Source organism: Kitasatospora sp. NPDC056731 (assembly GCF_040687675.1).
Taxonomy (GTDB): Bacteria; Actinomycetota; Actinomycetes; order Streptomycetales; family Streptomycetaceae; genus Kitasatospora.
Genome location: NZ_JBFBNR010000003.1, coordinates 170,398 through 228,068 on the forward strand (window position 1 = coordinate 170,398; position 57,671 = coordinate 228,068).

The following is a 57,671-nucleotide window of genomic DNA, read 5'->3' on the forward strand; positions in this document are numbered from 1 at the left end:
CCGGGCCGTTGTTGTGCGCCTCGGCGTTGAACCGGAGGGTGACGCTCTGGGAGGCGGGGATGACCAGTTCCTCCTCCTTGCCCACCCGCAGCCGGTTCGGCTGCGGCGAGGTGAGCACCAGCTTGAGGTTGGTGACGGTCTGGGTGAGGTCGTTGCGGACGCTGACCGGGAGCAGACCGGTGTTGCCGGCGAAGGTGACGACGTTCTTCTTCGGCACCCGGACGGCCCCGGTCAGTTCGTCCAGGTACTTGGCGACGTCCGCGCGGTAGGTGCTGCCGGCCGCCGCGTTGGTACGCCACGCGGTGGACAGCGAGCGGACCATCGCGGCGCTGAACGGGCCGCGCACCCGCTGCGGCAGGGTGAGCACCCGCATCAGCGTGTCCAGGTTCTGCTGGATCTCGTCGGTGCTGCTCAGCTCGGCCGCGGACAGCTCCGAGGCGCGGACCTGGGCCGGGTAGTCGGCGGCCGCCGGGACGGCGGTGTTGGCCTTCTGGTCGGGCGAGGCCTGGGCCAGGGTGTCCAGCTTGACCGGGGCGAGCCACTTGTTGTCGGAGGCCGTCTGCAGGGCGTCCGCCAGCACCTTGGCGGTGCTCGCGGTCAGGTCGCGCGGCGGCATCACCAGCAGGCCGCGCTGGTTCTGCGGCTGCTCGTGGGTGATCGTGTAGGTCTCGGCGAGGAAGCGCTGGTTCGCCTTGGTCTGTGCCTGCGGGGTGGCGAGGTCGGTCTGGAACAGCGAGGAGACGGTCTCGTCGGCGACCACCGCGTTCTGCCCGCTGCCGATCGGGCGCACCGCGGTCGGGGTGTAGTTCATCGCGTCCGGCTCCGGCATGCTCGCGCCGTTGACCAGGACCAGGCCGTTGCCGGCCTGCTGGGCGATGCCCGCGATCTGCTGGTCGAGGTAGCCCTGGTACGGCCAGGCCACGTCAGAGCGGGTGTCGACGGACAGCCGCCCCTCGACGGTGAGCCGGCCGGCGGTGGCCGCCTTGCCCAGGGCGGTGCCCATCCCGGTCAGGTCGGCGCCGTTGTGCGCGATCGAGGCGAGGTCCGGGTCGGCGTAGGGCAGTGACACCACCTGGCCGCCCGGCTTGGCGACGGCGGCCCGCAGCTTGTCCAGCCAGGCCGTGGCGGCGGCCTGGCCGGTGCCGGGGACGGTGTTGTCGTCCTTGGCCGGCTTGCCGACGTCCTGGCCCGGCTTCTGCACCCGGTACGGCCTGGTCATCGCGAACGCGGTGTCCAGCAGGTCCGGATCGACCACCCAGGTCAGCCCGGTCATCTTGGCCCCGGTGTCCACCAGCTCGTACAGCCGGCCGCCCGGGGAGAACTCGGCGGTCAGGCTGTCGTCGCGCAGGACGGGGACGGGCTGGTCGTTGTCGGAGTAGGTCTGCGCGGCCAGCACCGGCGCGTGCACCAGCGGCCAGAGCGTGGTGACCTTGCTGGGCTGCGCCTCGGCGCCGCCCGGGTTGTACGGCAGGAAGGTCCGGGCGATGCCCAGCGGTCGGTCGCGCTGGTTGTCGGCGGTCGAGCCCCAGGCGTCCACCGCGAGCTCGTAGACGCCGCTGTCGGACAGCCCGAGGTCGCTCACCGAGACGCTCAGGGTGTAGGGCTGGTTCTGGCCCGGACCCAGCTCCGGCAGGGCGTACTGCGGGCTGTCCAGCTCCACGCCGTCGGAGTTGGTCGGGCCGCTGCGGGTGGTCACCAGGGACAGGTCGCTGCGCCGCTGCAGCGGCTTGCTGGACAGCGGCTTGCGGACGGCCGCGTGGGCGTTCTTGACCGCGGCCTTGCCAGTGTTGGTGACGTGCCCGGTGATCTTCACGATGCCGTTCGGGCTGGCCACCTGCGGTGCCACCGACTCGATGGTCATCTCCACCGGGTACTCGGCCGAGACGCCGTTGTCGGTGGTCGGCCGGACGCCGCCCCCGGCGGGTAGCGCCGCGGCCGGGGCGACCGCTGAGAACAGGGCCAGGGCGGCCCCGCAGGCGGCGGCGAGGCGGCGGGCCGCCTGCCCCGCGCGCCGCCCCGTGCCGTGCCCTTCGACGGGGCGTTGGGTCCTTCCGGGCCGTCGGTCCGCCCCCAGGCCCGAGTGCCGTGCCGGCTCACTCACTCGTTCCGCCCTCGCCGTTCTCGATCGCTCGCTGCTGATGCTGTTCGCTTGACGTTCTTCGCTCGACGCAGTTCGCCGCGCTGGTGCCGCGGGAGCTCCGCCGGCCACGGCGGCACGCGACACCGCATCCCCTGTCCGGTGCCCGAGACTCGTCCACCGGCATGGTAACGATGCAGCCCGCGGTGCAGTGTCGCGGGCCTTGGGGTGAGACGCCCAAAACGCGCGGGCGGTTGACCTGTCGGGCCACGTACTCTTGTGAGCCGTGTCCACTGCCAATGAGTCCACCGCGCACCTCGACCGTTCCAGCACCGCCGTCCAGGCCGTCCCAGGCCTGAGCGAGGCCCAGACCCTGGGGCTGCAAGAGCTGCTGCGGGTGTCGCCGGTGGCCGACGAGATCGCCCGTCGGTTCGAGGCGGCCGGCCACCGGCTGGCCCTGGTCGGCGGCTCGGTGCGGGACGCCCTGCTCGGCCGGCTCGGCAACGACCTGGACTTCACCACCGACGCCCGCCCGCAGCAGGTGCTCAGGCTGGTCAAGGGCTGGGCGGACGCGGTCTGGGACGTCGGCATCGCCTTCGGCACGGTCGGCGCCCGCAAGGACACCCCCGAGGGCTCCTTCCTGATCGAGATCACCACCTACCGCTCCGAGGCGTACGACCGGACCTCCCGCAAGCCCGAGGTCACCTACGGCGACACCATCGAGCAGGACCTGGTCCGCCGGGACTTCACCGTCAACGCGATGGCCGTCGACCTGCCCGGCCGCGGCTTCGTCGACCCGCACCACGGCCTGGACGACCTGGAGGCCCGGGTGCTGCGCACCCCCGCGACCCCCGAGGAGTCCTTCTCCGACGACCCGCTGCGGATGATGCGCGCCGCCCGCTTCGCCGCCCAGCTCGACTTCGAGCCGACCCCCGAGGTCGTCGCCGCGATGACCGCGATGGCCGAGCGGATCACCATCGTGTCCGCCGAGCGCGTCCAGGCCGAGCTGAACAAGCTGCTGCTGGCCAAGCACCCGGTGAAGGGCCTGCGGCTGCTGGTCGACACCGGCCTGGCCGACCACGTGCTGCCCGAGCTGCCCGCACTGCGGCTGGAGCGCGACGAGCACCACCGGCACAAGGACGTCTACGAGCACTCGCTGACCGTCCTGGAACAGGCCGTCGACCTGGAGCAGGACGGCCCGGACCTCACCCTGCGGCTGGCCGCGCTGCTGCACGACATCGGCAAGCCGCGCACCCGCCGCTTCGAGTCGGACGGCCGGGTCTCCTTCCACCACCACGAGGTGGTCGGCGCCAAGATGACCCGCAAGCGGATGCGCGAGCTCAAGTACTCCAAGGAGCTCACCGAGGACGTCTCGCAGCTGGTCGAGCTGCACCTGCGCTTCCACGGCTACGGCGGCGGCGAGTGGACGGACTCCGCGGTGCGCCGCTACGTCACCGACGCCGGACCGCTGCTGGAGCGCCTGCACAAGCTCACCCGCTCCGACTGCACCACCCGCAACCGCAAGAAGGCGGCGGCGCTGTCGCGCACCTACGACGGCCTGGAGCAGCGGATCACCGAGCTGAAGGCCCAGGAGGAGCTGGACGCCGTCCGCCCGGCGCTGGACGGCAACCAGATCATGGAGCTGCTCGGGCTCAAGCCCGGCCCGCAGGTCGGCAAGGCGTACAAGCACATGCTCGAACTCCGGCTGGAGCACGGCCCGCTGGAGCACGACGCGGCGGTGGCCGCGCTGCGGGCCTGGTGGGCCGAGCAGCAGGGCTGAGAGGTGCTGCGAGGGGTGGTCCCGGCCGACGCCGGGACCACCCCTCGGGCGTGCCGGGTCAGCCGTGGAGGCTCTGCAGGCAGAGCACGTAGTTGAGGGCCGGCAGGTTGGAGTAGGTGCGGGTGTAGGTGCTGTCCGACTTCGGCTGCTTCTCGCAGACCTTCTCGTCGGAGGTGGCCAGGTACTTGAAGACCACCTTGTACTGGGCGCGGGAGTCGCCGCAGGGCAGCATGGTGATCTTCGGGTTGGCGTCGTGGGTCGCGCCGGTGCCGTTCTCGTTGCGCAGGCAGTCGCCGGGGTTGGCCCGGTCGATGCTGTCGGCAGCGGTGCTGGGGGCGGTCGGCGGCGGCAGCGTGATGGTGGGCACCGGCGGCATGCTGAACGTCGGCGAGGGGAACGGCCGCGGCGTGTAGGTCGGCGGCGGCGAGAAGGTGGTCACCGGGGGCACCGTCACCGTCGGTATCGCGATCGGCGCGACCGGGTCGTCCTTCTTCGGGCCGAGCACCCCGGTGGCGGCCAGGACCAGCGTGACGACCACCGAGAGCGGCAGCAGCAGCATCAGCGCGTGCGGCCGCCGGCCCAGCGGGACGCCGGGGTCGAGCTGGGGGCCGTGGCTGCCCGGGACGGGCGGCGGCAGCCGCTTGACCTTGCCGTTGGCGGCGAGGTTCAGCAGCAGGGTGATCGGCGCCAGCAGCACCGACGCCGGGCTCCACCAGCCCTGGACCAGGGTGCGGGCGGACAGGTCGCGCACCGTCGCCGTCCCGCAGGTGCGGCAGAACGGGCCCGGCATCCGCAGCATCCGGTAGGCCAGGACCAGGCCCTGGTGGCCGCGGACGGTGGCGTCCACGGCCGGGAAGCCGCCGCAGAAGCGGCAGGCGGGCCCGTCCTGCGGCGCCGGCGGCGGGTACCCGTACCCGTAGCCGGGCGAGGGCTGCGGGGGGTAGCCGTACGGCTGGTCGGGCGGCGGCGGGGCGGCCGGGTAGCCGTAGCCGGGCGGCGGGCCCGGCGGCGGGGGCGGGGTCGGCCGGCCGTAGGGGTTGCCGGTGGCGTACGGGTTGCCGTCGTCGGGCGACGGGGCGCCGTACGGCAGCTGGGGCGGCGGAACGGACAAGAGGTCCCCCGGGGATGCGGTGGTGGTGGAGAGGTCAGGCCTTCCCCGGCAGCGGGGCGCCGGCCGGGGTCATCGGGCCGAGGCAGAGCACGTACCGCTTCTTGTTCCAGCGGCGTCCGCTCTTGCCCGAGACGGCGCTGGTGGTCTGCGGCGTCTGCCGGCAGCGGTTCACGTCGGTGGTGTCGCCGAACGTCGACAGGACCCGGTAATTCGCTTTGGCGTCAGTGCACTTGACGATCTCGACATCGCGGGTGCCGCTCACCCGGACGCAGTCGCCGGGCTTGGCGCTGCTGACGCTCGGGCCGCTGGCGAAGTATCCGACGGCCAGCGCGAGGCAGCCGCCGACCAGGCCGACGATCCGCAGCTTCGCCTTGACGCCGCGCTTCGCGGGGGGCGTCTCGGCGGCGGCGGCGGGCGGCGGGTAGCCGTACGGACCGGCGGGCGGCTGCTGGCCGTACGGCGACTGGGCGCCGTAGCCGGGCGGCTGCTGGCCGTAGGCCGGGGGCGGTCCGAAGCCGGGCGGTGCGGGCTGGGGTGGTCCGGGCTGGGGCGGCCCGGGCGGGGGCGGTCCGAAGCCGGGGGGCCCGGGCTGGGGCTGCGACGGGATGTACGGCACCTGCCCGTACGGCGGGGCCGGCTGCGGGGGCGGCCCGTACGGCGGAGGTGGCCCGTACGGGCCGGGCGGTGTGCTCATCAGTTCGTCCCCCGAGGCCGAGTGCTGTCGCTGCGACAGGTCTGACGTACCTTAGCGACTCGGTCGGACGCCCCCGTTCCGAGGGGCCGAGGGCCTTCAGGAGGCCCGGTCGCCGGGGAGCGGCCCGTACCGCCGGGCGGAGCGCAGGTAGAGGAGCGCCGAGAGCCCGTACACCGCGGCGACCCCGACGACCACCACGACCGAGCGGCCGGAGAGCGGCAGCACCAGCGCCGTGACCAGGGCGGCGGTCACGAAGGCGACGTTGAACAGCACGTCGTAGATCGCGAAGACCCGGCCGCGGTACTCGTCCTCGACCGACTCCTGGACCACGGTGTCGGCGCAGATCTTGGTGCCCTGGGTGACCACCCCGAGCAGCAGCGCCGCGAGCAGGCAGGGCAGCAGGGTGAAGCTCAGGCCGAGCGCCGGGACGAAGACCACCGGGGCCGCCAGGCAGACCGTCAGCCAGCCGGCCAGGCCGAGCCGCCGGGTGCACCAGGGGCTGACCAGCGCGGCGACGAAGAACCCGGCGGCGGACAGGCCGACCGCCTGGCCGAGCGTGACCAGTCCGGCCGCGCTGTCGGTCGGGTCGTTGAAGGTGTACCGGGCGAGCATCACCACGACCACGATCAGCACGCCGTAGCAGAACCGGGCCGCGGTGACGGCGGCCATCGCGTGCACGGCGGGCCGGCAGTCCCGCACCAAGTGGCGCACGGCGGCGCCGAGTTCGACGGCGGCCCGGACCAGCGCCTGGCCGAGCGCCGGGCGGTCGCCGTGCTTCTCCGGGCCGAGCAGGTCGCGGTCCATCCGGCGGGCGGCCAGTGCGGCCGACAGGTAGAGCAGCGCGGCCACCGTGACCAGCGCGGCGTCGGCCTTCGGTCCGGGGGTCATCACCTGGTGCAGCAGGAAGCCGACCCCTCCGCCGGAGGCGGCGGCGACCGTGCCCAGTGTGGGGGAGAGCGCGTTGGCGGTGACCAGCTGGTCCTGCTCGACCACCCGGGGCAGCGCGGCGGACAGGCCGGCCAGGATGAACCGGTTGAGCGCGGTGACCAGCAGCGCCGAGGCGAAGAACAGCCAGGTCGGTGCCTCCGCCAGGAGCAGGGCGCCGGTGCCCAGGCCGAGCCCGAAGCGGGCCAGATTGCCGTAGTAGAGCACCTGGCGGCGGCGCCAGCGGTCCAGCAGCACCCCGGCGAACGGGCCGATCACCGAGAACGGCAGCAGCATCACGGCCAGCACCGAGGCGATGTCGGCGGGGGAGGACTGCTTCTCCGGGGAGAACACGACGTAGGCGGCGAGCGAGACCTGGAAGACGCCGTCCGAGAGCTGGGAGAGTACCCGGGCGGTCAGCAGCCGCCGGAAGTCCCGGCCGCGGAGCAGACCGAGAAGCGTGGCACGGTGTGCGGACTGGTGGGTGCTGCCGTTCTCGGTGATCGCCACCCGCCCAGAGTGCCATGGAACCGGCCGCTGTTTCACGTGAAACATTCGCCGAGAAACGGTGAAGGGCCCACGATCCGATGATCGTGGGCCCTCCGGCGCGGCCGGTGGCGGTCACCCGCCGCCGGCTCCGGCGCTCTACCTCAGCGCTCGACCTCGCCGCGGATGAACTTCTCGACGTTCTCCTTGGCCTCGTCGTCGAAGTACTGCACCGGCGGGGACTTCATGAAGTACGAGGAGGCCGACAGGATCGGGCCGCCGATGCCGCGGTCCTTGGCGATCTTCGCGGCGCGCACGGCGTCGATGATGACACCGGCGGAGTTCGGGGAGTCCCAGACCTCGAGCTTGTACTCCAGGTTCAGCGGGACGTTGCCGAACGCGCGACCCTCCAGGCGGACGTACGCCCACTTGCGGTCGTCCAGCCAGGCCACGTAGTCCGACGGGCCGATGTGGACGTTGTTGGCGCCCAGCTCGCGGTCGCGGATCTGCGAGGTGACGGCCTGGGTCTTGGAGATCTTCTTGGACTCCAGGCGCTCGCGCTCGAGCATGTTCTTGAAGTCCATGTTGCCGCCGACGTTCAGCTGCATGGTGCGCTCGAGGATGACACCGCGGTCCTCGAACAGCTTGGCCATCACGCGGTGCGTGATGGTGGCGCCGACCTGGGACTTGATGTCGTCACCGACGATCGGCACGCCGGCCTCGGTGAACTTGTCCGCCCACTCCTTGGTGCCCGCGATGAACACCGGCAGGGCGTTCACGAAGCCGACCTTGGCGTCGATGGCGCACTGGGCGTAGAACTTGGCGGCGGCCTCGGAACCGACGGGCAGGTAGCAGACCAGGACGTCGACCTGCTGGTCCTTGAGGACCTGGACGACGTCGACCGGGGTCTCGTCGGACTCCTCGATGGTCTCCCGGTAGTACTTGCCCAGGCCGTCGAGGGTGTGGCCGCGCTGGACGGTGACGCCGGTCGGCGGCACGTCGCAGATCTTGATGGTGTTGTTCTCGCTGCTGCCGATGGCGTCGGCCAGGTCGAAGCCGACCTTCTTGGCGTCGACGTCGAACGCGGCGACGAACTCCACGTCGCGGACGTGGTACTCACCGAACTGGACGTGCATCAGCCCGGGGACCTTGCCGGCCGGGTCGGCGTCCTTGTAGTACTCGACACCCTGCACCAGCGACGCGGCGCAGTTGCCCACGCCCACGATGGCTACGCGAACCGAACCCATTCCGGTTGCTCCCTGTGATCTCATGAGGGCCGCCGGGGTCGACGGCACTCGTCCTGCTTCTTCGATGACTGCTTGTACGGGCGCGAGGCGCCCACTCCTGCCGCGCGGCACAGGGCTGACGCGGTGTCAGCGCTCCTGGGCGGAGCGCCCCGGGCGGTCGTACGGTGGCCCGGGCGGGTCCTGGGACCCTTCCTCCTGGCCACGGCCGTCCGAAGTCTTGTGGGGTACGGCGGTGGTGTTGCCGCCGGTGGCGGGCCCGGTCCGGCCGGTGCGGTTGGCCCGCTCGGTCTCGATCAGCTCGTTGAGCCACCGGACCTCGCGCTCCACCGACTCCAGTCCGTGCCGCTGCAGCTCGACGGTGTAGTCGTCGAACCGCTCGCGGGCGCGGGCCAGCGAGTTGCGCATCTTCTCCAGTCGCTCCTCCAGCCGGCTGCGACGCCCTTCCAGGACGCGCATCCGCACGGCCCGGTCGGTCTGGCCGAAGAACGCGAAGTGGACGCCGAAGTGCTCGTCCTCCCAGGCGTCGGGCCCGGAGTCGGCGAGCAGCTCCTCGAAGCGCTGCTTGCCTTCGGGGGAGAGCCGGTAGACGGTCTTGGACCGCTTGCCGTTGAGCGCGGTGGCCGGGACGTACTCGACGTCCGGGTTGTCCTCGACCAGGAAGCCCTGGGCGACCAGGCTCTTCAGACACGGGTAGAGCGTTCCGTACGAGAACGCCCGCAACGTTCCGAGCAGGACGTTGAGCCGCTTGCGCAGCTCGTAGCCGTGCATCGGGGCGTCGTGGAGCAGACCGAGAACGGCGAACTCCAGCACTCCTGAGCGCCTGCCCATTGCCGTCGTCCTCCTTACCTCTCGGCCGTTGTCCGGCCGCTGCATCGGGCGGTATGCCGCGTCGATGTATCGGCTCGATATATCGAGAACAGTAAACCGGGCCTTCGGAACGGGCAAGGGGGGCGCGCGTGAAGGTGATCACAAGCCGACGCGCAGGAGTGGTTGGCAACGGGCGTGTAATGATCTGCTGCCGTTTTGCGGTCATTGGGGACTGATGCCCGATTAGTTGGGATTCCCGGCTGCGTACGCTGTCGCGTGTGCACGAGGACCACCTCCGGGGTTAGGGCGGTTGGCGGGCATCGGACGTGAACCCTGCCTTCAGGCTGGAACCGCCTGGCGAGGAGTGGCTGCAACATGAGTGAACGACGGCGAAGGACGCCCAGCCCGGGCGGTGACGGGCAGCAGCCCCCGGGTGGTGGTGGCCGTCAGGGCGGACCAGGCCGGGACGAGGTGAGCTCGGACGGCGCCGGCCGTCGGCGCCCCCCGGGCGAACGGGAGACCGCTCAGCAACCCCGGATGACCCGCGCCGAGTTGCGCAAGGCCGCCCAGAAGGGCGGCAAGGGCGGCCGGCGCGGTGCTGCCGCCGCCTCCGCGTCGGCGGCGGCCGCCGACGCAGGCCCCGGCAAGAAGCGGTTCATCGACTACCCGCGCTTCGGCAAGACCGGCGTCCGGCGCTGGCTGCCGTCCTGGCGGCAGTGGCTGAGCGCCTTCCTGATCGTCTTCGCCACCTGCGTGGGCGGGGTCTTCTACCTCTATCAGACCACTGAGATCCCGAAGCTCAAGGATCTGATGAAGGACCAGAACACGATCTACTACTGGGCCGACGGCTCGGAGATGACCCGCAAGGGCGAGACCAACCGTCAGATCGTCGAGCTCTCCGACATCAGCCCCAACCTGCAGAACGCCGTGATCGCGGCGGAGAACCAGACCTTCCGCGAGGACAGCGGCATCGACCCCAAGGGCATGCTCCGCGCCGTCTACAACATGGCCAAGGGCGGCGAGACCCAGGGCGCCTCGACGATCACCCAGCAGTACGTGAAGAACGCGTACCTCAGCCAGGAGCAGACCCTCAGCCGCAAGCTGAAGGAGTTCTTCATCACGCTGAAGATCAATCAGAAGATGCAGAAGCCGGACATCCTCAAGGGGTACCTGAACACCAGCTGGTTCGGTCGCGGCTCGAACGGCGCCCAGGCCGCCGCACAGGCCTACTACGGGGTCGACGCCAAGGACCTCGACCTCTGTCAGAGCGCCATGCTGGCCGGCCTGTTGAAGGGCGCGTCGTACTACGACCCGTCGAAGCCGGAGAACAAGGAGCGGGCCCAGGGGCGGTGGGCCTGGATCCTCGAGAACATGGTGAAGACCAAGGCCATCACCCCGGAGGAGCGTGCCAAGTGCACCACGTTCCCCGACCCGATCCCGCAGAAGCCCAGCTCCAGCATGAACGGTGAGGTCAGCTACCTGGTCGACACCGCCAACAAGTACCTGATGGCCACCGACAAGACGATCACCCAGCAGATGATCGACAAGGGCGGCCTGAAGGTCTACACCACCTTCGAGAAGGACAAGGTCGACGCCCTGAAGAAGGCCGTCGACGACGTCAAGGGCGAGAACCTCAACGCCCAGAAGCGCCCCAACAACGACACCTTCATCCAGTTCGGCTCCGCCAGCATCCGCCCCGGCGACGGCGCGATCGTCGCCCTCTACGGCGGCGACGGCGTGGAGAACGGCCACTTCGACAACAACGCCGACGCCATCGGCGTCCAGGTCGGCTCGACCTTCAAGCCCTTCGTGCTGGCGACCGCCATGCAGATCGGCGTCCAGACGGCCACCGACGACAAGGGCAAGCCGAAGCGGATCAACGCCGACAGCCGCTACCTGTCCGACGACATGTCCGAGATCCGCAAGCCGGACGGCTCGCTGGTGATCGGCGACGACGGCAAGCCCTACCGGCAGAAGAACGAGGACTCCGGCAAGCGCGGCTACGTCTCGCTGCGGGCGGCCATGCAGAACTCGTTCAACGTGCCCTTCGTCCAGCTCAACCAGGACGTCGGCGGCCAGAACGTGGCCAACATCGCCGAGCAGATGGGCGTCAGGAAGGAGAGCTTCGCCGACCCGAAGACCCCGACCTTCGCCCTCGGCACCTCCACCATCAGCCCGATCCGGATGGCCACCGCCTACGGCACCCTGGCGGCCAGCGGCAAGGAGGCCGAGCCCTACTCGGTCACCAAGGTCGAGGTGAACGGCACCGAGCGCCCGGGCTTCGGCAAGAAGGACGCCAAGGTCGCCCTGGAGCCGGCCGTCGCGGACAACGTCACCGACGTGCTGGTGAACGTGGTGAAGAACGGTACCGGTTTCAAGGCCAAGGAGCTGGGCCGCCCGGTGGCCGGCAAGACCGGTACCACCGACCAGAACAAGTCGGCCTGGTGGGTCGGCTACACCCCGCAGCTGGTGACCAGCGTCGCGATGTGGCGCGAGGACCCGAGCAAGCACGAGCGGCTGTCGCTCAACGGCACCGGCGGCAAGGAGTCCATCCACGGTGGTGACATCCCGACCGACGTCTTCACCCGGTACATGAAGGCCGCGCTGGCCAACGAGAAGAAGATGGACTTCCCGGCCCCGCAGCCGGTCGGCACCCAGGTGGACTCCTCAGGCGCCCCGGTCTCGCCGAGCATGACGCCCACGCCGACGACGAGCGAGACCCCGTCGGCCCCGCCCGCGACCCAGCCGGGCACCAACAACCAGCCCCCGCCGACCAACAACAACCAGCCGCAGCCTCCCGTGTCCACCCAGGGCCCGGGCTGTGTCCCGGGCGTGGACTGCCCGGGCACGCAGCCGAGCCAGACGCCGTCGCACACCAGGACCAACCCCGGTCCGACGAGCAGCTGCGGCCTCCTCGGCTGCACCACGCCCCCGCCCACGGCGCCGCCGACGGACCCCCCGGCGACGAGCAGCAAGCCGAGTGGCAAGCCGCCGACACCGTCCTCGACCGGCGGTGGCGGTGGGCAGAACGCACTGCTGCCCTGACCACCACCCGCTGAGCGGATGAACCGAACGGCGGTGGCGGCCCTCTCCGGAGGGCCGCCACCGCCGTTTCGTCATGATTCGCCGTGCCGCCGGGTGACGGAGGCCGGGCCCGTTGCGGGGTCCTCCTCGTCCCGGTGGGGCCGGTGCGGCAGGATGTCCGGCATGACGTCGAGCGATCGTGACGAATCCGCAGGGCCGGCCGGGCCCGGCGACGCCGCAGGGCCGGTCGGGCCGGCCGTCGCCACGGCCGCGCCGCCGGTCAACACCGTGGTCGTCCCGGCCGACGAGGACCCGGTGGCGGCGGCCGGCAGCGAGGTGATCGGCGGCCCGCCGGGCCGCCGGGCGCTGCTGGGCGTCTCCTGGTGGATCCCGGCGCGCTTCCTGGCGCTGGCGGTGATCGTGATCTCGGTGCTCGGCATGGTGCAGAAGGCGCCCTGCTACAACCAGGCCTGGTTCCAGCCGGGTTCGCCGCAGTACATCCACGCCTGCTACAGCGACATCCCGCACCTGTTCTCCGGCCGCGGCTTCTCGGCCGGGCTGCACCCGTACGTGGACCGCATCCCGGGCACCTCGGGGGACCTGCAGTACCTCGAATACCCGGTGCTGACCGGCCTGTTCATGCAGGTCGCGGCCTGGCTGACGCCCGGCGCCGGCACCTCGCAGGACCAGGAGCGGTGGTTCTGGGCGATCAACGCGGGGCTGCTGATGGCCTGCGCGGTGGTCGCCGTGGTGGCGCTCTCGCGCACCCACCGCCGCCGCCCCTGGGACGCCCTGCTGTTCGCGCTCGCGCCCGTCCTGCTGCTGAACGGCACGGTCAACTGGGACCTCCTCGCGGTCGCGCTGGCCGCCGTGGCGATGGCCTGGTGGTCCGGCTCCCGGCCCGGCTGGGCGGGTGTCTTCATCGGCCTGGCCACCGCGGCCAAGCTCTACCCGGTGCTGCTGCTCGGCCCGCTGCTGGTGCTCTGCTGGCGGGCCGGGAAGTGGCGCGAGTTCCGGGTGATGCTGGCCGGCGCGGTCGGCTCCTGGCTGCTGGTCAACCTGCCGATCATGGCGGCCAACTGGCAGGGCTGGTCGACCTTCTACGTGTTCAGCAAGCACCGCGCCGAGGACTACGGCTCGTTCTGGCTGATCCTGATGCAGAGCCGGGGCACGGGGCTGGCCGACCTCGACCTCTACATCGGCGTGCTGATGGTCCTCGGCTGTCTGGCCATAGCGTGGCTCGGCTTCACGGCGCCCCGCCGCCCGCGCTTCGCGCAGCTGGCCTTCCTGGTGGTCGCCCTGTTCGTGCTGGTCAACAAGGTGTACTCGCCGCAGTACGCGCTCTGGCTGCTGCCGCTCGCGGTGCTGGCCCGGCCGCGCTGGCGGGACTTCCTGATCTGGCAGGCCTGCGAGGTGCTGTACACCCTGGGCATCTGGTCCCACCTGGGCTTCGTCACCGGGCCCAAGCAGCACGGGATCGGCGAGGCCTGGTACCACTTCGCGGTCGTGCTGCACCTGCTGGGCACGCTCTACCTGGTGGTCATGGTGGTCCGCGACGCCCTGCAGCCGGACCGCGACCCGGTGCGCTGGGACGGCAGCGACGACCCGTCCGGCGGAGTGCTCGACCGGGCCCCGGACGTGTTCGTGCTCGGCACCGCCCGGACGCTGCGCGAGGAGGAGAGCTACGCCGGATACGCGCCGACCGGCTCCGAGCAGTGGCTGGACGAGCCAGGACTGCCGGAGCCGGCCGAGAAGGCGTAGACGCTCACCGGCGCTTCAGTCGTTCTAGCGGTCCACCACGCGGTCGAAGTGCGTGGTGGTGTGCCGGACCTGGAGGCCGAGCTCCTCGCCGATCGCGGGGGGCTTGGTCTCGCCGTCCAGGAACAGCAGCGAGACCTGCATGTGCGGCGGCTCGGCGAACCAGAGCTGCTTGCCGGCCCAGTGGAACGGCGACTTGGTCTTGTTGACGGTCGCCAGGCCGGCCCGGGCGATGCCCTTGGCCCGGGAGGCCATGGTCTGCACGTACTTGGGCGCCTCCAGGCCGATGCCGTGCGCGGTGCCGCCGGCCACCACCACGATGTGGCCGTCGGCCGGCGCCGGGTGCTGGCGGTAGCCGTAGCGGTCGCCCTTCTTCACCGGGGTGACGTCCAGCACCGTGGCCCGGACCTCCAGCGCGCCGTGGTCGCCCAGCCAGAGCCGGGTGCCGATCCGGGCCCGGAAGACGATCTCCGGGTAGCGCTGGGCCAACTGCTCCATGCCGGCCGCGCCGAGGTGGCTGACGTACACGGTGTGCACCGGCACCCCGGCCGCCCGGGCGGTGTCCACCCAGTGGACGACCTCCTCGGTCGGGCTGGAGCCGTCCGGCCGGTCCATCGGCAGGTGCAGCGCCAGGCCCTCGAAGGCGACGCCGTCCAGCTCGGCGGCGACGGCCGTGAGGTCGGCGGCGCTCACCCCGTGGCGGCGCATGGAGGTCATGCACTCCACCACCACCCGGGCGCCGCGCAGCGCCCGCAGCGCGTCCAGGTTCGCCACCGTCCGGATCACCCGGGCGTGCGGCAGCGGCAGCGCCTCCTCGCCGACCCGGTACGGGGTGAGCACCAGCAGCTCGCCGCCGTACCACTCGGCGGCGTCGGCCGCCTCGTACGCGGTGCCGACGGCCAGCACACCGGTGCCCAGCAGCGTCGCCTCCTCGGCCAGCCGGTGGTTGCCCAGGCCGTAGCCGTTCCCCTTGGCGACCGGCACCAGGCCGGGGAACTCGGCGAGGACGGAGCGCTGGTGGGTGCGCCAGCGTTCGGTGTCGAGGTAGAGCGACAGCGTCATCGGGTCAGCCTCCTCAGCGGCGGGACATGTAGAGGTCGAGGGCCTTGTGCAGCAGCTTGTTGAGCGGGAAGTCCCACTCGCCGAGGTACTCGGCGGCCTGGCCGCCGGTGCCGACCTTGAACTGGATCAGGCCGAACAGGTGGTCGTTCTCGTCCAGGGTGTCGCTGATGCCGCGCAGGTCGTACACGCCGCCGCCGAGCGCGTAGGAGTCGCGCATCATCCGCCACTGGATCGCGTTGGACGGCTTGACCTCGCGCTTGTGGTTGGCCGAGGCGCCGTAGGAGTACCAGACGTGCTCGCCGACCACCAGCATCGTGGTCGCGGCCAGCGGCTCGCCGTCGTGGTAGGCGATGTAGAGCCGCATCCGGTTCTGGTCCTCGGCGGTGAGGGCCTTCCACATCCGCTGGAAGTAGGACAGCGGGCGCGGGGTGAACTTGTCGCGCTCGGCGGTCACCAGGTAGAGCTGGTGGAAGATCGGCAGCTCGTCGTAGCCGCCCTGGTACACCTCGACGCCGCTCTTCTCGGCCTTCTTGATGTTGCGGCGCCAGAGCTGGTTGAAGTTCTTGTGGATGTCGTCCAGCGAGCGGTTGGCCAGCGGCACCTGGAACACGTAGCGCGGCTGGACGTCGCCGAAGCCGGCGCCGCCGTCGTCGCCCTGCAGCCAGCCGGCCTTGCGCAGCCGGTCGGCCACCTCGAAGGCGCGCGCCTCGTACCAGTCGGCCTCGACGTCGCGCAGGCGCTTGGCCTGCTTGCCGGCGATGGCCTCCTTGATGGTGGGGGCGTTCCAGCGGCGGATGACGATCGGCGGGCCCATCTTGACCGAGAACGCGCCCTGCGACTTGAGGTGGGCGAGCATCGGGGAGAGCCAGCGGTCGAGGTCCCGGTCGAACCAGTCGATGACCGGGCCCTCGGGCAGGTAGGCGAGGTAGCGCTTGAGCTTGGGCAGCTGCCGGTAGAGCACCAGGCCGGCGCCGACGAGCTGGTTGGCCTCGTCGAACCAGCCGATCGACTCCGAGCGCCACTCGGCCTTCACGTCGCCCCACGACGGCACCTGCATGTGGCTGGCCGAGGCGCGGCTCCTGATGAAGGCGAGGTGCTCCTCGCGGGTGATCGTCCTCAGGCGCAGGCTCATTGCTCGGTGCTCCTCGTCGGTCGGGCTGCGGTGGGCCCAGGTTCTCGGGCTGACCCTATCGTCCGGGGCCCGGGCGCCCGCCGCTGCGGGCGCGACGGCGCCCCCGTCGCGTACCTGTCTCCTTGCAGATACGCCACGGGGGCGCCGAGGGTTCCGGATCGGTGCGACCGGGGCGGCTCAGCCCCAGAGGCCGCCCCGGGCGATGCCGAGGTAGAAGCCGATGGCGGAGGCGCCGAGCGTGATCATCAGCACGAAGCGCTCGGCCGTGGTGACCGAGACGAACATGCCGAGCAGCCCCGTGACGATCCCGAACAGACCGGTCCACGAGGTCAGCAGGTGCAGGTTGTGGAAGAACGAGGTGGTGAAGGCGATCACGCCCAGCACGGCGGTGAGGCCCACCAGGGCGTTCTCGCGGGGGTGCGGGTGGCCGTCGGTGTTCAGTGTGAGCGCGGGCATGCGGTGGACGGACTGGGCCATGAGTCCCACCTCCTGGCGTGGAGACGAACGGGCAGGAATCCCGTTCCGTCCAGATTGCGGCGGTTGGGCCGGTCTCACAACCCCTATGCGTTTTGTTCGGCCGTCCGGGTGCGGGTAGGCTGTGCCGTCTGCACTGGTGTAGTTGTGCCCCCTTGCGCCCTCTTCCGGGCGACCACCCCGTCGGGTGAGCGGGGGCCCGATTGTCGGACCCGGCCGCTACGGTGGCCGGTGTCGTCACTGCTCCGGTGCCGACGCTGCACAACCCTCCTGCCACGGAGAGACCGTGGCCGTTGAGTCCAAAGGAGGTGGGTTACCCATGCGTCACTACGAGGTGATGGTCATCCTCGACCCCTCGGTCGAGGAGCGCGCTGTCTCCCCCCTGATCGAGAACTTCCTCACCGTCGTCCGGAACGCCGGCGGCAAGGTGGAGAAGGTCGACACCTGGGGTCGTCGCCGTCTGGCTTACGAGATCAACAAGCAGTCCGAGGGCATCTACTCGGTCATCGACCTGAAGGCCACGCCTGAGGTCGTCAAGGAGCTCGACCGCCAGATGGGCCTGAGCGAGTCGGTTCTGCGGACCAAGGTCCTGCGCCCGGACACCCACTGAGCCACCTCTGAGGCCTTCGGGTCTCGGGTAGCTCGCGTCCGCTGTTTCACGTGAAACAGCGGTGAACGGACATCTTCCCGAGAGGTCATCACCACCATGGCAGGCGAGACCGTCATCACCCTCGTCGGCAATCTCGTCGACGACCCCGAGCTGCGCTTCACCCCGTCGGGTGCGGCGGTCGCGAAGTTCCGTATCGCGTCCACCCCCCGCACCTTCGACCGTCAGACGAACGAGTGGAAGGACGGCGAGAGCCTCTTCCTCACGTGCAACGTCTGGCGGCAGCCGGCGGAGAACGTGGCCGAGTCGCTGCAGCGCGGCATGCGCGTCATCGTGCAGGGCCGACTGCGCCAGCGGTCTTACGAGACCAAGGAAGGCGAGAAGCGGACGGTCTTCGAGGTCGAGGTCGACGAGGTCGGCCCGAGCCTGCGCTCGGCGACCGCGAAGGTCACCCGGGCCAACCGGTCCGGTGGCCCCGGCGGCTCTGGTGGCGGCTTCGGCGGCCAGCAGGGCGGCGGCGGTGGCCAGCAGGGCGGCTGGGGCGGCGGTGGCGGCCAGCAGGGCGGCGGCGGCAGCTGGGGTGGAAACTCCGGCGGCGGCGGCCAGTCCGGCCCCTCCGACGACCCGTGGGCGTCCAGCACTCCGTCCGGCGGCCAGCAGGGCGGCGGCAGCTGGGGCGCCCCGTCCGGTGGCGGCTTCTCGGAAGAGCCTCCGTTCTAAGAGCTGACAGATTTCGTGCGGCCCGGCCGCCGGCGTCCTGAGGGCGCAGGCCGGGCCGTGAACCCCAAATGGAGCACACAATGGCGAAGCCGCCTGCTCGCAAGCCGAAGAAGAAGGTTTGCGTCTTCTGCAAGGACAAGGTCAACTACGTTGACTACAAGGACACGAACCTGCTGCGGAAGTTCATCTCCGACCGTGGCAAGATCCGTGCCCGCCGGGTCACCGGCAACTGCACCCAGCACCAGCGTGACGTCGCCACGGCCGTGAAGAACAGCCGTGAGATGGCGCTGCTGCCCTACACCAGCACCGCGCGCTAAGAGAGGGTGACCAAGTAATGAAGATCATCCTCACGCACGAGGTGCCGGGTCTCGGCTCCGCCGGCGAGGTCGTCGAGGTCAAGGACGGCTACGCCCGCAACTACCTGGTTCCGCGTGGCTACGCCATCCGCTGGACCAAGGGCGGCCAGAAGGACGTCGACGCGATCCGTCGCGCCCGCAAGATCCACGAGATCCAGACCCTTGAGGCCGCCAACGAGGTCAAGGGCAAGCTCGAGGGCGTCCAGGTCAAGCTGGCCGTTCGCTCGGGTGACGCCGGCCGTCTGTTCGGTTCGGTGACCCAGGCCGACGTCGTGGAGGCCATCAAGGCCGCCGGCGGCCCGGCCGTGGACAAGCGCGCCGTCGCGATCGCCTCGCCGATCAAGACCGTGGGCACCCACAAGGTCTCGGTCAAGCTGCACGCCGACGTCCAGGCCAACCTCGACGTCGCCGTCGTCGCTGCCTGAGTTCCGTAGCAGTGGCCTGAGGGCCGGACTCCTCCGGGAGTCCGGCCCTCGGTCGTGTCCCGGCGCATTCGGTGCCGGAGCCCTCGGCCCCGGCGCCGTCAGCTCCGGACGGCCCCGGTGACCAGCCAGCGGCCGCCGCGCGCCCGCCCGACCAGGAAGGCCGCGCGGACCAGCATGAACAGGTTCATCGCCCACCACAGCCCGGCCAGCCCGGTGCCGGTGGCCGGCACCGCGATCGCCGCCGGGGTGAACACCGCCAGGGTCGCGATCGCCGCCCAGGCCAGGTAGGGGCCGTCCCCGGCGCCCATCAGCACCCCGTCCAGCACGAAGACCAGGCCGGCGACCGGCTGGCTGAGCGCGAGCAGCAGCAGGGCGGTGTCCAACTGCCCCTGCACCGCCGGATCGGGCGTGAACAGCGGGACGTACAGCGGGCGGGCGGCCACCACCAGCAGACCCAGCAGCACGCCCGAGCCGATGCCCCACTCGACCATCCGGCGGGTGGCGGCCCTGGCGCCCGGGACGTCCTCGGCGCCCAGGTAGCGGCCGATGATCGCCTGGCCGGCGATCGCGATGGCGTCCAGGGCGAAGGCCAGGAAGCTGAACAGCGTCATGGTGATCTGGTGCGCGGCCACCTGGTCGTCGCCCAGCCGGGCGGCCACCGCGGTGGCGATCATCAGCACCGCGCGCAGGCTGACCGTCCGGACCAGCAGCGGACCGCCCGCCCTCGCACTGGCCCGGATGCCGGCCGCGTCCGGCCGCAGCGAGGCGTGTTCGCGCCGCGCCCCGCGCACCACCACGACCAGGTAGACGGCGGCCATCCCGGTCTGCGCGATCACGGTGCCCCAGGCCGAGCCGGCCACCCCGAGCCCGGCGCCGTACACCAGGCCGGCGTTCAGGCCGATGTTGGCGGTGAAGCCCGCGATCGCCACCAGCAGCGGCGTGCGGGTGTCCTGGAGGCCGCGCAGCACGCCGGTGGCGGCCATCACCATGAGCATCGCGGGGATGCCCAGGGCGCTGATCCGCAGGTACGTCACGGCGTAGGGGGCGGCGGTCTCCGAGGCCCCCAGGACGTCGGCCGCCCAGGGGGTCAGCAGCACGGTGAGCAGCACCACCGGGACGGCCAGGCCGAGGGCGAGCCAGATGCCGTCGACGCCCTGCTGGACGGCGCCGCGGCGGTCCCCGGCACCGATCCGGCGGGCCACCGCCGCGGTGGTGGCGTAGGCGAGGAAGACGAACACGCCGGTCGCGGTGGACAGCGCGGCGGCGGCGACGCCGACTCCGGCCAGCTGCGGGGTGCCGAGGTGGCCGACGATCGCCGAGTCGGCCATCAGGAAGAGCGGTTCGGCGACCAGCGCGCCGAAGGCCGGGACGGCCAGTGCGAGGATCTCCCGGTCGTGCCGGCGTCTGGAGGGGGTCGGGGCTGCGGGAGGGGCGGTCATGGGCTCCAGGCTACTCATCCACAGGTAATGACTGCTAGTGGCAGTTGTCTATTACTCGAATTCTTGAGCGAGGCGTTCGGCCCGCTTCGCGCCCGCAGGGGTCCGGCTGTGTGTGAAGAATTTCTCATGCACAGGCCCGGAAAGAGGTAATACCTGGTCAACAGGTTGACGGTGGACAGATGGTCTGGTTATCCACAGGGCCTTCCACAGGGGCGTCCACAGCTTTGCGGCACTTCTCCACAGCCCAGGGCCGCTCGTCCACACCCCCTGTGGATAACCGCCTTGGCTGAACGGCTCCCGGCGCCTTAGCGTGGGCCCTCCGCCCGACACTCCCGCCCGCCCCGGCGTCCGATTTGTCGGTGCCGTGGCGTACAAAGAGGAGCGGCTCCGCTCCACCCAGCCACCGGCAAGACCCGCTCCAACTCGCACCACTCGCTGATCGGGGAACACGCGTGACCGGCCCCCAGTACGACGACCACGACGCCCCGCCGCCGGAGGAGGACTGGCAGCCCGCCGAGGACCCCTTCCCCGCCAGCGCCTTCGACGACACGTCCTTCCCCGACGGGCCCGGCGACCGGCTCCCGGTCTCCCGCGGCCGCTCCGGCCAGGGCGGCAACCGGGACGGCGGCGGCCGCGAGGGCGGCTTCCAGAAGGGCGGCAAGGGCGGCCGGAGCGGCTCCCAGCGCGACGGTTCGCAGAGCGGTGGAGGTGGTGGCGGCGGCTGGCAGCGCCGTGGCGACGACGAGGGCCAGGGCGGCGCGGACGGCTTCGAGCGCGTCCCCCCGCAGGACCTCGCCGCCGAGCAGTCCGTCCTCGGCGGCATGCTGCTGTCCAAGGACGCCATCGCCGACGTGGTCGAGGTGCTCAAGCCGGCCGACTACTACCGGCCCGCGCACGAGATGGTCCACGGCGCGATCCTCGACCTGTACGCCCGCGGCGAGCCGGCCGACCCGATCACCGTGGCCGGCGAGCTCACCAAGCGCGGCGAGCTCCAGCGCGTCGGCGGCGCCTCCTACCTGCACACCCTGGTCAACTCCGTCCCGACCGCCGCCAACGCCGAGTACTACGCCCAGATCGTCCACGAGCGCGCCGTCCTGCGCCGCCTGGTCGAGGCCGGCACCCGGATCGCCGGCATGGGCTACGCGGCCGAGGGCGACGTCGACGAGATCGTCAACGCCGCCCAGGCGGAGATCTACGCCGTCACCGAGCAGCGCACCAACGAGGACTACGCGCCGCTCGCCGACATCATGGAGGGCGCCCTCGACGAGATCGAGGCGATCGGCTCCCGCAACGGCCAGATGTCCGGCGTCCCGACCGGCTTCGCCGACTTCGACGCGCTCACCAACGGCCTCCACCCCGGCCAGATGATCGTCATCGCGGCCCGCCCCGCGATGGGCAAGTCGACCCTGGCGCTGGACTTCGCCCGCGCCTGCTCGATCCAGAACAAGCTGCCGAGCGTGATCTTCTCGCTCGAAATGGGCCGCAACGAGATCGCCATGCGCCTGCTGTCCGCCGAGGCCCGGGTCGCGCTGCACCACATGCGCTCCGGGAACATGACGGACGACGACTGGACCCGCGTCGCCCGCCGGATGCCCGACGTCAGCGAGGCGCCGCTGTTCATCGACGACTCCCCGAACCTGTCGATGATGGAGATCCGGGCCAAGTGCCGCCGGCTCAAGCAGCGCAACGACATCAAGCTCGTCGTCATCGACTACCTCCAGCTGATGCAGTCCGGCGGCTCCCGCCGGGCCGAGAACCGCCAGCAGGAGGTCTCCGACATGTCGCGAAACCTGAAGCTGCTGGCCAAGGAGCTGGAAGTCCCGGTCATCGCGCTCTCCCAGCTGAACCGTGGCCCCGAACAGCGCACCGACAAGCGGCCGATGGTCTCCGACCTGCGCGAGTCCGGCTCGATCGAGCAGGACGCCGACATGGTCATCCTGCTCCACCGCGAGGACGCCTACGAGAAGGAGTCCCCGCGCGCCGGCGAGGCCGACCTGATCGTCGCCAAGCACCGTAACGGCCCCACCGCCACCATCACGGTGGCCTTCCAGGGCCACTACTCGCGCTTCGTCGACATGACCCGGGACTAGGACACGCCCTAGCACTGACGAGGGGCACCGGGGGGCCTCGTCCGACCGTCACCGAGGCCAACGCACCAGTGCGATGAGCTACTGTCCGTGCGGTGAAAACGATACGACAGCTGTCCGCCCGCCGGGCCGGGGGAAGCACGAAGGCTCGGGCGGGCGGGTCGGCCAGTCGGCTGGGCTGGCTCGACGCGCTTCGCGGCGTGGCCGCCCTGGTGGTGGCGCTCCACCACTTCGACGTCCTGAAGATGCTGCCGGACGGGGTGGCGTCCTTCATCTGGTGGCACGCCGACCTGGGCCTCTACGGCGTCATGCTGTTCTTCCTGGTCAGCGGCTACATCATCCCGGCCTCGCTGGAGCGTCGCGGGGACGTGCGGGCGTTCTGGATCGGACGGATCTTCCGGCTCTGGCCGCCGGTGATCATCGGTATCACGGTGGCGCTGGCCATCATCCCGAAGGGCGACGGCTCGGTCGCGCTCTTCGCCACCGATCACGACCTGATCTATGTGGCCGCCAACTCGACCATGCTGCAGGACTTCATGGGCGTCTGGAACGGCCTGGGCGTCATGTGGACCCTCAGCTACGAGATGGTCTTCTACTACATGGTCACCGCGCTCTTCACGGTCGGCCAGCACCGCCGCAGCGGCCCGATCGCGGTCGGCTTCGCCGGCGTGGCGCTGCTCTTCGGCACCTCCATCGCCTCCCACACGCTGACCAGCGACATCACCTCGACCCGCAACCTGGTCTGGGGCTCCGTCCTGATCGTGCTGTTCGGCTTCGCCTGCGTGCTGAGCGGCCGGCCGAACCTGACCCGGGTCGGGGCGATCACGCTCGGTCTGCTGGGCTTCGTGCTGATGTACAACAACAGCCGGGCCCCGATGTTCGAGACCCTGATGATCTTCGCGACGATGTTCGCGGGCACCGCGATCTACCGGGCCGAGAACCGCCAGATCGACCGCCTCCAGGCGATCCTGTGCTGCGGCTTCGTGGTCGTCGCGGGGGTGGCCGTCGCCTGGATGTACAACCGTGACGGCATGGAGCAGAACACCTGGACGGCCGGCTGGATGGCCTGGGCCGGCTCCTACCTCGGGGCCTGGATCACGTTCGGCATCGGCATGGCGCTGCGCAAGCGCCGCTTCCCGAAGCCGCTCACCTGGCTCGGCGGGATCAGCTTCTCGCTCTACCTGCTGCACGTCCCGCTGGTCCACACCATCCAGCCGCTGCTGCACGTGCCCAAGGTGCCGCCGACGACCGGCGGCAAGCTGATCTGGACGGCCGAGTACCTCGTCGTGATCATGCTGGTGAGCTGGGTGATGTACCGGCTGGTGGAGCTGCCCGTGCAGAAGCTGGGCCGCAAGGTGGCCAAGGCGGTCGAGCGCCGCTGGCCGGGCAGTGTCCCGCAGCCGGCGGCCGCCGTGTCGATCGGGGCGCCCGCGAACGGCGAGGCCGCCGGGGCTGTTCCGGCTCAGTCCGGGGCGAAGGGCCAAGGCCAGGGCCAGGATCAGGAGAAGGATCAGGTGCCGGTCGAGGTCGGCGCCGGCGGTCCGGGGCAACGGGTCGGCTGACCGCCGCACGGACACGCCGAGGGCTCGCCTCCTACCCGGGAGGCGAGCCCTCGGCGCGTGGTCCCCGGGCGCCGTCAGACGGTGACGGTGGCGCGGAAGAGGGTCGTGGCGGTGCCGGACAGCCGGGTGGGGGCGCCGGTGGCGGGGAGGAAGGCCGACCGGCCGCGGGCGAGGTCCAGGGTGGTGCCGTCGGCGGCGGTGAGCCGGGCGGTGCCCTCGGTGCAGAGCAGGATCTGCGGGGCGCGGCCGTCGATCTCGCGGTCCCGGCCGTCCAGGACGAAGCGGGAGAGCCGGAACTCGTCGATCGGGACGGGGTAGAGCTCCTCGCCGGCGGTGCCGTCGACCGGGCGGGGGTGCAGCAGCTCGGGGGCGCCCGCCTCGAAGACCAGGACCTTCAGCAGCTCGGGCAGGTCGATGTGCTTGGGGGTGAGGCCGGCCCGCAGCACGTTGTCGGAGTTGGCCTGGAGCTCGACGCAGGCACCCGCCAGGTAGGCGTGCGGCACGCCGGCGTCCAGGTAGAGCGCCTCGCCGGCCCGGAGCCGGAAGTGGTTGAGCAGCAGGGCGGCGATCAGGCCGCGGTCCTCCGGGAAGTCCTCGGCGATCCGGGCGTACGGCCCGTAGTCGCCGGCCGGGTCGGTGCGGGCCAGGGCCGCGGCCGTCTCCCGGACGGTCTCCTCGGCGGCCTTCCCGTCCATGGTGAGGATGGCGGCCAGCGTGCCGCGCAGCGCCTCGGCCTCGTCCTCGACGGCCAGCAGGTCGATCAGCGGGCCGAGCCCGGGCACCGCGAGCCCGGCCATCAGCCCGGCCGCCTCGGCGGGCCGCCGGAAGCCGCAGAGACCCTCGAAGGCGCCCAGCGCGCAGACCATCTCGGGCTTGTGGTTGGCGTCGCGGTAGCTCCGCTCGGGGGCGTCCAGCGGGATGCCGAGGGCGTTCTCGGCGGCGAACCCGGCGCGGGCCTGGGCGATCGTGGGGTGGGCCTGGATGGACAGCGGGATGCCCGCGGTCAGGATCTTGAACAGGAACGGCAGGGCCGGACCGAACCGGGCGACGGTCGCGGCGCCGAGCTCGCCCTCGGGGTCGGCCGCGATCAGCTCGTCCAACCGGCGGGGCCCCTCGCCCCGGTCGGCCCGGGACGGGTCGCCGGGGTGGGCGCCCATCCACAGCTCGGCCTGCGGTTCGCCGGTCGGCTCCTGCCCGAGCAGTTCGGGCAGGGCGGTCAGCGACCCCCAGGCGTACGGGCGGACGGTGTTGATGAGCCTGTCCATGCGCGCGGTCCTACTCCTTCGCTGGGTGGCGGGTGTGCCGGATCGTCGGGGCAACGGGCCCGGCGGTGCGGGGGTCCGGGCACGGGCAAGGTCATCGACCCTAGCCGACCGGTGTCGCCCGCGAGGAAACGGCGGGTACCGGAGGGGAGTGCCCTGGCCGGACCGGTGGTTCCCGGGCGCGGTAGTAGGATGCCAGGACGCAGTAGTCTCCGCCCTGCACAGCAGTTTCCACCGTGGTCACTCCGTCGGCGGGCTGCCGGCGGAGCCGCGTTCCAGAGTGCGGGCGATGGTGTTCTGACACTCCCCGCCATCGGCCGAGAGGTTTGTACGTGACCGTGAACCAGCAGAGTTTTGCTGATCTCGGCAGGGTCCTGGTGATCATTCCGACCTACAACGAGGCGGAGAACGTCGAGCGGATCGTCGGCCGGGTGCGGGCGGCGGTCCCCGAGGTCCACGTGCTGGTCGCCGACGACAACAGCCCCGACGGCACCGGCGAACTGGCCGACAAGCTGTCAGCCGAGGACCCGAACGTGCACGTCATGCACCGCAAGGGCAAGGAGGGCCTGGGCGCCGCCTACCTCGCGGGCTTCCGCTGGGGCATCGACCACGGCTACGACGTCCTGGTCGAGATGGACGCGGACGGCTCGCACCAGCCCGAGGAACTGGACCGGCTGCTGGGCGCGCTGCGCGGTGCCGACCTGGTGCTGGGCTCGCGCTGGGTGCCGGGCGGCCGGGTGGTGAACTGGCCGAAGTCGCGCCTGCTGCTCTCCCGCGGCGGCTCGACCTACTCGCGGCTGGCGCTGGGCGTGCCGATCCGGGACGTCACCGGCGGCTACCGGGCGTTCCGCAAGGAGACCCTGCTGGGCCTGGGCATGGACGAGGTGGCCTCGGCCGGGTACTGCTTCCAGGTCGACCTGGCCTGGCGCACGGTGAAGGCCGGGTTCAAGGTGGCCGAGGTGCCGATCACCTTCGTCGAGCGCGAGCTGGGCGCGTCCAAGATGAGCCGCAACATCGTCGTCGAGGCGCTGTGGCGGGTGACCGCCTGGGGCGTCTCCGACCGGCTGGCCCGCCTGCGCGGCGCGATCAAGCGCTGAGCTCCACGACGTAACCTCCACGACGTAACCGCCCGGGGCCCGTCCGTTGCCACAACGGACGGGCCCCGGGCGTTTTCGTGCCCTGGGGCAGGCCGCCCACAAGGCCAAGGCGCCGGCCGTCCGGACCGCGATGTGACCTGAGCCGGAAGGCGCGCCCTGCCGGGCGCGCCTTCCGCGCAATCCGACACCGGTACTCCCATGCTGTAGGGCGCAGGAAGTCCGACCGCCGACCAGAGGGAGCAGCCAGTGACGTCGTCCCCGCCCGAGGAGGGCGCCGGCGCGGAGCGCACGGCCGCCGAGGCCGCCGCCCCGGACCACGAGCGGCCCGCCCGCCCGCTGGAGGTCGCCGTCTTCACCGGCCCCGAATCGGCCTTCTTCGCCACCTCCGCCCTGATCCTCGGCGAGCGGACCGCGATCCTGGTCGACGCCCAGCTCACCCGCAGCGCCGGCCGCGAACTCGCCGAATGGGTCGCCGGCAAGGGCCGCCGACTGCTCGCCATCGTCGTCACCCACCACCACCCCGACCACTACTTCGGCGCCGAGGAGGTGTTGAAGCTCTTCCCCGACGCCCGGCTGCTGGCCGCGCCCGCCGTGGTCGACGGCATCCGGCGCACCGCCGCCGCCAAGGTCGCCCAGTGGAAGCCGGTCTACGGCGACGACATCCCGGACCACCCGCTGATCCCCGCCCCGCTGCTGCCGCAGCCCCTCATGCTCGACCGCCAGGTCATCCCCGTGCTGCTGCTCGGCCAGGCCGACTGCGGCGACTCGACGGTCGTCCACGTGCCGAGCATCCGGACGGTGATCGCCGGGGACTTCGCCTACAACGGCACCCACGTCTGGACGGCCGACACCACCCCGGCCCAGCGCACCACCTGGGGCCACAACCTCGGCCGGATCGCCGACCTCGGCGTGGACCGGGTCATCGCCGGCCACCGTGCCCCCGACCAGGGCGACGACGCCGCCCGGGTGCTCGCCTTCACCGGCGAGTACCTCCAGGACTTCGACCGGCTGCTGGCCGTGCACCCGGACGACCCGGAGGCACTGGTCACCGCGATGAACGAGCGGTACGGGGAGCTGACGCTGCCGGCCATCCTGGAACTGGGCGCCGCCGCCAACACCGCCCGGGCGGCGCGAGGGGGCGAGATCGTCGAGGCGGAGATCGTCGAGGACGACATCATCGAGGCGGAGATCGTCGAGGACGAGATCACCGAGGAGCGCATGGAGCCCGGGAAGGGCGAAGCCGAGTAGGGCGGATACTGGCCGCATGACGCCCTACGACGTGATCGTCCCGGCCGGCGGGGCCGCCCGTCGCCTCGGCGGGGCCGACAAACCCGGGCTGACCGTGGGCGAGACCACCCTGCTCGACCGGGTGCTCGCCGCCTGCGCGGGCGCCCGCACCACCGTCGTGGTCGGCCCCGGCCGGCCGACCGCGCGCACCGGCGTCCGCTGGACCAGGGAGCAACCGCCGGGCGGCGGGCCGGTCGCCGCCGTCGCCGCTGGACTCGACCTGGTCACCGCGCCGACCGTGCTGCTGCTCGCCGCCGACCTGCCGTTCCTGGACCGGCGGACCGTCGACCGGCTGGTCACCGCCCTCGCCGAGGCCGGCCCGGACGTCGACGCCGCCGTCCTGGTCGACGCCGGCGGGCGCGACCAGCCGCTCGCCGCCGCCTACCGCACCGCCCCGCTGCGCATCGCGCTGGCCGCCCTCGGCGATCCGGCCGGCCTCCCGCTGCGCCGCCTCACCGGTGCTCTCGCCCGGCAGTTGGTGGCCGACACCGACAACGTCGCCTACGACTGCGACACCTGGGAGGACCTCGAACAGGCCCGGGAGCGCGACCGGTCGTAGGGGCGCCCTCGGGTCCGTGTGCACGGCCCGCGCGGGCGTCCGTGCGGGAAACGACGCGCGCCGCACACGGGGCGAACACTCCGGGGAAACCGCCGATCAGGCAGCATGGGCGCATGGAGCGCACGCTGGAAGACTGGATCGCCGAGGTCAGGGCCGACCTGGGCATCGACCTGGACGTCGACGTCCGGGGACTGCTCGACCTCGCCCGGGTGGTCGCGCACGGGGTGGCCCGCCCGGCCGCGCCGCTGACCGCCTTTCTGATCGGCTACGCGGCCGCCCAGCAGGGCGGCGGGCCGGAGGCCGTGGCCGAGGCCGCCCGGCGGACCGCCGCGCTCGCCGAGCGCTGGAGCGCCGCCGCCGGGCCGGGCGAGCCGTGAGCGCCGTCGGGCAGACCACCGTGGCCGCCCCGTCGACCGGTCCCGGCGTGCTGAGCTGGGCGCAGGCCCGCGAGGCCGCCCGCCGGGCCGGGCTGCGCCCGCTGCCGGCGGTCGGGCTGCCGCTCGCCGAGGCGCTCGGCCGCACCCTCGCCGAGCCGCTCACCGCGCTGACCGACCTGCCCGCCTTCGACACCTCCGCGATGGACGGCTGGGCGGTCGCCGGGCCGGGCCCCTGGCGGGTCGCCGGGCGGGTGCTGGCCGGCCGGGCGGCGTCCGCGCCGTTGGCTGACGGCGCCGCCGTCGAGATCGCCACCGGCGCCCAACTGCCGCCGGGCGCCACCGCCGTCCTGCGCCGTGAGCACGGCCGCACGGACGGCACGTTGCTGCACGACTGCGGCCACCAATCGCTGACCACCGGTCAGGACGTTCGCCCGCGTGGCCAGGAGTGCCGCCGCGGCGAGGCGTTGCTGCCCGGTGGCGTCCCGGTCGGCCCGGCCGTGCTCGGCCTGGCCGCCGCCTGCGGTCACGACCGGCTCGCCGTGCGTCGTCGCCCGGTGGTCGAACTGCTCGTCCTCGGCGATGAGTTGCTCGCCTCGGGCGTCCCCGGTCCGGGCCTGGTCCGGGACGCGCTCGGGCCGCTGCTGCCGCCCTGGCTGCGGGCGGCCAGTGCCGAGGTGGCCGAAGTGCGGTCCGTCCGGGACGACTTCGGGCTGCTCCGGGACGCGCTGCGGCACTCCACCGCCGACATCGTGGTCACCACCGGCGGAACGGCGGCCGGCCCGGTCGACTTCCTGCACCGGGCCCTCACCGAGGCCGGCGCCCGACTGCTGGTGGACGGCGTGGCCGTCCGCCCCGGACACCCGATGCTGCTGGCCGAACTCCCGTCGGCCGCATCCCCGTCGGCCGGCCCCGCCGGGGGCGGACTTCCGGGCGGGCGGCACCTGGTGGGGCTGCCCGGCAACCCGCTGGCCGCCGTCGCCGGGACGGTCACCCTCGCCCTGCCGCTGCTGCACGCCCGCAGCGGGCGGTCCGCCGTCACCCCGGTCCTCGCACCCACCGCCGTCGGCCTGCCCGGGCACCCGGTGGACACCCGGCTGCTGCCCGTCCGGCACACCGCCGACGGCGTCGTCCCACTCGCCTTCGACGGGCCCGCGATGCTGCGCGGCCTCGCCCGGGCCGAGGCGCTGGCCGTGGTCCCGCCCGGCGGCGCGGCGGCCGGCGCACCCGTCGAACTGCTGGAGGCACCGTGAACGGGCCCACCGGGGCGTGCGCGTCCCACGACAGCCGGGAGGCGACCGCATGAGCAGGCTGCGGGGTGCGCCCGCCCCGGGGACCGAGCCGTGGTCGGACGCTGGGATCGTGCTGCCCGCCCGGCGGAGCGCGCCGGCCGTCCGGCAGGTCGGCTCCCGGCTGCTGGTGGCGCTCGCCGTCCTGGTCGCCACGACGCTGATCGTCTACGTCGACCGGGACGGCTACAACGACAACGCGGGCGGCGGGGTCAGCTTCCTGGACGCGGCGTACTACGCCACCGTGACGCTGTCCACCACCGGGTACGGCGACATCACCCCGTACAGCGACGGCGCCCGGCTCACCAACATCTTCGTGATCACCCCGCTGCGCGTGGTGTTCCTGATCATCCTGGTCGGGACCACGCTGGAGGTGCTCACCGAACGAACCCGCCAGCAGTGGCGGTTGAACCGCTGGAGGTCCACCGTGCGCGAGCACACCGTCGTCATCGGGTACGGCACCAAGGGCCGCAGCGCCGTCGACACCCTGCTCGGGCAGGGCGTGAAGAAGGACGAGATCGTCGTCGTCGACCCGCAGCGCAAGGTGATCGACCAGGCCGCCCGGCACGGGCTGGTCGGCGTGGTCGGCGACGCCACCCGCACCGACACGCTGCTGCGGGCCGAGGTGCCCACCGCCGCCCGGGTGGTGATCGCGCCGGAACGGGACGACACCGCCGTCCTGGTCACGCTGACGGCGCGCCAGCTGAACAAGGGCGCCACCGTGGTCGCGGCCGTCCGGGAGGACGAGAACGCCCCGCTGCTGCGGCAGAGCGGCGCCGACGTCGTCGTCACCAGCTCCAGTTCGGCCGGGCGGCTGCTCGGCCTGTCGATGCTCAGCCCGCACGCCGGCGCGGTGATGGAGGACCTGCTCACCTACGGCAACGGCCTGGACGTGGTCGAGCGCCCCGTCACCCGGGCCGAGGCCGGGCACAGCCCGCGCGCGTGCGAGGACCTGGTGGTCGCGGTGGTCCGCGGCCGGCGGGTGCTCAACTACACCGAGCCCGAGGCCGCCGTGCTCCAGCTCACCGACCGGGTGATCGTGATCAAGTCGACCGGCTGACGCGGGCCTTGCCCCCTCCTCGCCGTGACGCGCAGTAGGTTCGGGGCATGTATGCGATGACGATTCCCGTACCCGGCGGTCCCGAGGCCCTCGTGTGGGCGGAGGTGCCCGACCCGGTGCCCGGCGAGGGCGAGGTCCTGGTCGAGGTGGCGGCCACCGCCGTCAACCGCGCCGACCTGCTCCAGCGGCAGGGCCACTACAACCCGCCGCCCGGCGCCTCGCCCTACCCCGGGCTGGAGTGCGCCGGGCGGATCGCCGCCCTCGGCCCGGGCGTGTCCGGCTGGGCGGTCGGCGACGAGGTGTGCGCGCTGCTGTCCGGCGGCGGGTACGCGCAGCTCGTCGCGGTGCCGACCGGACAACTGCTGCCGCTGCCCAAGGGCCTGGGCTTCGAGGAGGCCGCCGCGCTGCCCGAGGTCGCCTGCACGGTGTGGTCCAACGTGTTCCTCACCGCCCACCTGCGGCCCGGCGAGACGGTGCTGCTGCACGGCGGCGCGAGCGGCATCGGGACCATGGCGATCCAGCTGGCCAAGGCGGTCGGCGCGCGGGTCGCGGTGACCGCGGGCAGCGCCGGGAAGCTGGCCCGGTGCGTCGAACTCGGTGCCGACATCGCGATCGACTACCGCGAGCAGGACTTCGTCGAGGCGGTCAGGGAGGCCACCGGCGGGGCCGGGGTGGACGTGATCCTGGACATCATGGGCGCCAAGTACCTGCAGCGGAACGTGGACGCGCTGGCCGTCAACGGGCGGCTGGTGATCATCGGGCTGCAGGGCGGTGTGAAGGGCGAGCTCGACCTCAACGCGCTGCTGCGCAAGCGCGCCGCGGTGATCGCCACCAATCTGCGCGGGCGCCCGCTGGCGGAGAAGGCGGCGATCGTGGCGGCGGTGCGCGAGCACGTGTGGCCGCTGGTGGAGTCCGGGGTGGTGAAGCCGGTGATCGACCGGGTGCTGCCGCTGACCGACGCCGGCGACGGGCACCGGGCGCTGGAGGCGGGGGAGCAGGTCGGCAAGGTCGTGCTGCGGGCCTGATCCGGGTCCGCGGGGCTGCGGTCAGAGGCGGAACATCCGAAATGCCCTGATCGTCGGATTGTGTGAGGCTGGTTCGGAGCTGTCCCGCCGCCGACCCCGCCGCGCGCGGTCGGCCGTCGGAAGGACCTCCGACCGTGGCCGCACCAACGCACCTCCTCGGGCCGCTGCCCGCCGCGCCGCACCACCGTCGTACCCGCCGTACCGGCCCGGGCCGGGCCCAGCGACTGATCGCGGCGGCCGTGCTCGGGCTCACGCTCCCGCTGGCCGCCGCTTCGGCGGCCGCCGCCGTCGGGCCGGCGTCGTCGTCGCCGCCCCCGTTCACCGCTGAGCCCGCCGCCGTGGGCGGGCCGGAGCCAGAGGCCGTTCCGGCGGTCGGGCCGCCGCAGCACCCGCGCCCCGGCCGGGGCGACGCCCGGGTGTACCGGCGCTGGGCGGTGTGGGCGCCCGAGCGCGCCGACACCGCCCCGGAGCGGGCGCCGGACCGGGCTCCCGAGCAGATCCCCGGGCAGGCTCCCGGGCAGGCCGCTGCGCAGGTTCCCGAGCGGAACCCCGACCAGGTTCCTGACCGGAGCACCGGGCAGGACGGTGCGGGGGACCAGCCCGAGGCCGACCAGGGCGCCTCGGACGCGGCGGACGCCGCCGCTGCACCGAACGCCGCCGCACCGAACGCCGCCGCACCGGACGCCGCCGCCGCGACCGCCCAGGCCATCGCCGCCGCCGTCCCCGCCGTCCTGCCCGCCCGCTGGCGGGACGCCTCGACCGTCCAGTTCCCGCTGGGCGCGGGGCTGGGGTTGATCGGCTGCGGCCTGGGGTTGATCGGGTTGCGGCTACGCCGGGGCTGAGTCGCGGGGCGGGGGCGGCGGGGGAGGTTCCGTGAGGGGTGTGTGCACGCCCCAGGGGGGCCGGGGCGGGCCGGGAGCTGAGTATCCGTACGGATTCCGGGGCGGCGCCCGGGGGCGTACCGTCGTCAGCGGTGGCTCAGGACGGCGGTTGTACGGGGGCTTCCGCCCGACCAACCCCAGTGAGAGAGAATGTTGTTCATGACGAATCCGATGAACGAGCGCTCGTTTCAGCAGCCATTCCAGGCCGCGGGCGGGCAGTCGCAGGACGGCCAGAAGGTGCTGATCGTCGGACCGGACGGGCTGCCCGTGGGCCAGGGGTTCGCCGGCTCGGCGGGGGACGAGGACGAGGGCGACCTGCCGCGTGAGCTCCCGGTGACCGAGATGGTCGAGCAGCCCGCGAAGGTCATGCGCATCGGCAGCATGATCAAGCAGCTGCTGGAGGAGGTCCGGGCGGCGCCCCTCGACGAGGCCAGCCGGGCCCGGCTGAAGGACATCCACGCCAGCTCGATCAAGGAGCTGGAGCTCGGTCTGGCCCCCGAGCTGGTCGCCGAGCTGGAGCGGCTGTCGCTGCCCTTCAACGAGGACATCATTCCGACCGAGGCGGAGCTGCGGATCGCCCAGGCCCAGCTGGTCGGCTGGCTGGAGGGCCTGTTCCACGGGATCCAGACCGCGCTGTTCGCCCAGCAGATGGCGGCGCGGGCCCAGCTGGAGCAGATGCGGCGGGCGCTGCCGCCCGGTCTGCACGGCGGCGAGCTGGACGAGGACGAGCCGGGCCAGGGCCGCGGCATCCGTTCCGGCCCGTACCTGTAACGGGCCGCCGACACCGGACGTACCACGACGGTCCGCCCCGGGCCGGGGCGCCGTCCGGCGGCGCCGGCGGTCCGGGGGCAGGACCGGCCCTGGACCGATCACCGTCGGCGTCAGCCGATACCCTGACCCCTGTCGCAGGCCGGTCGTACCGCCGCGGCAGGGGTCCGCCAGGCCCGCGGGCCCGGCCCACCACGCACGGACGAGACCGAACGTCACGGTCGCGGCGCCACGGCCGCGCCGAGGGGGAGCAGAGGACCATGAGCGAGCACGGCAACGCGGCGGTCGGAGGCTCCTCCCTGGGCAACGGCCGCTATGTGCTGCAGCGGCTGCTGGGCGAGGGCGGCATGGCCTCGGTGCACCTCGCGTACGACAGCGTGCTGGACCGGCAGGTCGCGCTGAAGAGCATGCACAACGAGCTGGGCCGGGACGCCTCGTTCAAGGAGCGGTTCCGCCGCGAGGCGCAGGCGGTGGCCCGGCTGGAGCACCCGAACATCGTCACGGTGTACGACAGCGGCGAGGACGTCGCGCCGGACGGCTCCAGCACCCCGTACATCGTCATGCAGCTGGTGGACGGCAAGGGCCTGCGCGAGGCGATCAACGAGGCGGTCGCCCAGTACGGCGCGATGCCGACCGAGGAGGCCCTGCGGGTCATCGTCGGCGTGCTGAACGCGCTGGAGGCCTCGCACGACATGTCCCTGGTGCACCGCGACATCAAGCCCGGCAACGTCATGTTCGACCGCAAGGGCAACATCAAGGTCATGGACTTCGGCATCGCCCGGGCGCTGGAACCGGGCGCCACGTCGATGACACAGACCGGCATGGTGGTCGGCACCCCGCAGTACCTGTCGCCCGAGCAGGCGCTCGGCAAGCCGGTGGACGCCCGCTCCGACCTCTACTCGGTCGGCGTGATGCTCTTCGAGATGCTCACCGGGCAGCTGGTCTTCGACGGCGACTCGGCGTTCTCGATCGCCTACAAGCACGTCCAGGAGGAGCCGCCGGCGCCGTCCACCCTCAACCGGTCGGTCACCCCGGCGGTGGACGCCTTCGTCGCCCAGGCGCTGCGCAAGGACCCGGCGCACCGGTTCCAGAGCGCGGCGGCGATGCGGGACGAGGCGGAGCGGCTGATCGCGGCCGCGAAGGGCGGCGGCAGCGGGCACCCGTTGCAGGCCAGCACGCCGCTGGTGATCAACGAGGGGCCGCGCTCGGTGCACGCGGCGCCGCAGGCCCCGCAGACCCCGCACCCTCAGTACCCGCAGCAGGCTCCGCCGCAGCAGCCGCAGTACCGGACGCCGCCGCCGGCCTTCCAGCCGCCGCGTCCGCAGGGGCCGCAGACCCCGCACCCCCAGTACCTCCAGCAGGCTCCGCCGCAGCAGCCGCAGTACCGGACCCCGCCGCCGGCCTTCCAACCGCCGCGTCCGCAGGGGCCGCACACGCCGCACCCCCAGTACCTGCAGCAGGCCCCGCCGCAGCGGGCGCACACCCCGCCGCCGCAGCCGATGCCGCCGTACCAGCAGCCGAAGGCGCCCAGCGGCGGCGGCTGCTCGACGGCCGCGGTCGTCATCGCGATCATCGTCGGCGTGCTCGTGCTGGCCGGCATCATCATCGCGATCGTGGTCAACAAGGCGCAGGACAACAAGACGAAGACCAAGACCGGGCACACCACCGGTGAGCGGCCCGCAGTGGTGCTGGTGGTTGACCTCCCGGTCGACCGGAATGGCCTGCTCTGACGCTTTCCGGCCGGTTCGGGCGTGCCACGGGCCCGCGCCGGAGGCGGTAGCGTTCGGGGATACGAAGCGACAGGGCACCGCGATCCGAGCGAACGCCCGGGGCGAGGAGCGATGGCACAGACGCAGCAGCCGGATGACGGAACGGGTGCCGGAGCTGACGGCCGGACCGGCGGGACGCCGAGGATGCCCGGACCCGGCAACGACGCCGCGACCAGCGCGTTTCCCCCGGTCGGGCCCGGCGGCCCGCAGACCCCCGGCCGCGGCATGGCCGCGCCGCTGGGCACGGTCGGCGACGGCCGCTACCGGCTGACCTACCGGCTCGGCCGCGGCGGCATGGCCGAGGTGTTCGCGGCCGAGGACGTACGGCTGGGCCGGACGGTCGCGGTCAAGCTGCTCCGCGGCGAGCTGGCCCAGGACGACATCGCCCGGCTGCGGTTCACCCGCGAGGCACACGCCGTCGCGGGGCTCAACCACCACTCGATCGTCGCGGTCTACGACACCGGCGAGGAGTACGCCGGGGACGAGTCCACGCCGTACATCGTGATGGAGCTGGTCGAGGGCCGGACCGTCCGCGAGCTGCTGGTGGACGAGGACGCGCCGCCGGTCGACCAGGCGCTGATCATCATCGCCGGGGTGCTGGAGGCGCTGGCCTACAGCCACCGCAACGGCATCGTCCACCGGGACATCAAGCCCGCCAACGTGATCATCACGACCGCGGGCGCCGTCAAGGTGATGGACTTCGGCATCGCCCGGGCGCTGACCGGCACGGCCAGCACCATGACCCAGACCGGCATGGTCATGGGCACCCCGCAGTACCTCTCGCCCGAGCAGGCCCTCGGCAAGCCCGTCGACCACCGCTCCGACCTGTACGCGGCCGGCTGCATGTTGTACGAACTGCTGGCGCTGCGCCCGCCGTTCACCGGCGACACCCCGCTCTCGGTGGTCTACCAGCACGTCCAGGACATGCCGGTGCCGCCCTCGCAGGCCAACGGCCGGGTGCCGGTCGGGCTGGACCAGCTGGTGCTGCGATCGCTGGCCAAGAACCCGGACGACCGCTTCCAGGACGCCGACGAGTTCCGCGCGCACCTCCAGCACGCGCTGCGCGAGATGCACGGCGCGGGCGGCGCGGGCTGGGCCGGCGCGACGGCCGGGCTGGCCGCCGCGGGGCAGGGGAACACCGACGCCACCCAGGTGATCCGGCCCGACCAGACCGCGGCCACCGCGGCCTTCGGCGCGATCGGCCCCGGCGACCAGACCTCGGTGCTGCCCTACCAGGGGATGGGGGGCCCGGGCGGCCCGCACACCCCGTCGACGCCCTACCCGGGGGCCGGCGGCCCCTACGGTGGCGACGACGACGGCGGCTCCGGCCGTCGGCGCGGGCCGTGGGCCTGGGTGGCCGGCGCCGTGGCCGTGCTGCTCGCGGCCGGGGTCGGCATGGCGTTCGCGTTCAGCGGCAACGAACCCGGGAACTCGCACATCGTGCCGCCGACGCCGCTCCCGGCGGTCAGCACGACCGAGCCCAGCACGCCGCCCCAGAGCGGCTCGCAGAGCCCGCCCGCGTCCAACACCGGCAGCCGGCGCCCGACGCAGCCGACCGAGAACGGCAGCAACGGCGGCAGCTACAACAACGGTGGCAGCGGCGGCAACAACAACGGCAACAACAACGGCAACAACAACATGTCGCCGTCGCCGGGTTCGGGCAAGCACTCGACGACCCCGTCGCCCAGCCAGACCCCCAGCCACACTCCGCCCCCCACCACGGCGCCCGGCACGCCCAGCACGGCGGCGACCACCCCGAGCACGGGGGGCAACGGCAGCACGGGGGCGCCCACGCCGCCGCCGGTGACCAAGTCGAACCCGCCGGCCACCCAGCCGCCGGCGACCCAGCCGCCGGCGACGCCCTGATCGGGCCGGGCTGACACCGGTCAGTTGGCGAAGGCGTCCAGGACCTGTTCGTACTCCTGGCACCACCACGTCAACTGGCCGGCCGAGGCGGGGTAGAGCGGGTCGGCCCGGTGGTCGGCCCGCTGGTAGCGCCACTGGAGCATCCAGAAGTCGTTCAGCCGCTCCCACCAGACCCGGTGGACGGCGGCGGCCAGGTGTTCGGCGGTGGCGGCCCCGGTGGCCCGGTAGGACTGCGAGTAATGGCGGACCCGCACCAGGTCGAGGGTGCCGGACGCCCGGTCGTTGAAGAGCAGCGTGGCGGCGCGGACGGCCTCCTCGGCGCGCGGCTGCGGGCCGAGCTTGTCCCAGTCCAGGACGGCCGCGACCGGGCCGCCGTCGGGGCCGTCGCCGTACAGCAGGTTGAGTCCGTGGAAGTCGCCGTGGGTCCAGCCGGTGGGCGGGGCGGTCTGCGGGGCGGGGCGGCGGTGGGCGTGTTCGGCGAGCAGTTCCAGCCGTTCGGTGAGCCGCCGTTCGACCAGCGCGTCCAGGTCGCCGTACGGGCGGTGGTCGCGGGCGTGGCGCCGCAGGTCGCGGGCGAGGTCGGCGCTGTCGAGGGGGTCGGCGGTGCGGTAGCCGGGGGGCTGTTCGAAGGGGGCGCACACGTCGTCGAGCGCGCCGTGCAGTCGGCCGAGCAGCGCGCCGAGCGCGTCGCACTGCGGCGGGGAGAGGTCGGTACCGTGCCGGTGTCGGCCATCCACCCAGGGGAACAGCGCGAACAGCCGGCCGCCGTAGCCGGCCACCGTGCCGGCTCGTTCGGCGCAGGTCAGCGGGGGTGCGACGGGAAGTCCGAGGGCCTGGAGCCCGGCCATCGCCCGGTGGTGGGCGACGATCTTCGGGCGGCTGGCGGTGGCGGCGTCGACGTAGCACTTCAGGAAGTACGCGCCGGTCTCGGTGGTGACCCGGTAGCCGCGGTTCAGCAGGCCTTCGGCGACCGGTTCGGCGGTCAGCAGCCCCCCCACCCGGTAGCGGCCCAGGACCTCGGCGAGTGCGGCGCGCGGGACGGGCGGACTGAGGGTCCCTATCGGCGGCGCGGAGAGGTCGGGGCGGGCCGGGGAACAGGAGAGGGTCTGGCTGAAAGTCACAGCCAGAGGTTAGGGCCCCCGTGCGGGGGCCCTTGACAAGTCGTCAGTTCTGTGATCGCTGTTCTGATCAGTGCTGCTGGTCCGCCTGGTGCCGTGCCACGAAGGCCGCTGCCTGGGTGCGTCGCTCCATGCCCATCTTGGCGAGCAGACTGGAGACGTAGTTCTTCACCGTCTTCTCGGCCAGGTGCAACTCGTTGCCGATCTGACGGTTGGTCATCCCCTCGCCGATCAGATCGAGGATCCGGCGCTCCTGCTTGGTGAGTTGCGCCAGCCGCTCGTCCTCCTTCTCGCCGCCGTCGCGCAGCCGGGCCAGCACCCGGCTGGTGGCGACCTGGTCGAGCAGCGACTTGCCGGCCGCGACGTCCCGGACGGCGGTGATCAGATCGGTGCCGCGGATCGCCTTCAGGACGTAGCCGGACGCGCCCGCCATGATCGAGTCGAACAGCGCCTCGTCGTCCGAGAACGAGGTCAGCATCAGGCACTTGATCTCCGGCATCCGGGACCGGATCTCCCGGCAGACCTCGACCCCGTTGCCGTCCGGCAGCCGGACGTCGAGCACCGCGACATCGGGGTGGACCGCCGGGATCCGGGTGAGCGCCTCGGCGGCGGTGCCGGCCTCGCCGACCACCTCGATGTCGTCCTCGACCGAGAGCAGATCGTGCACGCCCCGCCGGACAACCTCGTGATCGTCGAGCAGGAACACCCTGATTTGTCCGTTATCAGTCACGTCCAAAGCCTCCCATATCACCGTACGGAAGACCTATCGTCCCTGGTGCCGCCGCCAGGTGGTCCGGCCGGGGCGGTCCAAAACCGATACCGAGAACCCCCTTACGTACGGGCCCGCGCCCGGATAACGTGCGCTGGTGTCCTGAAGGCGCCCGAATTGAGAGCTGCGTCACGCGGTCCGTCACCCCCACCCTTCCGACGGCGCGCTGCCCGCGGCACCCTCGGGGTTGTAAGCCCTGAACAAGTAGGACGTCCTAGCGCAAGCGCGCCAAGGGCGGACGCTGGGTAACGTTCTCGTGAGGGACGCCGTCGGAACAGGAACACCACCTGCCCCGCAGTAGGAGCGCACACCCACGCGCGCCCCGCGAGGCGGTGACCGGACCGGTCACCGGCGACCCCGGGCGGCCGGACAGACCGAGGAGTGAACGTGACCGTCAAAAGCACGGCGAGGGCCCGCAAGAAGGCGGCCCCCGGCGTCCCTGACACCCTCCGCGCCACGGGAAAGGACGCCCAGCCGGAGCTCGTACAGCTGCTCACCCCGGAAGGCGAGCGGGTCGAGCACCCGGACTACCCGCTCACCACCACCCCGGAGGAGCTGCGCGCCCTCTACCGCGACCTGGTGCTGGTCCGCCGGTTCGACGGCGAGGCCACCGCACTCCAGCGCCAGGGCGAGCTGGGCCTGTGGGCCTCGCTGCTCGGCCAGGAGGCCGCCCAGGTCGGCTCCGGCCGCGCCATGCGCACCGGCGACTACGCCTTCCCCACCTACCGCGAGCACGGTGTCGCCTGGTGCCGCGACGTCGATCCGCTCAACCTGCTCGGCATGTTCCGCGGCGTGAACCACGGCGGCTGGGACCCGAACGAGAAGAACTTCCACCTGTACACCATCGTGATCGGCGCGCAGGCCCTGCACGCCACCGGCTACGCGATGGGCATCAGCAAGGACGGCACCGACGACGCGGTCATCGCCTACTTCGGCGACGGCGCCTCCAGCCAGGGCGACGTCAACGAGGCCTTCACCTTCGCCTCGGTCTACAACGCGCCCGTGGTGTTCTTCTGCCAGAACAACCAGTGGGCGATCTCCGAGCCCACCACCACCCAGACCAAGATCCCGCTGTACCGCCGCGCCTCCGGCTTCGGCTTCCCCGGCGTCCGGGTCGACGGCAACGACGTGCTGGCCTGCCTGGCCGTCACCCGCTGGGCGCTCGACCACGCCCGCAGCGGCAACGGCCCGGTGCTGATCGAGGCGTTCACCTACCGGATGGGCGCGCACACTACCTCCGACGACCCCACCCGCTACCGGCCCACCGAGGAGACCGAGGCCTGGAAGGCCAAGGACCCGATCGCCCGGCTCCGCGCCCTCCTGGAGAAGGAGGGCCTGGCCGACGAGGAGTTCTTCACCGCGATCGACGCCGAGAGCGAGCGGCTGGGGCTGCGGGTGCGCGAGGGCGTGCGCGGCATGCCCGACCCGGACCCGACCCTGATCTTCGACCACGTGTACAGCGAGCCGCACGCGCTGGTCGATGAGGAACGGGCCGAGTACGTCCAGTACGCGGCCTCCTTCGAGGCGGGGGAGAACCACTGATGGCCGGTCAGCTCAGCATTGCCAAGGCGCTCAACGGCGCGCTGCGCAAGTCGCTGGAGAGCGACCCGAAGACCGTCCTGATGGGCGAGGACATCGGCAAGCTCGGCGGCGTCTTCCGGATCACCGACGGCCTGCAGAAGGACTTCGGCGAGGGACGGGTGATCGACACCCCGCTCGCCGAGTCCGGCATCGTCGGCACCGCGATCGGCCTGGCGCTGCGCGGCTACCGCCCGGTGGTGGAGATCCAGTTCGACGGCTTCGTCTACCCGGCCTTCGACCAGATCGTCTCCCAGCTGGCCAAGATGCACGCCCGCGCGCTCGGGAACATCAAGCTCCCGGTCACCATCCGCATCCCCTTCGCGGGCGGCATCGGCGCGGTCGAGCACCACAGCGAGTCGCACGAGGCGTACTTCGCGCACACCGCGGGCCTGCGCGTGGTCAGCCCGTCCAACGCGCACGACGCGCACTGGATGCTGCGGCAGGCCATCGCCTCGGACGACCCGGTGGTCTTCCTGGAGCCCAAGCGCCGGTACTGGGACAAGGGCGAGGTCGGCGACGCCGCCGACCTCGGACTGCACGACGCCCGGATCGTGCGCTCCGGCACCGACGCCACGCTGCTCGCCTACGGCCCGATGGTCAAGGTCTGCCTGGAGGCCGCCGCGGCCGCCGAGGAGGACGGCCGCCGCCTGGAGGTCGTCGACCTGCGCTCGCTCTCCCCGGTGGACTTCACCACCCTGGAGGAGTCGGTCAAGCGCACCGGGCGGGCCGTCGTGGTGCACGAGGCGCCGGTCTTCCTGGGCATGGGCGCCGAACTGGCCGCCCGGCTCACCGAACGGTGCTTCTACCACCTGGAGGCGCCCGTCCTGCGGGTCGGCGGCTACCACGCGCCGTATCCGCCGTCCCGCGTCGAGGAGGCCTTCCTCCCCGACCTGGACCGCGTGCTCGACGCCGTCGACCGCGCACTCGCGTACTGATCCGGGGGAGCGAAGATGACCACCGAAGTTCGCTCGCTCCGCGAGTTCAAGATGCCCGATGTGGGCGAGGGCCTGACCGAGGCCGAAATCCTCAGCTGGTACGTCAAGCCCGGTGACACCGTCACCGACGGGCAGGTCGTGTGCGAGGTGGAGACCGCCAAGGCGGCGGTGGAGCTGCCGATCCCGTTCAACGGGGTCGTCGAGCAGCTCTTCTTCCCCGCGGGCGCGACGGTCGACGTCGGCACCGTGATCATCTCGGTCGCGGTCGCCGGGGAGGCCGGGGCCGCGGCTCCTGCCGCTCCTGCTGCTGTTGCGTCCGTCGCCGCCGCCGCGCCGGCCGAACCGGCCGAGCCCGAGCGGCGCGAGGTGCTGGTCGGCTACGGCCCGCGCACCGGTACCGCCCAGCGCCGGGCCCGGCGCACGACCACGACGACCGTCACCGCGACGCCGGCTCCGGCCGCGCCCGTCGTGTCGGCCGCTCCGGCACCGGTCGCACCGGTCGCGCCCGCCTCGCCTGTCCTGGCCGAACAGCCCGCCGGGGAGCGGCCGTTGGCCAAGCCGCCGGTGCGCAAGCTGGCCAAGGACCTCGGCATCGACCTGCGCGCGGTCGTCCCGACCGGCCGGGACGGTGTGATCACCCGCGAGGACGTGCACGCCCACGCGTCGGCCCTGGCCACCGCGCAGGCCACCGCGCAGGCCGCCCCGGCGGCGGCGCCGGTCAAGGCCGGGCCGGTCGGTGCTGCGGTGCCGGTGCCGGTCACCGTGACGGGCGACGTCCGGGTGCCGATCAAGGGCGTCCGCAAGGCGACCGCGCAGGCGATGGTGGCCTCGGCCTTCACCGCCCCGCACGTCACCGAGTTCGTCCAGGCCGACGTGACCCGCACGATGAAGTTCGTCCGCCGGCTCAAGGAGAGCGGCGAGTTGGGCCGGGACGTCCGGATCAGCCCGCTGCTGCTGGTCGCCAAGGCGCTGCTCACCGCGGTCAAGCGGCACCCCGAGATCAACGCGCAGTGGGACGAGGCGGCCCAGGAGATCGTCATCAAGGGCCAGGTGAACCTCGGCATCGCCGCGGCCACCCCGCGCGGCCTGATCGTCCCCAACATCAAGGACGCTGGCGGCAAGACCCTCACGGGCCTCGCCGTCTCGCTGGGCGAGCTGATCGACACCGCCCGCCAGGGCAAGACCTCGCCGGGCGACATGCAGGGCGGGACCATCACCATCACCAACGTCGGCGTCTTCGGCGTCGACACCGGCACCCCGATCCTCAACCCCGGCGAGGCCGCGATCCTCGCCGTCGGCACGATCCGGGACATGCCGTGGGTGCACAAGGGCAAGGTCGTCCCGCGTCAGGTGACCACGCTGGCGCTCTCCTTCGACCACCGCCTGGTGGACGGGGAGCTGGGCTCCAAGGTGCTGGCCGACGTGGCCGCGCTGCTGGAGCGCCCGAAGCGCCTGATCACCTGGGGCTGACGGTCCGGGACGTCACGAACGGGAAGCCACGAAGGGGCCTTCCCCCACACCGCCGTGTGGGGGAAGGCCCCTCCGCTTCTGCCCGCCCGTCGGCCGGCGCTGGGAGCGAGGCCGGCGGACGGTGATCAGGACCAGCCGATGACGGACGCGCACATGACGTGACTTCATCCCTACAGACGTGCATCCTCGCCGGGGGTTGCAGGTGGTTTCAAAGACTTTTCCGGGGCCCCGGCGCGGCGTTCGGGATACTTCCGGAATGACTGAAGAGCTGACGGTCCGACCGGAGACGGTGCCGGACAGGGGCGAGGAGCGCCGGTCGCTGCGACGGGACGTGTCGGGGCCGGCGCTGCTGGCGGGGCTGGTCTGCATCGCGGTGTCGTTCTCGGGGCCGCTGGTGGTGGTGCTCGCGGCGGCGGCCGCCGGACGGCTGGACGCGGCGCACACGGCGTCCTGGATCTGGGCGGTGGCCATCGGCAGCGGGCTGAGCGGCTTCGCGCTGAGCTGGTGGACCAGGACCCCGGTGATCACCGCCTGGTCCACCCCGGGCGCCGCGCTGCTGGTGACCAGCCTGGGCGCGTACCCGTACCGGGAGGCGGTCGGGGCGTTCCTGGTGAGCGCGGTGGTGGTGACGCTCTTCGGGGTGACCGGCTGGTTCGGCCGGCTGATCGCGGCGGTGCCGGCCGGGATCGTCAACGCGATGCTGGCGGGCATCCTGTTCTCCTTCGGCGCCGGGATCTTCGGCGCCGTGCACGGCGCGCCGGTGCTGGTGGTCGGCAGCCTCGCGGCCTTCCTGCTGGCCAAGCGGCTGGCCCCGCGGTACGCCGTCCCGGTGGCGCTGCTGGTGGGCGGGGTGCTGGCGGCGCTGACCGTCGGACTCCCGCTGCACCTGGGCTCGGGCGGGCCGACCCGGCCGGTGTTCACCGTGCCGGGGTTCTCCTGGGCGGCCACGGTGGGGCTGGCGCTGCCGCTCACGATCGTGGTGCTGGCCTCGCAGAACGCACCGGGCCTCGGGGTGATGCGGGCCTTCGGCTACCGGCCGGACGACCGGCTGCTGATCGGGTCGACCGGTGTGGTGTCGCTGCTGCTGGCGCCGTTCGGCTCGCCGGGGGTGAACCTGGCGGCGATCACGGCGGCGATCTGCTCCGGCCCGGAGAGCCACCCCGACCCGCGCCGCCGCTACGTCGCGGGGATGTCCTCGGGCGTGCTGTACGTGCTGGTGGGCAGTTTCGGCGGGGTGCTGGTGAGCCTGTTCACCGGCCTGCCGAAGGAACTGATCGCGGTGATCGCCGGGGTCGCCCTGCTGGCCTCGCTGCAGGGCAGCCTGGCGGCGGCGGTGGCGGACGAGCGGGGGCGGGACGCGGCGGTGGTGACCTTCCTGGCCAGCGCCTCGGGGATGAGCCTGTTCGGGATCGGCTCGGCCTTCTGGGGCCTGCTGTTCGGGCTCGGCACCCACCTGGTGCTGAACCTCCGCAGGCGCTGACGAGAGGCCTGTCATCGGCCAGATTCCAGTCATTGGGATGACTGGTGAGGTGAGGGTCATTCGGCCAGGTCGGTGACATTTTCGGCACGCGGTAGGGGTGACACACCCGTCCGGGTACGTCTTCGCTCCACCACCCGGGCTACGCCGGGTGACCGGAACCCCGAGGACGCACCCGTATGCCACCTGGCAACCCTGGCCGTCTCGTTCGGAGTCTGGCCGCGCTCGTGCTGGTGTCCACCGCCGTACTCCCCGCCGCCCTGGAACTGGTCGGCCCCTCGCCGTTCGGCGTGATCGGGCCGGGCGCCCCCGCCGACCGGGCGGTCCCGCCGCACAGCGCACAGCGCGCCGACCGCCGGACCGTCACGGCCGCCCCCACCGTCGACATACGCCGCACCGGGGACCCGGCCAACCGGATCACCCTGGTCCTGCTCGGCGACGGCTACACGGCCACCGAACAGGACCTGTTCCGACAGCAGGTCGACCGGGCCTGGCACGCGCTGATGGCCATCGAGCCGTTCCGCACCTACCAGGGGTTCTTCAACATACGGCGGGTCGAAGTGGTCTCCCCGGTCTCCGGGATAGCCGAGACCGAGAGCCGCGGCCGCAACCCCGCCACCCCGCTCGGCATGCACTTCTGGTGCGAGGGCACCGCCCGGCTGCTCTGCGCCGACGAATCCGCCACCGCCCGGTACGCGGGCGACAGCTCCGGGCCGCAGTACCTGATAGCCCTGGCCAACTCCACCGAGTACGGCGGCGCCGGCGGCACCGGGGTGACCACCCTGGCCGGCGGCAGCCCGGACGCCGGGCGGATCATCCAGCACGAGATCGGGCACACCGTGGGGGACCTCGGCGACGAGTACGACAGCGCCCCGGACGACGCCGAGTACCCGAACCTCGCCACCCTCGACGCCGACGACATGCGCAAGAAGCAGACCAAGTGGTGGCGCTGGCTGGGCGCGCAGTCCCCGGACGGCGCCGGGACGGTCGGCGCCTACCGCAGCGCCAACGGCCTCTACCGGCCCACCCCCGACTCGGTGATGCGCACCCTGGGCAGCGCCTACAACCTGCCGTCGCGCGAAGCGATCATGGAGGAGCTGTACCGCAGGATCCGGCCCACCGACGCCCCGTCGCCGCCGCCCGGCGAGGTGAGCGGGCGCCCCCGGCTGAACGTCCGGCCGGTGCCGCTGACCGGCCCGCGACAGCTGAAGGTGGAGTGGAAGGTGGACGGCGTCGCGGTGACGCCGCAGGCCGCCGACGGCGCCTGGCTGGACACCGACCAGCTGAATCTGGCCCCGGGCCGGACGGCCACCGTCACGGCGACCGTCCGGGACACCACCGACTGGGTGCGGGACGAGGCCTTCCGGGACCGCTACATGACCCGGTCGGTGTCCTGGACGGTGACCGGCTGACGCCCGGTCCGCGGAATCCGTGGAATCCGTGGTCCGTGGACGATCGACCGCACCCCGCACTGGGCGTCCCATCATGGGATGACTAGTCTGGTCGCACTATGACCGTGGAGCCCGCCCGCTCAGCCGCACCCCTGTCCGTCCCCGCTCCCCGAACCGCCGACTCGCCGCCGTCGGCCGCCCCCGCACCGTCGGCAGCCCCCGCGCCGTCCCCGCCCGGCGGGCGCGCGGCCTGGCTCGCCTGGTCCATCGGCGTCAGCGTCTACATCCTCGCGGTGATCCACCGCACCAGCCTCGGCGTGGCCGGACTGGACGCCGCCGACCGCTTCGGCATCGGCGCCTCCGCGCTCTCCACCTTCTCGATCCTCCAAGTGCTGGTCTACGCGGCCATGCAGATACCGGTCGGCCTGCTCGTCGACCGGATCGGGCCGCGCCGGGTGCTGCTGATCGGCGTCGTCCTGCTGAGCTTCGGCCAACTGGCCTTCGCGTTCAGCTCCTCCTTCGCCCCCGCGCTGGCCTCCCGGGCGGTGCTCGGCTGCGGCGACGCGATGACCTTCATCAGCGTGCTGCGGCTCGCCGCCCGGTGGTTCCCCGCCGCCCGGAACCCGTTCGTGGCCCAGCTCACCGGCCTCGCCGGGATGGGCGGCAACCTGATCACCACCGTGGTGCTCGCGCAGGCCCTGCACCGCGAGGGCTGGACACCCACCTTCACCGCGATCGCCCTGCTCGGCGTCGCGGTCTTCGCGCTGGTCGCGCTCTTCCTCAAGGAGGCCCCGGCCGCCGCCGTACGGCCGGTCGAACACCCGCCCGCGCCGCGGCCGAACGTCGGCCGGCAGGTCCGCGCGTGCTGGCGCGAACCGGGCACCCGGCTCGGGCTCTGGGTGCACTTCACCACCCAGTTCCCCGGCAACGCCTTCGGCCTGCTCTGGGGCCTGCCCTACCTGGTGGAGGCGCAAGGCCTCTCCCGGGCCGCGGCCGGCGGAATGCTGACCCTGCTGGTGCTCAGCAACATGGCCTTCGGCTTCCTGTTCGGCCGGGTGCTCTCCGTCTCGGCGCGAGCCCGGATGCCGATCGTCCTCACCGTCATCACGGCCACCGCCCTCGGCTGGGCGCTCGTCCTGGCCTGGCCCGGCGGACACCCCCCGATCTGGCTGCTGTCCGCCATCATCGTGGTGATGGGCAGCAACGGCCCGGCCTCACTGGTCGGCCTCGACTACGCCCGCGCCCGCAACCCGGTGGAGCGCCTCGGCACCGCCTCCGGGATCGTCAACATGGGCGGCTTCATCGGCACGATGATCACCCTCTTCGGCATCGGCGTCCTCCTCGACGGCCTCTCCCCGGCCGGCACCGACTCCTACTCGGCCGACGCCTTCCGCTGGGCGTTCTGCTGGCAGTACGTCCCGCTGGCGGTCGGCACGGCGATGATCCTGCGCCTGCGCCGCAAGGTCGCGGCGGGGGCGTAGGGTCTTTGACCTGCGGAAACGCGATTAGTCTCAGAATTTCTGAGGGTATACGGCACCGGCGGATCAGCGCCCGTACTCCCGCAACATCTCGGCCATCTGCGGCGGTGTCCCGTAGATCCGGGCGCCGTGCAGCTCCGCGTGCATGAGCCCGTCATCCGGTGGGGACTTCTGCTGCGCCGCGTTCCGCATGCGGATCAGATCCACCAGCTTCAGGTTGGGGCAGCCCGGGACGATCCGGCTGGCCCGGATCCCGACCCGTTCCTCGCCCGGGCAGGCGAAGTAGGCGCCGAACGGCGGTCCGCTGTCTTCCTCCCGGGTCGGCAGGTGGAGGACCATCTCGCCGTGGCGGCAGTGGACCGTCCCGTCCGAGTGGACGGTCAGGCCGGGCCAGTTCTCATGGTCGATCTCGGCGACGATCCGTACGTTCTGCCCGATCGCCTCGGCCAGGGTCTCCGCCATCCGCCGCTGCTGGATGGGGATGTCGGTGTCCCCGCGGCGGACGGAGGGGATCAGCTCGTCGGTAACCCAGGTTCGGAAGGGTCGAGCAGAGCGCTTCTCCGACCTCATAAGGAGGCTGTACAGTCCTGCCTCGCTCACCACGCCGAGCAACGGATTTCCCTGCCGGTAGGGTTTCTGACCTGTGGAAACGCCGTAACCATCACCTTGGGCGATGGTTACCGACCGTAGGTCGACAGTGCTGTGTTGGTGGGGCTCCAGCCCTTTGACTGCATCGGTCGGATTGCGTCGGCCCAGGACTCGGCACACGTCCGCCACGGCAAACCACGGTTGTCCGTCGATCATCACGACTCTGATGGGTTGGCCGGTGACCGGGAAGCTCGATCGGACCAGAGTCATCTGCTGCTGTTCGTCGTCCATGGGGACGCCCCTCCTTCTTCCGGGTGATGGCGGGAGTGTCCGGAACAACGAGGTCGAACGGGTGAGGTGTTGGTGCTGGATTGACGGATGGATGCACGAGTGGTGCCGACCCGGCGCGCACTCGTGCGTGTACGCCGGGTGGCGTGCGCTGTGGGGCGGTTGGGGTCAGATGGTGACCGCAAAGGCGGGCAGGACGCGGTCGGCGAGCTCCTGCGTCTGCGTTGGAAGGTTGTGGCGGCGGGGCGTAGGGTTTCTGACCTGCGAAAACCTCGTAACCCTAGCTTTCAGCGAGGGTCTCGAGCGTCATGCCCCCGGTATACGGCATCGGCGGTTCAGCGCCGGTACTCACGCAGCAGTTCGGCGAGCTGTGGCGGCGTCCCGTAGATGCGGCCAATGTGGCCGTCGTTCACTTCTGCGTACATGAGCCCGCGATCGGGCTCGGGTTCACGGTCCGGCCTGGGTAGTGCTTCGCGCCGCATGCGGATCAGGTCCACCAGCTTCAGGTTGGGGCAGCCGGGGACGATCCGGCTGGCCCGGATTCCGACTCGTTCCTCGCTCGGGCAGGCGAAGTAGGCGCCGAACGGCGGCCCGCTGTCTTCCTCCCGGCTTGGCAGGTGGAGGACCATCTCGCCGTGCTGGCAGTGGACCGTCCCATCCGAGTGGACGGTCAGGCCGGGCCAGTCCTCGTGGTCGATCTCGGCGACGATCTGTACCTGCTGCCCGATCGCCTCGGTCAGGCTCTCCGCCATCCGTCGCTGCTGGGTGGGGATGTCGGTGTCCCCGCGACGGACGGAGGGGAGGAGGTCTTCAGTAACCCACGCGCGGAATGATCGGGCGGACTTCTTGTCCGACCTCATGAGAAGGGCATACAGTCCTGCCTCACTCACCACGCCGAGCAATGGATTTCCTCGTCGGTAGGCTTTCTGACCTGCGGAAACGCCGTAACCATCACCTCGGGTGATGGTTACCGAGCGCAAGTCGACAGTGCGGTGCTGGTGGGTTTCCAGCCCTTTGACGGTGTGGGCTGGGTTTCCTCGGCCCAGGACTCGGCACACGTCCGCTGTGACGAACCACGGTTGTCCGTCGATCATCACGACTCTGATCGGTTGCCCCGTGACCGGGAAGCTGGACCGGACCAGAGTCATCTGCTGCTGTTCGTCGTCCATGGGGACGTTTCTCCTTCTTCCGGGTGGTGGTGGGAGTGTCCGGAACAACGAGGTCGAACGGGTGAGGTGTTGGTGCTGGATTGACGGATGGATGCACGAGTGGTGCCGACCCGGCGCGCACTCGTGCGTGTACGCCGGGTGGCGTGCGCTGTGGGGTGGCTGGGGTCAGATGGTGACCGCGAAGGCGGACAGGACGCGGTCGGCGAGTTCCTTGTCGCCGTCGATGGTGACCGGGCCGGGGCGGCCGCGGCCGCAGGCGAGCCGGAGGTAGGTCTCCCAGTCCATGGTGAGCTGGACGTCGGGGGCCAGGCTGATCGACTCGTCGACGGTGCCGCGGCCGGTCGAGTCGACCCGGATGGTGCGCAGGAACTCCACGCGGCCGGTGACGTCCAGGACCATAGCCGTTCCGGCCGGGGCGCCGGCCTGGTGGGCGACGGCCTTGGGCAGCAGCCCCAGCAGGACGTCCCGGGCGATCAGGGCGGCCGGGGAGTCGAGGTTGCCGGGGGTGTCCAGGGCGCGGCGCAGGTCCTGCTCGTGCACCCAGACGTCGAAGGCCCGCAGGCGCAGCAGCTCGTGGTACGGCACGTCGCGGCTGTTCGGGCCGCCCGGCCAGCGCACCGGCTCCAGGGGCATCTGCTTGGCGTTCCGCAGCGCCCGGGAGCGGCGGATGATCGTGTACTCCAGCTCGCTGGTCATCTCCAGCGCGGTGTGGCAGCGGCGCTTGTCGACCGGCAGTTCGATGTAGCGGGCGAAGTCGGTGGTGACGTGGCGAAGGTCACGTGGCAGGGAGTGGATCGGGCGGGGGTCGCCGAGGAGTTCGGACTCGACCGCGATGATGTGCGAGACGACGTCCCGGACCGACCAGCCGGGGCATTCGGTGGCCCGGTTCCAGGAGCCCTCGGGGAGGGGGGCGACCAGCTCCGATATGGACTCGATGCTCTGGGCCCACGCCTCCGCGTAAGCCTGCACGGTCTGGTTGTCCGTCACGGGAATCTCCGGCCCTCCGTCAGCTTCCTTGCCCTCTGCGCCCGGCCTCCCCGGTCGGCCGGGATGGTCCGGCTTCCGGGCGCACAAGCTAACCGCACGTTACGCTGCCGGGAGACAGCTGGGCAGCGCTTTCGGGTGACGATCGTAGGTCTCTTGCCGTGGACGGTGGTACTGTGCGCGCTTCATTGATCCAACTCGGGGTCTCCGACGCCGAGCCGCCCGCCGAACGGCGGGCCCGGGCCGCCGCGCTGGTCCGGGCGCAGCAGGGCGCGGACCTGGTGGTCCTGCCGGAGCTGTGGCCGCTCGGCGGCTTCGCCTACGACCTGTGGTCGGACGGCGCCGAGACGCTGGACGGGCCCACGTCGGACGCGATGGCGGCGGCCGCGCGGGCGGCCGGGGTCTGGCTGCACGCCGGTTCGATCGTCGAGCGCGATCCGGACGGGCCGATCTACAACACCTCGCTGCTGTTCGCCCCGGACGGCGAGTTGGTGCACACCTACCGCAAGATCCACCGTTTCGGTTTCGACAGCGGCGAGGCGGTGGTGATGGGCGCCGGGCAGGAGATCGTCACCGCGGCCACCGACTTCGCCACCCTGGGCCTGGCCACCTGCTACGACCTGCGCTTCCCGGAGCTGTTCCGGGCGCTGTTGGACGCCGGCGCGCAGCTGCTGGTGGTTCCGGCGGCCTGGCCGGCCCGGCGGCGCGAGCACTGGACGCTGCTGGCGCGGGCGCGCGCGGTGGAGGAGCAGGCGTTCGTGCTGGCCTGCAACACCGCCGGGACGCACGCCGGGGTCGAGCAGGCCGGGCACAGCATCGTGGTGGACCCGTGGGGCCGGGTGCTGGCCGAGGCCGGTACGGAGGAGCAGGTGCTGACCGTCGAGTTCGATCCGGCCGAGGTGGGCAAGGCCCGTGAGGAGTTCCCGGTGCTGCGGGACCGCCTGCTGGGGATCCCGGCGCCGGTCCAGCGCTGACCCGGGCCCGGCCCCGCCCGGCACGGCCCGGGCGGGGGGAGTCCGGGGGTGTCGGAGGCCTCCGGGGGGTTGGTTTGTACCTTCTCGGGGCGGGTTTGAGAAGATGAGCACTCGTCGTGTTCCCCGCCGCTCGTTGGCCGGTCCGCCGAGGGGCGGCCTGATCAGCCCGCCCCAGGAGGTTGCGCGCATGCCCGGCAACGGCGCAGGCGACACCCGTCCCGTCATCCAGCGCAACAGCCTGCGCGAGCAGATCGCCGGTGCGCTGCGCGAGGAGATGATGGCCGGCCGGCTGGCAGCCGGCCGCAACTTCACCGTCAAGGAGATCGCCGAGCTGTACGGAGTCTCGGCGACCCCGGCCCGCGAGGCGCTGGTCGACCTCGGTGCGCAGGGCCTGCTGCGGGCCGAGCACCACCGCGGGTTCACCGTGCCCGAGCTGGGCTGGGACGACTTCCTGGAGATCTTCGAGTCCCGGGTGCTGGTCACCGACAGCTACTACCGCCAGTTCTCCGCCCGCCGGGCGCTGCCGGACCTCGCCAGGCTGCCCTCGCTGCGCCGCCGGGCCGACGCGGCGGTCCGGGCCGCCCGGGCCGGGAACCTGGACGTGATGGTGGGCTGCGACCGCCGGTTCTGGCAGGAGGTCGCCGCGCTGATCGGCAACCGCCGGATCGGCGACTACCTGGACTGGCTGCGGGTGCAGTCGTGGATGTTCGCCGCGCCCTACCTGCGGGAGCTGCCTGTCCTGGCCGAGATCTGCTGGGACCGCCACCTCGATCTGGTCGACGCCATCGGCGCGCGGGACCTGGTCGGCGCGCACCGGATCATCTGCGAGTACAACCTGTACACCGCCCGGCTGCTGGCCGGGCTGGCCGGGCGGCCGCTGGAGTCGGTGACGGTGCTGGGGCTGCTCACCGAACCCCTGGACGGCGAGTCCCTGGACGGCGAGCCTCTGGACAGCGAACTCCTGAATAGCGAACCCCTGGACGGCGAGCCCGATGGCGGCGACCCCGGTGGCGGCGGGTTCCTGGGCGGCGAGCCCGTGCCGCCGGCCCCGTCCGCCGAAGTCCCGTCGGTGGCGGCCGAACCGGTTCCCGGCCAGGCGTTCGACCAGGTCGGGAGGGGTCGACGCCGGCCGGGTGAGGAGGTCGGCCGGGAGCTCGGCCGCGAACTCGGGCTGGGCCTCGGCCTGGTGCCGCAGCCGCGCTCGGTGCCGTACGGCCGGTTCGGCCGGCGGCTGCCCGAACCGCCCCCGGACGCACCGCAGGGACGGCCCGACCCGCGCCCCGCCCCGGGCCGGTAGGGTGGGCGGTCGTCGAACCGGGCGTCCCGCACAACGGCCGTCCGGGTACCGACCCCGCCCCCGTCGTCGTCCCGTCCTGCGGGCGACCCCGCCGCCCGGAGAGGAACTGCCGGCCATGGCCTGCGACCTCTGGCTCGTCCCGCTCGTGGACGTGCTGAGCCACAGCCCCGACAATCCCTTCAGGGACGATCTCGCCCTCTACAACTCGGTGTTGGCCTCCCGCGGGCTGCCCGAGGTGCCGGTCTACCAGTACGTGCCGGGGCTGAGCGGGGCGGTCGAGCCGATAGCCGCCTTCGACTACGACTCGCTGCACTTCCTGCGCCGCGCCTACCTGCTGGGCCTCACCGGGCTGGACATCACGCCGGTGGACTCGCTCGGCGGCGACTACGAGCAGCTGCTGGAGATGTTCGAGAGCAGCGCCGAACAGTCGCACCTGGTCTGGCACTTCGACCACGCGGGCGCCTACGTGCCGATAGAGTTCCCGGCGCCGCTGGTGGACGACGCACTGCTCGCCTCCGGTGGTCCGCTCGGCTCCAGCCACGGGCTGCTGCGCGAACTGCAGGCCGTCGCACCGGCGCTGGGCCTCGACCCGCTCAACCCGCCGGGCCCGACCCGGCCGCTCGGCCCGACCGGCCTGGAGCAGCCGTTCGGGCCGCCGCTGGACGACCTGCACCCCTTCGCCCGCGAGCGGCACGCCTGGGCGGGCCTGTACGCGGCGGCGACCCGCAGCCTCGCCCAGGGCTCGATGGTGGTCTTCGCCTGAGGCACCGCCCGCTGCATCCTCCCGCCCGCCACGGCAGGCGGCCCGCTCGCCCGCTACCGCAGCGGCCCCTCCGGCGGCCGCTGGCGCGGCATGGTGGGCCGGGTGCCCGGCGGCGGCAGCACCCGCACCTGGGCGCCCACCCCGCTCTCGCTGCGCCCGCCCCAGGTGCCCGGGGCCTGGGTGGGCAGCTGGGTCATGGACGCGCGGAACTCCAGCATCCACTCCGAGGTCTCGGTGCGGACCATGTCCGAGACGTCCTCGCAGAACCGGCGCAGCACGCCGAGGCAGCGCTCGGCGGCTTCGCCCGCGGTGCCCTCGGTCGGGCCGAGCACCTCGCGCACGCACTCCGACGCCCAGTCGAACTGGAAGGCCTCCAGTCGGCGTTGCAACGCCTGCGCGGTGCTGACGTCACGCATCCAGCCGGAGGTGAGGCCGAACACCCGGTCGGTGCCGTAGCAGGCGGCGGCGAGGGCCAGGCCGACGTAGCCCCAGCTGGTGCCGTGCGAGACCGCGCCGGTCAGGTCGACCAGCGGCGCGGTCACCCCGCCCACCGCGAAGCCGGCCGTGCCGAACCGCAGCAGGCGCGCCCAGCGGCGCTTCCAGATCCGGTCCCTGCGGTACCACTCGATCGCCTCGACCGCCCGCTCCTCGGACCAGCGGTACAGCTCCTCCAGGCGCTCGGCCGGCTCGCCCCAGTCCCCGAGGGGGAACTGTCGAGTGCTCAGATCGGTCCGTCGGCGGGTGGACGCCTGGCGGGCGATGGTCGCGGCGGGCGGGTCCTCCTCGCCGATCTCCTTGCCCCAGGCACTCTCCTCGGGCTGCATTTCCGGCTGGCTCACCTGTGGGGCTCCCTGTGGCGGGCGGACTGCTGGGTCTGGCGGTCTGGCGGTCCATCGGCTGACGCGGCGTCTGCCGTTGGTTGTCCAACAGCACTTCTTACCGCCAAATGGCTGACCATGGGGTCGCTTCCCCGGTGATCGTTACCGGATTCGGCCACCGGAGCCCGAGGTGGAAGGGATGCGGGGGGCGGCGAGATTTCACCCGTCCGAGGGAGGGTCCGGTGACCCGCCGTCCTGACTCGGGCACCCGGTGCGCACCGAGCCGGTCCGAGTTGGAGGTTTCTCCGACATCCTCGGCGTACGGACCTCCCCGACTGGAGGATCGGACGGGACCGGAGAGCGGCCGGAACTGGCCACCGACTACCCTTGCCAAGCGTGAAGGTCCTCGTCATCGGCGGCGGCGCCCGCGAACATGCCCTGTGCCGCTCTCTGTCCCAAGATCCCGCTGTCTCCGAGCTGCACTGTGCCCCGGGCAACGCCGGGATCGCGCAGGTGGCGACGGTCCACCCGGTCGACCAGTTGAACGGCGCGCAGGTCGCCGACCTGGCCGTGCGGCTCGGCGCCGCCCTGGTCGTCGTCGGCCCGGAGGCCCCGCTGGTCGCGGGCGTCTCCGACGCCGTGCGCGCGGTCGGCATCCCGGTGTTCGGCCCGTCCGCCGAAGCCGCCCAACTGGAAGGTTCCAAGGCCTTCGCGAAGGACGTGATGGCCGGGGCCGGCGTGCCCACCGCCCGCTCCTACGTCTGCACCACCCCTGCCGAGGCCGCCGAGGCGCTGGACGCCTTCGGCGCGCCGTACGTGGTCAAGGACGACGGCCTGGCCGCCGGCAAGGGCGTGGTGGTCACCTCCGACCGCGCGGCCGCGCTGGAGCACGCCGCCTCCTGCGAGCGCGTGGTCATCGAGGAGTACCTGGACGGCCCCGAGGTGTCGCTGTTCGCGATCACCGACGGCACCACCGTCGTCCCGCTCCAGCCCGCGCAGGACTTCAAGCGCGCGCTGGACGGCGACGAGGGCCCCAACACCGGCGGCATGGGGGCCTACTCGCCGCTGCCGTGGGCGCCCGCCGGGCTGGTCGAGGAGGTCCAGCAGAGCGTCCTGCAGCCGACCGTCGACGAGCTGCGCCGCCGGGGCACCGAGTTCTCCGGCCTGCTGTACGCGGGCCTCGCGCTCACCTCGCGCGGCACCCGGGTGATCGAGTTCAACGCCCGCTTCGGCGACCCGGAGACCCAGGTCGTGCTGGCCCGGCTGCGCACCCCGCTGGCCGCCGTGCTGCTGGCCGCCGCCACCGGCACCCTGGACCAGCTGGAGCCGCTGCGCTGGGACGAGGGCGCGGCCGTCACCGTGGTCGTCGCCTCCGAGGGCTACCCGGCCGCGCCGCGCACCGGTGACCCGATCGAGGGCCTGGCCGAGGCCGAGGCCGACGGCACCGCGTTCGTCCTGCACGCCGGTACCAGGGCCGACGAGGACGGCCGGGTGCTGAGCGCCGGCGGCCGCGTCCTGTCGGTCACCGCGACCGGCGCCGACCTGGTGGAGGCGCGCGACCGCGCGTACGCCGCCGTGGACCGGATCGCCCTCAAGGGCGGCCAGCACCGCACCGACATCGCCCTGAAGGCAGCCACCGAGTAGGGCCTGCCCCGCCTCCGCCCGCAGGGCGCCGCGCACCGTGGGATTTCCCCCCATGGACGCAGCGCCCTGCGGCGTTTCCGGGGCGGGAGTGACTCCGGGGGCCGGCGCACCGTTCGGCGGTCGGATTCCAGCCCATCGGGTGACAGCACCCGCATCCGGCTGACGTAGCCGGGCGCCCGGCCTTATGGTGCGCTGGATCGCAGTGCGACGTGGCCGTGCGCCGGGGTCGCCGCCGGGTAGCGGTGTTCCCACGGGGGGATGCTGGACGGCGTCCGGCCGGGCGGGTGCCCGGGTGCTTCGCACCGGACCGGTCGTGACCGTCCGGAATCCGGGCGGTGTCACCGGGACGAGTGGAAACCGGGGCGATCCGGAACACCCACCCGGGCCGGTGCGTCGAACATGGCAGAAGCGCCACACAGCATGCACTACCGGGGATCGGACGCCTCCGCTTCCCGGTCGGAACTGATCGTTTCGAGTCGGCTCAGGGCCCGTCGCCGGGCGCCCGAGGGCTCCGAAGGGGGTGCCGCACCGTATGGCCGCAGTCGACACCGCGCGCGCTCACGCCCAGGCGGTCCTGCGGGTCCGAGGTCTCGCCCTGGCCGCCGCCGTCATGCCCGCCGCCGTCGCGGTGGTCCTGCTCGCGGGCCGGTTCACCGGGCGGATCGGCGCACCCGGCTCCTCCGACGCCGCCGGGTGGGACGCCGCCCGCTGGGCGGTCTGCGCGGTGGCCGCGCTGACCCTCCTGGTGGCCGGGCTGACCGCCCGCGCCTACCACCGGGCCGTCCCGCCCCGGACCCCGGCCGTCCCGCTGAAACGCGTCGAGGCGCCCGAGCTGTACCGGCTGATCGACGAACTCGCCGACCGGCTGGACGTGCCCGCGCCCTCCGCGGTGGCCCTCACCCCGGACTGCGACAGCTGGCTGGAGGACGTGCCGCCGGTTCGGCGGGCCCGCCCGCTGCGGCCGCACCCCGAGCCGCCCGGCCCGGTCCTGGTGATCGGCTCGCCCTTCCTGTGGTGGATGCGGGCCGGCGAACTGCGCGCCCTGCTCGCCCCCGTGGTGGCCGGCACCGCCGCCTCCGCCGACCCGGAGATCGCCGCCGCCCGCCGCTTCCTGCGCAGCCTGGACGCCAGCCTGGACTCCGGCCAGGGTGCCGCCCCCGGCCTCGGCGGCGGCACCCTGGCGGGCCCGCCCCGGCCGGAGCGCCGCGGTCCGGCCGCGCTCGCCGAGCGGATCACCCGCGGGATCACCCGCCGGCTGCTCGGCGCCTGCCGAGGCCACGCCGCCGAGCTGGAGCGCTCCGTCGCGAGCTGGGCCTCCGAGCAGGCCAGGACGGTCGACTACGGCCTGCGGATCGCCGCCCAGGAGCAGGTCGGCCTGGCCTACGCGGGCTGGGACCGGCTGCTCACCCGGGTCGCGCTGCCCGCCTGGCGGCTCGGCCGCCACCCTGCCCACCTCAACGCCGGCGTCGTCTCCGCGCTCACCGAGCTGTCCCGGCGCGACCGCCTGGCCGACGGCTACGGCACCCGGCTCGGCGACCGCCCCGCCTGCGACCTGCTGGAGGAGCCCGGCACCGTCGACCGGGCGGTCTCCCGGCTCGCCGCCGAGCTGTTCTTCGGCAGCCCGGCCGCCGGCGCCTGGCACGAGCTGGAGTGGACCGACTACCCGGCCGACGTGGTGGACGCCGGCTGGCGGGCCCGCGCCGCCGCCCTCCAGACCGCCCTGGACCGGCTCGCCCCGCAGGCCCGCCCCGGCTCCCCGACGCTCACCCGGCTGCTGGTCCGGCTCGCCGAGGGCGAGGGGGAGCAGCTGGCCGCCGCGCTGGCCGCCCAGCTGGCCCGCACCACCGCCCCGGCCCCGCTGCTCGAAACCGCCCGCAGCGGCCGTGACCTGCTGGTCGACCACGTCACCGCGATGGTC

General features: G+C 72.5%; 46 protein-coding genes and 2 pseudogenes (2 of these 48 only partly in view). 31 read left to right on the forward strand and 17 right to left on the reverse strand.

Translation table 11 applies throughout. From position 1 onward, the window contains the following. Window positions 1-2,101, reverse strand: partial view of a DUF6049 family protein gene (locus AB0R04_RS04895; protein ID WP_363368239.1) — the 5' portion only. Its footprint begins 479 nt before the window's first position; only the first 2,101 of its 2,580 coding nucleotides appear in the window; the start codon lies at window positions 2,099-2,101; its stop codon lies beyond the left edge, outside the window. A 331-nt stretch (window positions 2,102-2,432) separates the two neighbouring features. Here AB0R04_RS04895 and AB0R04_RS04900 point away from each other — a divergent pair, with 331 nt between their 5' ends. Beyond that, on the forward strand, window positions 2,433-3,857 hold the full coding sequence (locus AB0R04_RS04900; protein ID WP_363368386.1) for a CCA tRNA nucleotidyltransferase: 1,425 nt from the start codon (window positions 2,433-2,435) through the stop codon (window positions 3,855-3,857). Window positions 3,858-3,915: 58 nt separating this feature from the next. Here the strand turns inward: AB0R04_RS04900 and AB0R04_RS04905 are convergent, their stop codons facing one another. From AB0R04_RS04905 to AB0R04_RS04925, 5 genes are all read right to left on the reverse strand, one after another. Beyond that, window positions 3,916-4,968, reverse strand: coding sequence for a hypothetical protein (locus AB0R04_RS04905; protein WP_363368241.1), 1,053 nt, complete (start codon window positions 4,966-4,968; stop codon window positions 3,916-3,918). Between the two features lie 34 nt (window positions 4,969-5,002). Continuing rightward, a complete protein-coding gene (locus AB0R04_RS04910) occupies window positions 5,003-5,662 on the reverse strand; it encodes a hypothetical protein (protein ID WP_363368243.1) in 660 nt (219 codons plus the stop codon). 96 nt (window positions 5,663-5,758) lie between these two features. After that, a complete protein-coding gene (locus AB0R04_RS04915; RefSeq protein WP_363368246.1) occupies window positions 5,759-7,096 on the reverse strand; it encodes an MFS transporter in 1,338 nt (445 codons plus the stop codon). 140 nt (window positions 7,097-7,236) lie between these two features. Continuing rightward, the gene (locus tag AB0R04_RS04920; RefSeq protein ID WP_363368248.1) at window positions 7,237-8,319 is read right to left on the reverse strand and encodes an inositol-3-phosphate synthase; all 1,083 of its coding nucleotides are present in this window, start codon (window positions 8,317-8,319) and stop codon (window positions 7,237-7,239) included. Window positions 8,320-8,445: 126 nt separating this feature from the next. Further along, window positions 8,446-9,147: a PadR family transcriptional regulator gene (locus AB0R04_RS04925; protein WP_063348480.1), complete on the reverse strand. Its 702-nt coding sequence runs from the start codon at window positions 9,145-9,147 to the stop codon at window positions 8,446-8,448. Between the two features lie 354 nt (window positions 9,148-9,501). On the opposite strand from AB0R04_RS04925, the gene AB0R04_RS04930 reads away from it, so the two are divergent. Together AB0R04_RS04930 and AB0R04_RS04935 are read left to right on the forward strand one after the other, a co-directional pair. Then, window positions 9,502-12,171 carry a transglycosylase domain-containing protein gene (locus AB0R04_RS04930; RefSeq protein ID WP_363368250.1) on the forward strand — a complete coding sequence of 890 codons (2,670 nt, stop codon included), beginning with the start codon at window positions 9,502-9,504 and terminating at the stop codon, window positions 12,169-12,171. Window positions 12,172-12,333: 162 nt separating this feature from the next. Continuing rightward, window positions 12,334-13,911, forward strand: a complete 1,578-nt coding sequence (locus AB0R04_RS04935) for a glycosyltransferase 87 family protein (protein ID WP_363368252.1) — start codon at window positions 12,334-12,336, stop codon at window positions 13,909-13,911. Between the two features lie 24 nt (window positions 13,912-13,935). Here the strand turns inward: AB0R04_RS04935 and AB0R04_RS04940 are convergent, their stop codons facing one another. The 3 genes from AB0R04_RS04940 to AB0R04_RS04950 form a co-directional block, all read right to left on the reverse strand. Next, window positions 13,936-14,970 (reverse strand): alanine racemase, encoded by a 1,035-nt coding sequence (locus AB0R04_RS04940; protein WP_363368254.1) that lies wholly within the window; start codon window positions 14,968-14,970, stop codon window positions 13,936-13,938. Between the two features lie 13 nt (window positions 14,971-14,983). Next, window positions 14,984-16,102 (reverse strand): peptidoglycan bridge formation glycyltransferase FemA/FemB family protein, encoded by a 1,119-nt coding sequence (locus AB0R04_RS04945; RefSeq protein WP_363368256.1) that lies wholly within the window; start codon window positions 16,100-16,102, stop codon window positions 14,984-14,986. A 177-nt stretch (window positions 16,103-16,279) separates the two neighbouring features. Then, window positions 16,280-16,579, reverse strand: coding sequence for a hypothetical protein (locus AB0R04_RS04950; RefSeq protein WP_363368258.1), 300 nt, complete (start codon window positions 16,577-16,579; stop codon window positions 16,280-16,282). Between the two features lie 316 nt (window positions 16,580-16,895). Between AB0R04_RS04950 and rpsF the strand changes: the two genes are divergently transcribed. The 4 genes from rpsF to rplI all read left to right on the forward strand — a co-directional run bounded on the left by rpsF (window position 16,896) and on the right by rplI (window position 18,684). Beyond that, window positions 16,896-17,186: a 30S ribosomal protein S6 gene (rpsF, locus tag AB0R04_RS04955; RefSeq protein ID WP_063348486.1), complete on the forward strand. Its 291-nt coding sequence runs from the start codon at window positions 16,896-16,898 to the stop codon at window positions 17,184-17,186. A 96-nt stretch (window positions 17,187-17,282) separates the two neighbouring features. Next, window positions 17,283-17,903, forward strand: coding sequence for a single-stranded DNA-binding protein (locus AB0R04_RS04960; RefSeq protein ID WP_063348487.1), 621 nt, complete (start codon window positions 17,283-17,285; stop codon window positions 17,901-17,903). An 80-nt stretch (window positions 17,904-17,983) separates the two neighbouring features. Beyond that, complete coding sequence (gene rpsR / locus AB0R04_RS04965; RefSeq protein ID WP_030304537.1) at window positions 17,984-18,220, forward strand: 30S ribosomal protein S18; 237 nt, start codon at window positions 17,984-17,986, stop codon at window positions 18,218-18,220. 17 nt (window positions 18,221-18,237) lie between these two features. Further along, window positions 18,238-18,684, forward strand: a complete 447-nt coding sequence (rplI, locus tag AB0R04_RS04970) for a 50S ribosomal protein L9 (RefSeq protein WP_063348488.1) — start codon at window positions 18,238-18,240, stop codon at window positions 18,682-18,684. A gap of 98 nt (window positions 18,685-18,782) precedes the next feature. On the opposite strand, the gene AB0R04_RS04975 is transcribed toward rplI, so the two are convergent. After that, on the reverse strand, window positions 18,783-20,123 hold the full coding sequence (locus tag AB0R04_RS04975) for an MATE family efflux transporter (protein WP_363368261.1): 1,341 nt from the start codon (window positions 20,121-20,123) through the stop codon (window positions 18,783-18,785). Between the two features lie 452 nt (window positions 20,124-20,575). Between AB0R04_RS04975 and dnaB the strand changes: the two genes are divergently transcribed. Beyond that, the gene (gene dnaB, locus AB0R04_RS04980) at window positions 20,576-22,213 is read left to right on the forward strand and encodes a replicative DNA helicase (protein WP_363368263.1); all 1,638 of its coding nucleotides are present in this window, start codon (window positions 20,576-20,578) and stop codon (window positions 22,211-22,213) included. A gap of 92 nt (window positions 22,214-22,305) precedes the next feature. Next, on the forward strand, window positions 22,306-23,772 hold the full coding sequence (locus AB0R04_RS04985; RefSeq protein ID WP_363368265.1) for an acyltransferase: 1,467 nt from the start codon (window positions 22,306-22,308) through the stop codon (window positions 23,770-23,772). A gap of 74 nt (window positions 23,773-23,846) precedes the next feature. On the opposite strand, the gene manA is transcribed toward AB0R04_RS04985, so the two are convergent. Then, on the reverse strand, window positions 23,847-25,037 hold the full coding sequence (manA, locus tag AB0R04_RS04990) for a mannose-6-phosphate isomerase, class I (protein ID WP_063348491.1): 1,191 nt from the start codon (window positions 25,035-25,037) through the stop codon (window positions 23,847-23,849). Window positions 25,038-25,366: 329 nt separating this feature from the next. Between manA and AB0R04_RS04995 the strand changes: the two genes are divergently transcribed. The 11 genes and pseudogenes from AB0R04_RS04995 to AB0R04_RS05045 all read left to right on the forward strand — a co-directional run bounded on the left by AB0R04_RS04995 (window position 25,367) and on the right by AB0R04_RS05045 (window position 37,009). Continuing rightward, window positions 25,367-26,131 carry a polyprenol monophosphomannose synthase gene (locus AB0R04_RS04995; RefSeq protein ID WP_363368267.1) on the forward strand — a complete coding sequence of 255 codons (765 nt, stop codon included), beginning with the start codon at window positions 25,367-25,369 and terminating at the stop codon, window positions 26,129-26,131. A gap of 246 nt (window positions 26,132-26,377) precedes the next feature. Further along, a complete protein-coding gene (locus AB0R04_RS05000) occupies window positions 26,378-27,379 on the forward strand; it encodes an MBL fold metallo-hydrolase (protein ID WP_363368269.1) in 1,002 nt (333 codons plus the stop codon). 16 nt (window positions 27,380-27,395) lie between these two features. After that, a pseudogene (locus AB0R04_RS05005) lies at window positions 27,396-27,971 on the forward strand (molybdenum cofactor guanylyltransferase); the annotation flags it as partial. A gap of 101 nt (window positions 27,972-28,072) precedes the next feature. Then, a pseudogene (locus tag AB0R04_RS05010) lies at window positions 28,073-28,354 on the forward strand (DUF6457 domain-containing protein); the annotation flags it as partial. Next, window positions 28,351-29,604 carry a molybdopterin molybdotransferase MoeA gene (locus AB0R04_RS05015; protein WP_363368271.1) on the forward strand — a complete coding sequence of 418 codons (1,254 nt, stop codon included), beginning with the start codon at window positions 28,351-28,353 and terminating at the stop codon, window positions 29,602-29,604. The pseudogene AB0R04_RS05010 and the gene AB0R04_RS05015, both read left to right, overlap by 4 nt. Window positions 29,605-29,653: 49 nt before the next feature. Further along, a complete protein-coding gene (locus AB0R04_RS05020; protein ID WP_363368273.1) occupies window positions 29,654-30,700 on the forward strand; it encodes a potassium channel family protein in 1,047 nt (348 codons plus the stop codon). A gap of 47 nt (window positions 30,701-30,747) precedes the next feature. Then, window positions 30,748-31,725, forward strand: a complete 978-nt coding sequence (locus AB0R04_RS05025) for an NAD(P)H-quinone oxidoreductase (RefSeq protein WP_363368275.1) — start codon at window positions 30,748-30,750, stop codon at window positions 31,723-31,725. A 134-nt stretch (window positions 31,726-31,859) separates the two neighbouring features. Further along, entirely contained in the window at window positions 31,860-32,567 is a 708-nt protein-coding gene (locus AB0R04_RS05030) for a hypothetical protein (RefSeq protein WP_363368277.1), read from the forward strand. 198 nt (window positions 32,568-32,765) lie between these two features. After that, window positions 32,766-33,377, forward strand: a complete 612-nt coding sequence (locus AB0R04_RS05035) for a bacterial proteasome activator family protein (protein WP_208869088.1) — start codon at window positions 32,766-32,768, stop codon at window positions 33,375-33,377. Between the two features lie 257 nt (window positions 33,378-33,634). After that, entirely contained in the window at window positions 33,635-35,104 is a 1,470-nt protein-coding gene (locus AB0R04_RS05040; protein WP_363368279.1) for a protein kinase, read from the forward strand. A gap of 264 nt (window positions 35,105-35,368) precedes the next feature. Next, window positions 35,369-37,009 (forward strand): protein kinase, encoded by a 1,641-nt coding sequence (locus AB0R04_RS05045; RefSeq protein WP_363368388.1) that lies wholly within the window; start codon window positions 35,369-35,371, stop codon window positions 37,007-37,009. A gap of 20 nt (window positions 37,010-37,029) precedes the next feature. Here the strand turns inward: AB0R04_RS05045 and AB0R04_RS05050 are convergent, their stop codons facing one another. Continuing rightward, window positions 37,030-38,130, reverse strand: coding sequence for a phosphotransferase (locus tag AB0R04_RS05050; protein ID WP_079135737.1), 1,101 nt, complete (start codon window positions 38,128-38,130; stop codon window positions 37,030-37,032). A gap of 67 nt (window positions 38,131-38,197) precedes the next feature. Then, a complete protein-coding gene (locus AB0R04_RS05055) occupies window positions 38,198-38,857 on the reverse strand; it encodes a response regulator transcription factor (RefSeq protein ID WP_063348500.1) in 660 nt (219 codons plus the stop codon). 420 nt (window positions 38,858-39,277) lie between these two features. Between AB0R04_RS05055 and pdhA the strand changes: the two genes are divergently transcribed. The 6 genes from pdhA (at window position 39,278) to AB0R04_RS05085 (ending at window position 47,231) form a co-directional block, all read left to right on the forward strand. Further along, window positions 39,278-40,438 (forward strand): pyruvate dehydrogenase (acetyl-transferring) E1 component subunit alpha, encoded by a 1,161-nt coding sequence (pdhA, locus tag AB0R04_RS05060; protein ID WP_363368282.1) that lies wholly within the window; start codon window positions 39,278-39,280, stop codon window positions 40,436-40,438. Next, window positions 40,435-41,412 carry an alpha-ketoacid dehydrogenase subunit beta gene (locus AB0R04_RS05065; RefSeq protein WP_107452899.1) on the forward strand — a complete coding sequence of 326 codons (978 nt, stop codon included), beginning with the start codon at window positions 40,435-40,437 and terminating at the stop codon, window positions 41,410-41,412. The genes pdhA and AB0R04_RS05065 overlap by 4 nt, the downstream gene beginning before the upstream one ends. Window positions 41,413-41,427: 15 nt before the next feature. Continuing rightward, a complete protein-coding gene (locus tag AB0R04_RS05070; RefSeq protein WP_363368284.1) occupies window positions 41,428-42,882 on the forward strand; it encodes a dihydrolipoamide acetyltransferase family protein in 1,455 nt (484 codons plus the stop codon). Window positions 42,883-43,138: 256 nt separating this feature from the next. Continuing rightward, a complete protein-coding gene (locus tag AB0R04_RS05075) occupies window positions 43,139-44,362 on the forward strand; it encodes a benzoate/H(+) symporter BenE family transporter (protein ID WP_363368286.1) in 1,224 nt (407 codons plus the stop codon). Between the two features lie 230 nt (window positions 44,363-44,592). Then, window positions 44,593-45,771 (forward strand): M64 family metallopeptidase, encoded by a 1,179-nt coding sequence (locus AB0R04_RS05080; RefSeq protein WP_363368288.1) that lies wholly within the window; start codon window positions 44,593-44,595, stop codon window positions 45,769-45,771. 98 nt (window positions 45,772-45,869) lie between these two features. Then, window positions 45,870-47,231: an MFS transporter gene (locus AB0R04_RS05085; RefSeq protein ID WP_079135739.1), complete on the forward strand. Its 1,362-nt coding sequence runs from the start codon at window positions 45,870-45,872 to the stop codon at window positions 47,229-47,231. 63 nt (window positions 47,232-47,294) lie between these two features. On the opposite strand, the gene AB0R04_RS05090 is transcribed toward AB0R04_RS05085, so the two are convergent. The 3 genes from AB0R04_RS05090 to AB0R04_RS05100 all read right to left on the reverse strand — a co-directional run bounded on the left by AB0R04_RS05090 (window position 47,295) and on the right by AB0R04_RS05100 (window position 50,260). Beyond that, the gene (locus AB0R04_RS05090; RefSeq protein ID WP_363368290.1) at window positions 47,295-48,107 is read right to left on the reverse strand and encodes a Bro-N domain-containing protein; all 813 of its coding nucleotides are present in this window, start codon (window positions 48,105-48,107) and stop codon (window positions 47,295-47,297) included. Between the two features lie 332 nt (window positions 48,108-48,439). Beyond that, window positions 48,440-49,273 (reverse strand): Bro-N domain-containing protein, encoded by an 834-nt coding sequence (locus AB0R04_RS05095; protein ID WP_363368292.1) that lies wholly within the window; start codon window positions 49,271-49,273, stop codon window positions 48,440-48,442. Window positions 49,274-49,438: 165 nt separating this feature from the next. Continuing rightward, window positions 49,439-50,260 carry a maleylpyruvate isomerase family mycothiol-dependent enzyme gene (locus AB0R04_RS05100; protein ID WP_363368294.1) on the reverse strand — a complete coding sequence of 274 codons (822 nt, stop codon included), beginning with the start codon at window positions 50,258-50,260 and terminating at the stop codon, window positions 49,439-49,441. A 173-nt stretch (window positions 50,261-50,433) separates the two neighbouring features. Here AB0R04_RS05100 and AB0R04_RS05105 point away from each other — a divergent pair, with 173 nt between their 5' ends. The 3 genes from AB0R04_RS05105 (at window position 50,434) to AB0R04_RS05115 (ending at window position 53,291) form a co-directional block, all read left to right on the forward strand. Then, the gene (locus AB0R04_RS05105) at window positions 50,434-51,231 is read left to right on the forward strand and encodes a carbon-nitrogen family hydrolase (protein WP_063348508.1); all 798 of its coding nucleotides are present in this window, start codon (window positions 50,434-50,436) and stop codon (window positions 51,229-51,231) included. 187 nt (window positions 51,232-51,418) lie between these two features. Then, window positions 51,419-52,528 carry a GntR family transcriptional regulator gene (locus tag AB0R04_RS05110; protein WP_363368296.1) on the forward strand — a complete coding sequence of 370 codons (1,110 nt, stop codon included), beginning with the start codon at window positions 51,419-51,421 and terminating at the stop codon, window positions 52,526-52,528. Between the two features lie 115 nt (window positions 52,529-52,643). After that, window positions 52,644-53,291 (forward strand): hypothetical protein, encoded by a 648-nt coding sequence (locus AB0R04_RS05115; RefSeq protein ID WP_063348510.1) that lies wholly within the window; start codon window positions 52,644-52,646, stop codon window positions 53,289-53,291. Between the two features lie 53 nt (window positions 53,292-53,344). On the opposite strand, the gene AB0R04_RS05120 is transcribed toward AB0R04_RS05115, so the two are convergent. Further along, entirely contained in the window at window positions 53,345-54,130 is a 786-nt protein-coding gene (locus AB0R04_RS05120) for an SLATT domain-containing protein (RefSeq protein ID WP_363368298.1), read from the reverse strand. 375 nt (window positions 54,131-54,505) lie between these two features. Here AB0R04_RS05120 and purD point away from each other — a divergent pair, with 375 nt between their 5' ends. Further along, entirely contained in the window at window positions 54,506-55,753 is a 1,248-nt protein-coding gene (purD, locus tag AB0R04_RS05125) for a phosphoribosylamine--glycine ligase (RefSeq protein ID WP_363368300.1), read from the forward strand. A gap of 532 nt (window positions 55,754-56,285) precedes the next feature. Beyond that, on the forward strand, window positions 56,286-57,671 hold the 5' portion of the coding sequence (locus AB0R04_RS05130; RefSeq protein ID WP_363368302.1) for a hypothetical protein. The gene runs 198 nt beyond the window's last position; 1,386 of the gene's 1,584 nt are visible here — the first part of the coding sequence; its start codon is at window positions 56,286-56,288; the stop codon falls past the right edge of the window.

Excerpts from the sequence above, each read along its gene's own strand:
- AB0R04_RS04910 (WP_363368243.1), bottom strand. The coding sequence starts at position 5,662 with ATGAGCACACCGCCCGGCCCGTACGGGCCACCTCCGCCGTACGGGCCG.
- AB0R04_RS04920 (WP_363368248.1), bottom strand. The coding sequence starts at position 8,319 with ATGGGTTCGGTTCGCGTAGCCATCGTGGGCGTGGGCAACTGCGCCGCG.
- AB0R04_RS04925 (WP_063348480.1), bottom strand. The coding sequence starts at position 9,147 with ATGGGCAGGCGCTCAGGAGTGCTGGAGTTCGCCGTTCTCGGTCTGCTC.
- AB0R04_RS04930 (WP_363368250.1), top strand. The coding sequence starts at position 9,502 with ATGAGTGAACGACGGCGAAGGACGCCCAGCCCGGGCGGTGACGGGCAG.
- AB0R04_RS04935 (WP_363368252.1), top strand. The coding sequence starts at position 12,334 with ATGACGTCGAGCGATCGTGACGAATCCGCAGGGCCGGCCGGGCCCGGC.
- AB0R04_RS04940 (WP_363368254.1), bottom strand. The coding sequence starts at position 14,970 with ATGACGCTGTCGCTCTACCTCGACACCGAACGCTGGCGCACCCACCAG.
- AB0R04_RS04945 (WP_363368256.1), bottom strand. The coding sequence starts at position 16,102 with ATGAGCCTGCGCCTGAGGACGATCACCCGCGAGGAGCACCTCGCCTTC.
- AB0R04_RS04950 (WP_363368258.1), bottom strand. The coding sequence starts at position 16,579 with ATGGCCCAGTCCGTCCACCGCATGCCCGCGCTCACACTGAACACCGAC.
- rpsF (WP_063348486.1), top strand. The coding sequence starts at position 16,896 with ATGCGTCACTACGAGGTGATGGTCATCCTCGACCCCTCGGTCGAGGAG.
- AB0R04_RS04960 (WP_063348487.1), top strand. The coding sequence starts at position 17,283 with ATGGCAGGCGAGACCGTCATCACCCTCGTCGGCAATCTCGTCGACGAC.
- rpsR (WP_030304537.1), top strand. The coding sequence starts at position 17,984 with ATGGCGAAGCCGCCTGCTCGCAAGCCGAAGAAGAAGGTTTGCGTCTTC.
- rplI (WP_063348488.1), top strand. The coding sequence starts at position 18,238 with ATGAAGATCATCCTCACGCACGAGGTGCCGGGTCTCGGCTCCGCCGGC.
- AB0R04_RS04975 (WP_363368261.1), bottom strand. The coding sequence starts at position 20,123 with ATGACCGCCCCTCCCGCAGCCCCGACCCCCTCCAGACGCCGGCACGAC.
- manA (WP_063348491.1), bottom strand. The coding sequence starts at position 25,037 with ATGGACAGGCTCATCAACACCGTCCGCCCGTACGCCTGGGGGTCGCTG.
- AB0R04_RS05020 (WP_363368273.1), top strand. The coding sequence starts at position 29,654 with ATGAGCAGGCTGCGGGGTGCGCCCGCCCCGGGGACCGAGCCGTGGTCG.
- AB0R04_RS05025 (WP_363368275.1), top strand. The coding sequence starts at position 30,748 with ATGTATGCGATGACGATTCCCGTACCCGGCGGTCCCGAGGCCCTCGTG.
- AB0R04_RS05035 (WP_208869088.1), top strand. The coding sequence starts at position 32,766 with ATGACGAATCCGATGAACGAGCGCTCGTTTCAGCAGCCATTCCAGGCC.
- AB0R04_RS05040 (WP_363368279.1), top strand. The coding sequence starts at position 33,635 with ATGAGCGAGCACGGCAACGCGGCGGTCGGAGGCTCCTCCCTGGGCAAC.
- AB0R04_RS05045 (WP_363368388.1), top strand. The coding sequence starts at position 35,369 with ATGGCCGCGCCGCTGGGCACGGTCGGCGACGGCCGCTACCGGCTGACC.
- AB0R04_RS05070 (WP_363368284.1), top strand. The coding sequence starts at position 41,428 with ATGACCACCGAAGTTCGCTCGCTCCGCGAGTTCAAGATGCCCGATGTG.
- AB0R04_RS05075 (WP_363368286.1), top strand. The coding sequence starts at position 43,139 with ATGACTGAAGAGCTGACGGTCCGACCGGAGACGGTGCCGGACAGGGGC.
- AB0R04_RS05085 (WP_079135739.1), top strand. The coding sequence starts at position 45,870 with ATGACCGTGGAGCCCGCCCGCTCAGCCGCACCCCTGTCCGTCCCCGCT.
- AB0R04_RS05090 (WP_363368290.1), bottom strand. The coding sequence starts at position 48,107 with ATGGACGACGAACAGCAGCAGATGACTCTGGTCCGATCGAGCTTCCCG.
- AB0R04_RS05095 (WP_363368292.1), bottom strand. The coding sequence starts at position 49,273 with ATGGACGACGAACAGCAGCAGATGACTCTGGTCCGGTCCAGCTTCCCG.
- AB0R04_RS05110 (WP_363368296.1), top strand. The coding sequence starts at position 51,419 with ATGCCCGGCAACGGCGCAGGCGACACCCGTCCCGTCATCCAGCGCAAC.
- AB0R04_RS05115 (WP_063348510.1), top strand. The coding sequence starts at position 52,644 with ATGGCCTGCGACCTCTGGCTCGTCCCGCTCGTGGACGTGCTGAGCCAC.